The sequence below is a fragment of the Aequorivita sp. 609 genome, assembly GCF_014212065.1.
Classification (GTDB): Bacteria; Bacteroidota; Bacteroidia; order Flavobacteriales; family Flavobacteriaceae; genus Aequorivita; species Aequorivita sinensis.
Genome location: NZ_JACJVM010000006.1, coordinates 403,700 through 461,370, shown reverse-complemented (window position 1 = coordinate 461,370; position 57,671 = coordinate 403,700). Strand labels below are relative to the sequence as shown.

General features: G+C 34.5%; 52 protein-coding genes and 1 pseudogene (2 of these 53 running past the window's edge). 26 read left to right on the top strand and 27 right to left on the bottom strand.

What is annotated here, in order from left to right:
• Positions 1-1,138: the 5' portion of a serine hydroxymethyltransferase gene (glyA, locus tag H4O20_RS05540; protein WP_139855155.1), read on the bottom strand. 137 nt of this gene lie to the left of the window's left edge; 1,138 of the gene's 1,275 nt are visible here — the first part of the coding sequence; its start codon is at positions 1,136-1,138; the stop codon falls past the left edge of the window.
• 286 nt (positions 1,139-1,424) lie between these two features.
• Here glyA and fahA point away from each other — a divergent pair, with 286 nt between their 5' ends.
• Both fahA and H4O20_RS05530 read left to right on the top strand, forming a co-directional pair.
• The gene (gene fahA, locus H4O20_RS05535; RefSeq protein WP_139855154.1) at positions 1,425-2,705 is read left to right on the top strand and encodes a fumarylacetoacetase; all 1,281 of its coding nucleotides are present in this window, start codon (positions 1,425-1,427) and stop codon (positions 2,703-2,705) included.
• A 153-nt stretch (positions 2,706-2,858) separates the two neighbouring features.
• Entirely contained in the window at positions 2,859-4,040 is a 1,182-nt protein-coding gene (locus H4O20_RS05530) for a hypothetical protein (RefSeq protein ID WP_185098526.1), read from the top strand.
• A gap of 29 nt (positions 4,041-4,069) precedes the next feature.
• Here the strand turns inward: H4O20_RS05530 and ytxJ are convergent, their stop codons facing one another.
• Positions 4,070-4,462: a bacillithiol system redox-active protein YtxJ gene (ytxJ, locus tag H4O20_RS05525; RefSeq protein WP_185098525.1), complete on the bottom strand. Its 393-nt coding sequence runs from the start codon at positions 4,460-4,462 to the stop codon at positions 4,070-4,072.
• A 228-nt stretch (positions 4,463-4,690) separates the two neighbouring features.
• On the opposite strand from ytxJ, the gene clpB reads away from it, so the two are divergent.
• Positions 4,691-7,291 carry an ATP-dependent chaperone ClpB gene (clpB, locus tag H4O20_RS05520; protein WP_139855151.1) on the top strand — a complete coding sequence of 867 codons (2,601 nt, stop codon included), beginning with the start codon at positions 4,691-4,693 and terminating at the stop codon, positions 7,289-7,291.
• Between the two features lie 53 nt (positions 7,292-7,344).
• On the opposite strand, the gene H4O20_RS05515 is transcribed toward clpB, so the two are convergent.
• Positions 7,345-7,875, bottom strand: coding sequence for a hypothetical protein (locus tag H4O20_RS05515; RefSeq protein ID WP_139855150.1), 531 nt, complete (start codon positions 7,873-7,875; stop codon positions 7,345-7,347).
• A gap of 249 nt (positions 7,876-8,124) precedes the next feature.
• Positions 8,125-8,310 carry a CsbD family protein gene (locus H4O20_RS05510; protein ID WP_185098524.1) on the bottom strand — a complete coding sequence of 62 codons (186 nt, stop codon included), beginning with the start codon at positions 8,308-8,310 and terminating at the stop codon, positions 8,125-8,127.
• A gap of 156 nt (positions 8,311-8,466) precedes the next feature.
• Between H4O20_RS05510 and H4O20_RS05505 the strand changes: the two genes are divergently transcribed.
• From H4O20_RS05505 to H4O20_RS05485, 5 genes are all read left to right on the top strand, one after another.
• Positions 8,467-9,021 (top strand): histidine phosphatase family protein, encoded by a 555-nt coding sequence (locus tag H4O20_RS05505; RefSeq protein ID WP_185098523.1) that lies wholly within the window; start codon positions 8,467-8,469, stop codon positions 9,019-9,021.
• A gap of 66 nt (positions 9,022-9,087) precedes the next feature.
• Positions 9,088-9,555 carry an SsrA-binding protein SmpB gene (smpB, locus tag H4O20_RS05500; protein WP_139855147.1) on the top strand — a complete coding sequence of 156 codons (468 nt, stop codon included), beginning with the start codon at positions 9,088-9,090 and terminating at the stop codon, positions 9,553-9,555.
• A gap of 134 nt (positions 9,556-9,689) precedes the next feature.
• Positions 9,690-12,173: a DUF5686 and carboxypeptidase regulatory-like domain-containing protein gene (locus H4O20_RS05495; protein WP_185098522.1), complete on the top strand. Its 2,484-nt coding sequence runs from the start codon at positions 9,690-9,692 to the stop codon at positions 12,171-12,173.
• 104 nt (positions 12,174-12,277) lie between these two features.
• Positions 12,278-13,051 (top strand): dienelactone hydrolase family protein, encoded by a 774-nt coding sequence (locus tag H4O20_RS05490; protein ID WP_185098521.1) that lies wholly within the window; start codon positions 12,278-12,280, stop codon positions 13,049-13,051.
• A gap of 66 nt (positions 13,052-13,117) precedes the next feature.
• Entirely contained in the window at positions 13,118-13,636 is a 519-nt protein-coding gene (locus tag H4O20_RS05485) for a GNAT family N-acetyltransferase (protein WP_139855144.1), read from the top strand.
• On the opposite strand, the gene H4O20_RS05480 is transcribed toward H4O20_RS05485, so the two are convergent.
• Positions 13,633-14,274, bottom strand: coding sequence for a protein-L-isoaspartate(D-aspartate) O-methyltransferase (locus H4O20_RS05480; RefSeq protein ID WP_185098520.1), 642 nt, complete (start codon positions 14,272-14,274; stop codon positions 13,633-13,635). The two genes, H4O20_RS05485 and H4O20_RS05480, sit on opposite strands and share 4 nt — an antisense overlap.
• Positions 14,275-14,600: 326 nt before the next feature.
• Here H4O20_RS05480 and H4O20_RS05475 point away from each other — a divergent pair, with 326 nt between their 5' ends.
• From H4O20_RS05475 to miaA, 7 genes are read left to right on the top strand one after another with little or no spacing between them, the layout of a single operon-like run.
• The gene (locus H4O20_RS05475; RefSeq protein ID WP_139855142.1) at positions 14,601-15,569 is read left to right on the top strand and encodes a Gfo/Idh/MocA family protein; all 969 of its coding nucleotides are present in this window, start codon (positions 14,601-14,603) and stop codon (positions 15,567-15,569) included.
• A gap of 43 nt (positions 15,570-15,612) precedes the next feature.
• Positions 15,613-16,503, top strand: coding sequence for a 3-hydroxybutyryl-CoA dehydrogenase (locus tag H4O20_RS05470; protein WP_139855141.1), 891 nt, complete (start codon positions 15,613-15,615; stop codon positions 16,501-16,503).
• Between the two features lie 46 nt (positions 16,504-16,549).
• On the top strand, positions 16,550-17,788 hold the full coding sequence (locus tag H4O20_RS05465; RefSeq protein ID WP_139855140.1) for a DUF1015 domain-containing protein: 1,239 nt from the start codon (positions 16,550-16,552) through the stop codon (positions 17,786-17,788).
• A 44-nt stretch (positions 17,789-17,832) separates the two neighbouring features.
• Positions 17,833-18,486 carry a YggS family pyridoxal phosphate-dependent enzyme gene (locus H4O20_RS05460; protein WP_185098519.1) on the top strand — a complete coding sequence of 218 codons (654 nt, stop codon included), beginning with the start codon at positions 17,833-17,835 and terminating at the stop codon, positions 18,484-18,486.
• Between the two features lie 35 nt (positions 18,487-18,521).
• Complete coding sequence (locus tag H4O20_RS05455) at positions 18,522-19,904, top strand: exonuclease domain-containing protein (RefSeq protein WP_185098518.1); 1,383 nt, start codon at positions 18,522-18,524, stop codon at positions 19,902-19,904.
• 32 nt (positions 19,905-19,936) lie between these two features.
• Complete coding sequence (locus H4O20_RS05450; protein WP_185098517.1) at positions 19,937-20,791, top strand: ion transporter; 855 nt, start codon at positions 19,937-19,939, stop codon at positions 20,789-20,791.
• Positions 20,760-21,695, top strand: a complete 936-nt coding sequence (gene miaA / locus H4O20_RS05445; RefSeq protein ID WP_185098516.1) for a tRNA (adenosine(37)-N6)-dimethylallyltransferase MiaA — start codon at positions 20,760-20,762, stop codon at positions 21,693-21,695. Before H4O20_RS05450 ends, miaA begins: the two co-directional genes overlap by 32 nt.
• A 37-nt stretch (positions 21,696-21,732) precedes the next feature.
• Here the strand turns inward: miaA and H4O20_RS05440 are convergent, their stop codons facing one another.
• The 18 genes from H4O20_RS05440 to H4O20_RS05355 form a co-directional block, all read right to left on the bottom strand.
• Complete coding sequence (locus tag H4O20_RS05440) at positions 21,733-22,449, bottom strand: response regulator transcription factor (protein ID WP_139855135.1); 717 nt, start codon at positions 22,447-22,449, stop codon at positions 21,733-21,735.
• Positions 22,450-22,453: 4 nt separating this feature from the next.
• Complete coding sequence (locus H4O20_RS05435; protein WP_260402636.1) at positions 22,454-23,977, bottom strand: sensor histidine kinase KdpD; 1,524 nt, start codon at positions 23,975-23,977, stop codon at positions 22,454-22,456.
• Positions 23,978-24,098: 121 nt separating this feature from the next.
• Complete coding sequence (gene coaE / locus H4O20_RS05430) at positions 24,099-24,674, bottom strand: dephospho-CoA kinase (RefSeq protein ID WP_185098514.1); 576 nt, start codon at positions 24,672-24,674, stop codon at positions 24,099-24,101.
• A gap of 13 nt (positions 24,675-24,687) precedes the next feature.
• The gene (locus H4O20_RS05425; protein WP_185098513.1) at positions 24,688-25,638 is read right to left on the bottom strand and encodes a CdaR family protein; all 951 of its coding nucleotides are present in this window, start codon (positions 25,636-25,638) and stop codon (positions 24,688-24,690) included.
• A gap of 25 nt (positions 25,639-25,663) precedes the next feature.
• Entirely contained in the window at positions 25,664-26,665 is a 1,002-nt protein-coding gene (locus tag H4O20_RS05420) for a glycosyltransferase family 2 protein (RefSeq protein ID WP_185098512.1), read from the bottom strand.
• Positions 26,666-26,740: 75 nt separating this feature from the next.
• The gene (locus H4O20_RS05415) at positions 26,741-31,396 is read right to left on the bottom strand and encodes a GEVED domain-containing protein (protein WP_185098511.1); all 4,656 of its coding nucleotides are present in this window, start codon (positions 31,394-31,396) and stop codon (positions 26,741-26,743) included.
• A gap of 149 nt (positions 31,397-31,545) precedes the next feature.
• Positions 31,546-32,364: an enoyl-ACP reductase gene (locus H4O20_RS05410; RefSeq protein ID WP_185098510.1), complete on the bottom strand. Its 819-nt coding sequence runs from the start codon at positions 32,362-32,364 to the stop codon at positions 31,546-31,548.
• Between the two features lie 81 nt (positions 32,365-32,445).
• Positions 32,446-34,098 (bottom strand): DNA repair protein RecN, encoded by a 1,653-nt coding sequence (gene recN / locus H4O20_RS05405; protein ID WP_139855128.1) that lies wholly within the window; start codon positions 34,096-34,098, stop codon positions 32,446-32,448.
• 104 nt (positions 34,099-34,202) lie between these two features.
• A complete protein-coding gene (locus tag H4O20_RS05400; protein ID WP_139855127.1) occupies positions 34,203-35,093 on the bottom strand; it encodes a DUF4835 family protein in 891 nt (296 codons plus the stop codon).
• A complete protein-coding gene (gene coaBC / locus H4O20_RS05395; protein WP_139855126.1) occupies positions 35,086-36,312 on the bottom strand; it encodes a bifunctional phosphopantothenoylcysteine decarboxylase/phosphopantothenate--cysteine ligase CoaBC in 1,227 nt (408 codons plus the stop codon). The genes H4O20_RS05400 and coaBC overlap by 8 nt, the downstream gene beginning before the upstream one ends.
• Positions 36,313-36,389: 77 nt before the next feature.
• Positions 36,390-36,719: a DNA-directed RNA polymerase subunit omega gene (locus tag H4O20_RS05390; protein WP_139855125.1), complete on the bottom strand. Its 330-nt coding sequence runs from the start codon at positions 36,717-36,719 to the stop codon at positions 36,390-36,392.
• Between the two features lie 10 nt (positions 36,720-36,729).
• Entirely contained in the window at positions 36,730-37,539 is an 810-nt protein-coding gene (locus H4O20_RS05385) for an outer membrane protein assembly factor BamD (protein WP_139855124.1), read from the bottom strand.
• Positions 37,540-37,677: 138 nt separating this feature from the next.
• Positions 37,678-38,553 (bottom strand): 4-hydroxy-tetrahydrodipicolinate synthase, encoded by an 876-nt coding sequence (gene dapA, locus H4O20_RS05380; RefSeq protein WP_139855123.1) that lies wholly within the window; start codon positions 38,551-38,553, stop codon positions 37,678-37,680.
• Positions 38,554-38,590: 37 nt separating this feature from the next.
• Entirely contained in the window at positions 38,591-39,106 is a 516-nt protein-coding gene (locus H4O20_RS05375) for a hypothetical protein (RefSeq protein WP_139855122.1), read from the bottom strand.
• Between the two features lie 135 nt (positions 39,107-39,241).
• Positions 39,242-41,239 (bottom strand): NAD-dependent DNA ligase LigA, encoded by a 1,998-nt coding sequence (gene ligA / locus H4O20_RS05370; protein ID WP_139855121.1) that lies wholly within the window; start codon positions 41,237-41,239, stop codon positions 39,242-39,244.
• A gap of 129 nt (positions 41,240-41,368) precedes the next feature.
• Complete coding sequence (locus H4O20_RS05365; RefSeq protein WP_139855120.1) at positions 41,369-41,959, bottom strand: TIGR00730 family Rossman fold protein; 591 nt, start codon at positions 41,957-41,959, stop codon at positions 41,369-41,371.
• A gap of 62 nt (positions 41,960-42,021) precedes the next feature.
• Complete coding sequence (prmC, locus tag H4O20_RS05360; protein ID WP_139855119.1) at positions 42,022-42,879, bottom strand: peptide chain release factor N(5)-glutamine methyltransferase; 858 nt, start codon at positions 42,877-42,879, stop codon at positions 42,022-42,024.
• Positions 42,880-42,929: 50 nt separating this feature from the next.
• The gene (locus H4O20_RS05355; protein ID WP_139855118.1) at positions 42,930-43,415 is read right to left on the bottom strand and encodes a GNAT family N-acetyltransferase; all 486 of its coding nucleotides are present in this window, start codon (positions 43,413-43,415) and stop codon (positions 42,930-42,932) included.
• A 28-nt stretch (positions 43,416-43,443) separates the two neighbouring features.
• Here H4O20_RS05355 and ribD point away from each other — a divergent pair, with 28 nt between their 5' ends.
• The 7 genes and pseudogenes from ribD to H4O20_RS05320 all read left to right on the top strand — a co-directional run bounded on the left by ribD (position 43,444) and on the right by H4O20_RS05320 (position 49,577).
• Entirely contained in the window at positions 43,444-44,493 is a 1,050-nt protein-coding gene (gene ribD, locus H4O20_RS05350) for a bifunctional diaminohydroxyphosphoribosylaminopyrimidine deaminase/5-amino-6-(5-phosphoribosylamino)uracil reductase RibD (RefSeq protein ID WP_179951774.1), read from the top strand.
• Positions 44,490-45,362, top strand: a complete 873-nt coding sequence (locus H4O20_RS05345; protein ID WP_139855117.1) for a DMT family transporter — start codon at positions 44,490-44,492, stop codon at positions 45,360-45,362. Before ribD ends, H4O20_RS05345 begins: the two co-directional genes overlap by 4 nt.
• Before the next feature lie 22 nt (positions 45,363-45,384).
• Entirely contained in the window at positions 45,385-46,011 is a 627-nt protein-coding gene (locus H4O20_RS05340) for a YigZ family protein (protein WP_139855116.1), read from the top strand.
• A gap of 696 nt (positions 46,012-46,707) precedes the next feature.
• Positions 46,708-48,135, top strand: coding sequence for a chromosomal replication initiator protein DnaA (dnaA, locus tag H4O20_RS05335; RefSeq protein ID WP_139855115.1), 1,428 nt, complete (start codon positions 46,708-46,710; stop codon positions 48,133-48,135).
• A gap of 88 nt (positions 48,136-48,223) precedes the next feature.
• The gene (locus H4O20_RS05330; RefSeq protein ID WP_139855288.1) at positions 48,224-48,658 is read left to right on the top strand and encodes a low molecular weight protein-tyrosine-phosphatase; all 435 of its coding nucleotides are present in this window, start codon (positions 48,224-48,226) and stop codon (positions 48,656-48,658) included.
• A gap of 95 nt (positions 48,659-48,753) precedes the next feature.
• Positions 48,754-48,855: pseudogene (locus tag H4O20_RS15310) on the top strand (hypothetical protein); the annotation flags it as partial.
• A gap of 8 nt (positions 48,856-48,863) precedes the next feature.
• Complete coding sequence (locus tag H4O20_RS05320) at positions 48,864-49,577, top strand: SAM-dependent methyltransferase (RefSeq protein ID WP_139855113.1); 714 nt, start codon at positions 48,864-48,866, stop codon at positions 49,575-49,577.
• A gap of 7 nt (positions 49,578-49,584) precedes the next feature.
• Here H4O20_RS05320 and H4O20_RS05315 read toward each other — a convergent pair whose 3' ends face one another.
• From H4O20_RS05315 to dapF, 4 genes are all read right to left on the bottom strand, one after another.
• On the bottom strand, positions 49,585-50,235 hold the full coding sequence (locus tag H4O20_RS05315) for a peptidoglycan-binding protein LysM (protein ID WP_139855112.1): 651 nt from the start codon (positions 50,233-50,235) through the stop codon (positions 49,585-49,587).
• Between the two features lie 160 nt (positions 50,236-50,395).
• Positions 50,396-51,439 carry an endolytic transglycosylase MltG gene (mltG, locus tag H4O20_RS05310; protein WP_139855111.1) on the bottom strand — a complete coding sequence of 348 codons (1,044 nt, stop codon included), beginning with the start codon at positions 51,437-51,439 and terminating at the stop codon, positions 50,396-50,398.
• A gap of 86 nt (positions 51,440-51,525) precedes the next feature.
• Entirely contained in the window at positions 51,526-52,053 is a 528-nt protein-coding gene (locus tag H4O20_RS05305) for a GNAT family N-acetyltransferase (protein ID WP_185098509.1), read from the bottom strand.
• A complete protein-coding gene (gene dapF / locus H4O20_RS05300; protein ID WP_185098508.1) occupies positions 52,050-52,823 on the bottom strand; it encodes a diaminopimelate epimerase in 774 nt (257 codons plus the stop codon). Before dapF ends, H4O20_RS05305 begins: the two co-directional genes overlap by 4 nt.
• Before the next feature lie 258 nt (positions 52,824-53,081).
• Here dapF and H4O20_RS05295 point away from each other — a divergent pair, with 258 nt between their 5' ends.
• From H4O20_RS05295 to trmD, 4 genes are all read left to right on the top strand, one after another.
• Positions 53,082-54,470: a trypsin-like peptidase domain-containing protein gene (locus H4O20_RS05295; RefSeq protein WP_185098507.1), complete on the top strand. Its 1,389-nt coding sequence runs from the start codon at positions 53,082-53,084 to the stop codon at positions 54,468-54,470.
• Between the two features lie 226 nt (positions 54,471-54,696).
• The gene (locus H4O20_RS05290; RefSeq protein WP_185098506.1) at positions 54,697-56,145 is read left to right on the top strand and encodes a glyceraldehyde-3-phosphate dehydrogenase; all 1,449 of its coding nucleotides are present in this window, start codon (positions 54,697-54,699) and stop codon (positions 56,143-56,145) included.
• Between the two features lie 175 nt (positions 56,146-56,320).
• Positions 56,321-57,475 (top strand): DUF748 domain-containing protein, encoded by a 1,155-nt coding sequence (locus tag H4O20_RS05285; RefSeq protein WP_185098505.1) that lies wholly within the window; start codon positions 56,321-56,323, stop codon positions 57,473-57,475.
• A gap of 63 nt (positions 57,476-57,538) precedes the next feature.
• Positions 57,539-57,671 carry the 5' portion of a tRNA (guanosine(37)-N1)-methyltransferase TrmD gene (gene trmD / locus H4O20_RS05280; RefSeq protein ID WP_165147329.1) on the top strand. The gene runs 542 nt beyond the window's last position, so only the first 133 of its 675 coding nucleotides appear in the window; the start codon lies at positions 57,539-57,541; the stop codon falls past the right edge of the window.

Sequence of the window (57,671 nt, the reverse complement as noted above, 5' to 3'; positions counted from 1 at the left end):
AACCACGTGTTGTAACGGCTGCAGTTCCAACTCTAATTCCACTTGTTACAAAAGGTGATTTATCATCAAATGGCACCATGTTTTTATTTACTGTAATATCAGCTTTACTAAGTGCTTCTTCTGCCTCTTTTCCAGAAATATTTTTATTTCGAAGGTCAATAAGCATCATATGGTTATCTGTACCACCTGAGATAAGATCGTAACCTTTATCAACAAAATGCTTTGCCATTGTAGCTGCATTTTTCTTCACTTGTACCATATAGTGCAAGAACTCATCTGTTAATGCTTCACCAAATGCAACTGCTTTAGCCGCGATAATATGCTCTAATGGCCCTCCTTGGTTTCCTGGGAAAATTGCACTATCCAAGATACTACTCATTTTACGAAGTTTTCCGTTTTTCAGTTTAATACCAAATGGATTATCAAAATCTTTCCCCATTAAAATCATACCTCCACGAGGACCGCGTAAAGTTTTGTGTGTTGTAGTAGTTGCAATATGGCAATGAGGTAATGGATCCCCAATAATACCTTTAGCAATAAGTCCTGCTGGGTGAGCTATATCTGCAAAAAGGATTGCTCCAACTTTGTCCGCAATCTCGCGAAAACGCTTGTAATCCATTTCACGTGAATACGCAGATGCTCCAGCGATTATCATTTTTGGCTTTTCTCTCAGTGCGATTTCCTCAACCTTATCGTAATCGATTAGTCCAGTTTCTTTTTCAACACCATAGAAAACAGGGTTGTAAAGTTTACCAGAGAAGTTTACTGGTGAACCGTGCGTAAGGTGACCACCGTGAGAAAGGTCAAAGCCTAAATATTTATCGCCTGGGTTTAAGCAAGCTGCAAAAACTGCTGTATTTGCTTGTGAACCACTATGTGGCTGCACGTTTGCATATTCAGCTCCAAAAAGTGTTTTTGCACGATCAATTGCTAGTTGTTCAACTTCATCAACAATTTCACAACCTCCGTAATAGCGCTTACCTGGATAACCTTCAGCATATTTATTAGTTAAAACTGATCCAGCAGCTTCCATAACTTGGTCGCTTACAAAGTTCTCTGAAGCTATCAGCTCCAAACCATTTTTCTGTCTTAGTTTTTCCTCTTCTATAAGTTCAAAAATCTGTTCGTCGCGTTTCATAGTAAAATTTTATTATTTGAAATAAGGGTTAAAACATCTGTTTATTTTCAAAAAAATTAAGCTCTTAAAACCTTTTATGAAGCTAATATTTTTTTTGAAAGTTAATTAATTCCAAAAATAGCAAATCCAATTGGTAACTGTGGTGAAATATATATATTTGATGAAGAATTTAATGAACGAAACATAAGTTACAAACTATTCTTATTCCATAATTAATTCCTTGAATTTCAGTAATTCGAATAATTTTTACTTAGTTTTATTTCACAACTATAAAAGATATTAAAAAATGCCTATAACAGCTAATGACCCTAATCGAAAAACCTGGCTCGAAACTAATCCAGATACAGATTTTCCAATTCAAAATATCCCTTTTGGCGTTTTCTTAACCAGAGATGATATTATTACTATCGGCACCCGTATAGGAGACTATGCTATAGACCTAGGTGCTTTACATCAATTAGGCTATTTCAAAGGAATTGACCTTACTGATGATATTTTTCTTCAAGACACATTAAATGATTTTATAAGCGATGGAAGAAAAACTTGGCGTTTGGTACGTAACCGAATTGCCGATATTTTCGATAAGGAAAATCCTGAGCTTCGCGATAATGAAAATCACAGAAAGCACATTCTATTTACTATGGATGAAATAGAAATGCAGCTTCCTGTACAAGTAGGAGATTACACCGATTTTTACTCAAGCAAAGAGCACGCAACAAATGTGGGCACGATGTTTCGCGGAAAAGAAAATGCTTTAATGCCAAACTGGCTTCACATCCCTGTTGGATACCACGGAAGAAGTTCGTCTATTATACCTAGTGGAATTAATGCTCGTAGACCTTGGGGACAAACTATGCCTGAAGGAGCTACCGAACCTGTTTTTGGTCCGTCAAAACTAGTTGATTTTGAGCTTGAAATGGCTTTTATCACTACTGATGCCAATGCTTTAGGTGAACCAATTCCTGTAAATGAAGCTGAAGATTACATTTTCGGATTAGTACTTTTCAACGATTGGAGTGCTCGTGATATTCAAAAGTGGGAATATGTTCCCCTTGGACCATTCTTAGCGAAAAACTTCGCTTCTTCTATATCACCTTGGATTGTAACTTTAGATGCACTTCAACCTTATAAAGTAGAAGGTCCTAAACCTGAAAGAGAACAGCTACCTTATCTTCAGTATAAAGGAAAGAAAAGCTACGACATCAACCTTGAAGTTTACATCGCTCCAGAAAATGCAGCCGAAACAAAAGTTTCTACTTCCAACTTTAAATATATGTATTGGAATATGGCTCAGCAACTTGCGCATCATACTGTAAATGGATGTAATGTAAATAGCGGTGATATGATGGGAAGCGGAACTATTTCTGGACCAACTCCAGATTCTTATGGTTCAATGCTAGAACTTACTTGGCGCGGTGCTAAACCTATCACTCTTTCGGATGGTACGGAAAGAAAGTTCATAAACGATAACGACACCGTAATTTTAAGAGGATACTGTAAAAATGACAAAGTACGTATTGGCTTTGGTGAATGTAGAACAAAACTACTTCCAGCGATAAAGCAATAAAAATTCAATTTTATTAAACCACGGAAACGCTAAAATTATAATATATTAGTGTTTTCGTGGTTTTTTATTTACCCAATTTATATACGATAAAGTATTTATCTAAAAATTGGTACTACTATTGTATTTTAGCTTTCACAACTAATCCAAATTATTATGAAAGCTTATTACATTCTTTTATTTACAGCACTTTTAAGTTTTTCTTGTAATAGCGTAAAACGAACTGAGAGATTTGTTTCTCAAGGGAATTACGATGAAGCTATAAATCTTGCGGTTAAAAAACTTCAAAAAGATAAAACTGCTAAAGAATTCGACACACACATCAAACTTTTAGAAGTTGCATTTTTAAAAGCTACGGATAGGGACTTGCGTGAAATTGAGTTTCTTAAAAAAGATAAATCAACTTCGAGTGCTAAAAAAGTCTACTACTCATACCTAGATTTAAAAGATCGCCAAAATAAAATTCGCCCCCTCCTACCGCTACACAGTCTTGAAATGGGACGGAAAGCAAACTTCGTTTTTTCCGATTATTCAAATGAAATACTCAATTCAAAAGAAAATTATCTAAATGCTCTATATCAAGAAGCTCAATTATATTTAAATAGTAATTTGAAAAAAGATTTCCGTAGTGCATTCAATGTTTTATGTGAAATAGACGAAGTGCAACCAAATTATCGGGACGTAAAAAAACTAAAGGAAGATGCTCATTTTTATGGAACCGATTTCGTTTTAGTTGAATTAAAAAATCACACAGGACAATTTATCCCATTTAGATTGGAACAAGATTTATTAGATTTTAACACCTACGACTTAAATGAATTTTGGAAAGAATATCACGGAAAACCTGAGCAAGGTATTAACTACGATTTAGGTATAGATCTGAATTTTCAAACAATTCAAATTTCTCCTGAACGTATTTCAGAAAAACAATTCACTAGAAAAGAACGTGTAAAGGATGGTTACGACTACAGATATGACAGAGGTGGAAATATTATAAAAGACAGCCTTGGCAACCCAATAAAAATCGATAAGTTTAAAGATGTTTCGGCCTTAGTAACTATTACCACGCAACAGAAAAGTGTGTTTGTTGGAGGTGAAGTAGTCTATAAAGACTTAAACAATAGAAGGAGGATAAAAAACTTCCCTCTTTCAGCAGAATTTATTTTTGAAAATGTGTTTTTAAAATACCGTGGAGACAAACGTGCATTATCTAATGAAGATATGCAACTTCTAACCAATCATTTTATAATTTTCCCAAGCAACGAACAAATGGTTTTTGATGCTGGTACAGTTATAAAGGAGAATTTCAGGGAAATTCTAATAAACAACCCATTTTAAATAAAGTAATTAAAAGTACTAAACTATAGTTAAATAAATTTTGTGAGGTCAGCAGCATCAATGCCGTTATGTGAATCGTGGTGCACCACTACCCCATCTTTAATTACAATAAGCTGTGGGCTTTCGTGGTTTACTTTAAAACGTGTTGCTATTTCATTTGAAATATCGCGATTTTGCAACAAATCTAGAAAATACAATTTTAGCTGATCGTCATTTAAGCTATAATTTTTTTCGAACATCTTTAGGACGCCACGACTCACACCACATCGAGTGGAGTGTTTAAAAATTGCAACTGGTTTTGTTTTAGACTGTGCTACTAAATCGTCTAATTGCTCTATTTTACCTAAAACGGGCCAAGGAGTTTCTACTATTTCCTCTTTAGCAGCATCTCTTGGTGATTTAAACATATCAAATAGTCCCATAATAATTTCTTTTATACAAAGCTACAAGTTCTATTGTCATAAATATCTAAATGAAATGATAAAAGCTAAAAACAACGGTCATAATGTCTGTTAAATGACTGATTATTACAGACATTTTGTCTTAATTTTATAATGGCTTTGTATTTGTAATTCGACTAAGCACAATAACTTTCGCTCTATAAACGAAGCCGAAAGAAATAAACAAAAAGCAAAAAAAGAATATTATATATGAACTTTAACAATTTTACCATAAAAAGTCAGGAGGCCATCCAAAAAGCGCAGCAAATAGCGCAGGGATTTGGCCATCAGCAAATTGAAAACGAACACATACTCAAAGCTATATTTGAGGTGGATGAAAATGCCACACCATTTATTTTAAAAAAATTAAATGTAAACCTTGTTACCCTTAAACAGATTTTAGAAAAGCAACTAGAAAGTTTCCCTAAAGTTTCTGGTGGTGATATTATGCTTTCACGTGAAGCCAATAAAGCTGTACTTGAAGCGAGCAATATTGCTAAAAAAATGGGCGATGAATTTGTTTCTATTGAACATCTTCTATTGGCAATTTTAAATTCTAAAAGTGCTATTGCCCTAAGTCTAAAAGACCAAGGAGTAACCGAAAAAGGGATGAAAGCTGCTATTCAGGAATTACGAGGTGGCGAAAAAGTAACTTCACAAAGTGCTGAAGAAACCTATAATTCATTAAACAAATACGCTAAAAACCTGAATCAACTAGCTCGTGATGGCAAGATGGATCCAGTAATTGGTCGTGATGAAGAAATAAGAAGAATTCTACAAATTCTTTCTAGAAGAACTAAAAACAACCCAATGCTTGTTGGAGAACCAGGAACTGGTAAAACTGCAATTGCTGAGGGTCTTGCTCACAGAATAGTGGACGGGGATGTACCTGAAAATTTAAAGACTAAAGAAATTTATTCATTAGATATGGGTGCGTTAATCGCCGGAGCCAAATACAAAGGGGAATTCGAAGAGCGATTAAAAGCTGTTATTAAGGAAGTAACTTCAAGCGAAGGAGACATTGTTCTTTTTATCGACGAGATACATACTCTAGTAGGTGCTGGAGGTGGACAAGGTGCAATGGATGCCGCGAACATCTTAAAACCAGCATTAGCCCGTGGTGAATTACGTGCAATAGGAGCAACAACGCTTGATGAATACCAAAAGTATTTTGAAAAAGACAAAGCCTTAGAGCGTCGATTCCAAAGAGTTGTTGTAGATGAACCTGATACTGAAAGTGCAATTTCAATATTACGAGGAATTAAAGAAAAGTACGAAACCCACCATAAGGTACGCATTAAAGACGAAGCCATTATTGCTGCCGTTGAACTTTCAGAAAGATATATTACAAACCGTTTCCTTCCAGATAAAGCCATTGACTTAATGGATGAAGCAGCTAGTAAACTTAGAATGGAAATCAACTCTAAGCCTGAAGAACTAGATGTTTTAGACAGAAAGATAATGCAACTTGAGATTGAAATTGAAGCGATAAAACGTGAAAACGACGAAGTTAAGTTGAAGTCTCTACATTCAGAATTAGCCAATTTAAAAGAAGAACGAAATGAACTTAATGCAAAGTGGCAAAGTGAGAAAGAAGTAGTAGATAATGTTCAGAATCTGAAAAAGGAAATTGAAGAGTATAAGCTGGAAGCTGAACGCGCTGAACGAGATGGCGATTTTGGAAAAGTAGCAGAGCTTCGTTACGGAAAAATTAAAGAAGCCCAGGAAAAGCTTACCAAACTTGAAACGCAATTGGCGGAAAATGACGAAAGCACATCTTTAATTAAAGAAGAAGTTACTCGAGAAGATATTGCTGAAGTTGTTGCAAAATGGACTGGAGTTCCAGTTACCAAAATGCTTCAAAGTGAACGTGAAAAACTATTAGTTTTAGAAGATGAGCTTCACAAACGAGTAGTTGGTCAACACGAAGCAATAGTTGCAGTAAGTGACGCCATTAGAAGAAGCCGCGCAGGATTGCAGGACGAAAAAAAACCAATTGGTAGTTTCTTATTTTTAGGAACAACTGGTGTAGGTAAAACCGAGCTAGCTAAGGCCTTAGCTGAATATCTATTCGATGATGAAAGTGCCATGACGCGAATTGATATGAGTGAGTATCAGGAAAGACACAGTGTGAGCCGCTTAGTTGGTGCACCTCCAGGATATGTGGGATATGACGAAGGTGGACAATTAACCGAAGCTGTACGTCGTAAACCTTATAGCGTGGTGTTGCTAGACGAAATTGAAAAAGCACACCCTGATACATTTAATATTTTATTACAGGTTTTGGATGAAGGTAGGTTGACAGACAACAAAGGACGATTAGCAGATTTCAAAAACACCATAATTATTATGACTAGTAATATGGGTAGTCAGATAATTCAAGAGCGTTTTGAAGCGGTAAAAGATCCGGATACTGCAATGGAAGGTGCTAAAACTGAAGTATTAGCATTGCTAAAACAAACAGTTCGTCCAGAATTCTTGAACCGAATTGACGACATTATAATGTTTACACCACTCTCAAGAACAGACATCCGCAAAATTGTGGAACTTCAATTGAAAGGTGTGTCTAAAATGTTGCTGAAACAAAATATTGTTTTAGACGCTACACCTGAAGCTATCGATTATTTAGCTGAGAAAGGTTACGACCCTCAATTTGGAGCAAGACCAGTGAAGAGAGTTGTACAGCGAGAAGTTCTAAACGAGCTATCTAAGGAAATTCTCGGAGGAAAAATAACTACAGAAAGTATTATACTGCTAGATAGTTTTAATGATAATCTTGTGTTTAGAAACCAAGAGAATATAGTAGAATAATTTAGTATTACTATTCTATGAAAATCCCCCAAGCGAAGGTTTGGGGGATTTTTTTATCTAGTTTTAAGTTTTACATGAAGTTCATACTCGCCCTCAGCCAATCCATTTGCTCCTGTCACACCAATTACCACTTGGAAAGGATTTGCAATAGCCGTTAAATTTTTTACTGTACGCGTATGATTCTGAGTTCTTCCTCTTTTTTTAAAATCCCATTTATGTTCAGCTTCACAACTCACGCAACTGTATAAATTAGGTACTATATTTTTCTCCGAAACTGTTCCAACTTGATATGCGTAAATGCTAAAATTAGCTCTACGATTTTTAGGAACCACCGTTACTTCCATTTCGGAATAAGCCGGTAAATCGGTATAATATAACACATGATTTCCAGTAAATTTATTTTTTTGCGTTTCTGGGAAACATGCATTATTACTTTTCCACGCCCAAGATAAATCCTCCATAGGCTTACCTTGATTAAGGTTTCCTTTCAAAATACCATTGCCATTTTGAAAATATATAGGTTCTTGACAGTAAGATTGTAGCGAAATAAATAGAAACAAAAGTGCAAGTGAAAATATTTTCATTTTATTATTAATTTAAATGGTTAGTGAAGTTTTAATATCAAAATCTCTATAAAACTATTAACTAATTTATTCTTTAGTAAGCTTATTTAGTGAACACCTACTTTTTATTTAGTGAATAAAAAATAAACTGCTAGAAGCTGCTCTGTATTTGTAGAAAAATTAGACACAACAAAAAGCCCATCAAAATTCTAATATTGAATTTTGATGGGCCTGGCTTCAAATAAAGCAGTAACTATAGTTTAGAAATAACTACCACTTATCTATCATATCCTTTAATTGTTCTCTGGTTTTACCCGTTTTCTCTTGAAGGCGACCAAGTAATTCATCAGACTTTCCTTCAGCGTACATTAAATCGTCATCGGTAACATCTGCAAATTCTTGCTTAAACTTACCTTTCACTTGATTCCATTTACCTTTAAACTGATCTTCGTTCATAGCTTTTTGATTTTAGTTTAATTAATTATTTTTTTTGATACTATAAAATTACATGTCTTCTCTTAGATTTTATATTAATGAAACCCTAAAGGTTCTTTGAATTAAGTTATAACTTTGCTAACAAGTCTTAAATGATGTTATTTAAAACACAACACTATGAAGCAATTTCTATTATTATTGATTTTTATGCCGCTTTTTACATTTTGCGGTCAACAAAAAGAAAAAAACATCGAGGGACAGTCTTCAGAAGAAACCAATGAAGTCGAAACCCCACTATATAAAGCAACATATTATTTAATTCGTCATGCCGAAAAGGATAGAACAGATCCTCAAAATGAAGATCCTAGTCTTAACATAGATGGAATGATGCGTGCAAAAAATTGGGCGAAATATTTCGAGACAATCAAAATAAACGAGATTTACGTAACTAAATACATTAGAACCAAGCAGACAGTTTCCTTTATTGCTCAGCAAAAAGCAATTTCTCCTAAAACTTACAATCCAAACACATTATACTCTGAAGACTTTCTAAAAGAAACCAATGGTAAAACCGTTATCATTTCGGGCCACAGCAATACTACCCCTATGCTGGTAAACAAACTTATAGGAGAACAAAAATTTAAAGACATGGATGATAGCGATAATGCAACACTTTTTAAGGTATCTATCGATGGAAACAACCGAAACGTAGAGACTTTAAAAGTGGAATAACATCTTCTTTTCGGATTTTATAATAAAATTTAGAAATTCTTCTTTATTCATTCTATTTTTGCATCTATGGCAATTCAGAAAAACGTAAAAATTAAAAATCGTAAAGCTAGGTTTGAGTATGAGATTCTCGATACTTTCACTGCAGGCATTGTTTTACGCGGAACCGAAATAAAAGCCATCCGAGAAGGTAAGGCCTCGATTGCTGAAAGCTTTTGTGAATTCAATAGTAAAGGTGAACTCTTTGTCATAAACATGACTATTCAAGAGTATAGCCACGCTACTCATTACAACCACAGCCCTAAAAGTGAACGTAAACTTCTTCTCAATCGAAGTGAATTAAAGAAACTTGAAAAAGAAGTTAAAAACTCTGGATTAACCATTATACCATTAGTGCTTTTCACTAATAACAAAGGGTTAGCTAAAATAGATATCGCTCTTGCTCGAGGTAAAAAACTATACGACAAAAGGGAAACCATAAAAGAAAGAGATACCAAAAAACAACTTAGCAGAATTAAGAAATCCTTTAATAATTAGTTGTTTTCACAGTTTTAGCATCTTCGTATTCTTCTAACTAAAAGAAGTTTTGATTACATTTCCAATAACAATACTTTAGCAAGATGTAAACTTTTTTATTAGTATTTTGCAATAACTAATCTTCCAAAATACTGATGAAAATAAAATTACTTCTTCTAGTTTTCGTATTAATTTCAACAACTATTTCTGCTCAGATAGTAGGAAAAGTAACCGACACTAATGGTGAACCACTACCCTATGTCAATATTTATCTTCAAAATAGCTATATAGGAACTACAACAAATGACGACGGTAACTACTCTTTAAACGTATCTGATAAGAAAGAATACAAAGTTTCATTTCAGTTTTTAGGTTATAAAACGTTAACCAAAAATATCACGGCTGCATCTTTTCCTTATATCTTAAACATTTCACTTGAAGAAGAAACAACAAGTTTAGATGAAGTAGTTGTAGATACTTCAGAAGACCCCGCCTATCGCATTATTCGCAAGACAATTGAACAGCGTAAAGAAAACTTAGAAAAACTAAGCGAGTACACTGCCGACTTCTATTCGAGAGGACTGTGGCACGTGAAAGATGTTCCAGAGAAAATTTTCGGACAAGAAGTTGGTGATTTTGATGGGGCGCTAGACAGTACACGTACAGGAATAGTTTACCTATCGGAAACTATTTCGGAAATAGCCTATCAAAAACCTGACAAATTCACTGAAAAAATTATTGCAAGTAAAGTAAGCGGTAATGATAACGGATTTAGCTTCAACAGTGCCCAAAGTGCAAACATTTCATTTTACGAAAATACGGTAGAACTAAATGCTGCTCTTGTTTCGCCAATTGCAAATAATGCCTTAAGCTATTACAACTATAAACTCGATGGAGTTTTTTATGAAGGCACAAAGCTTATCAATAAAATTAAAGTTACACCTAAACGCCCTAAAGACCGAGTATGGCATGGATATCTTTATATAGTTGAAGAGGATTGGCAACTTTACGGCGTAGAACTTTCTACTACAGGAAGTGCAATTCAGATACCTTTTGTAAGTGATTTATTGATTAAGCAGAATTATAAATACGACACCGATAATGATTTTTGGGTTAAGCTTTCTCAAACTATCGATTTTGGGTTTGGCCTTTTAGGAATGAAAGGAGATGGCCGTTTTATTGCTGTTTATAGTAATTACGATTTTAAACCTGAATTCACTAAAAAGTCATTTACCAACGAAGTACTTTCCTTTAAACCAGAAGCTAATAAAAAAGACAGTCTATTTTGGAAAGGAATTCGTCCAGTGCCACTAACCAATGAAGAACTTAAAGATTACATTAAGAAAGACAGCCTTCAAGTATTGAGAAGCTCGAAGAAATATTTAGATTCTATAGATGCTAAATCAAATAAACCTGGAGTAATGAGCCTATTAACCGGCTATACTTACAAAAACTCATACAACAAGTGGTCGGTGGGATACGAAGGGCCAATAAGAGGGGTAAACTTCAACACTGTACAAGGATGGAACAGTAAAGCTGGATTAACTTTCTTTAAATGGTACGATGATAACCAAACAAACACGCTATCGGCAGCCGTTAGAGCAGATTATGGAATTGCCGAAGACCGATTTCGATTTACAGCTGGCATTCTTAGAAACTTCAATTGGAAGAACAAGCTGCGTTTTTCACTCTCAGGAGGAAGCAAGGTTGCTCAGTTTAACGATGAGGAGCCCATATCTCCACTAATAAACACAATCGCCACGCTTTTCTTTGAAAGAAATTATATGAAGCTTTACGAGCTTAATTACGGACGTCTGGCCTATAGTCAGGAAGTTTTTAACGGACTGCACTTATATGCATCTGTTGCCTATGAAAACCGTCAACCGCTCTTTAACAATACCGACTATGTTACAATTTCGAATAAGGATGTAAGTTACACAAGTAATAATCCCCTATTTCCAAACGAATTCACCAATGCTGCAATTTCAGAACACAACATTGTAAAGAGTAAGTTACGAGCTCGAATTAATTTCGCTCAAAAGTATTTTTCAAATCCAGATATGAAATTTAATATTGGTGATAATAAATTTCCTGAACTTAATATTTCAGTAGAAAATGGAACCGCTATTACTGAAAGCTACTACGATTATACCCACTTAGAAGCGAGTTTAAATCAATCAATTTCTTTAGGAAATAAAGGTCAATTTTATTACAATTTAAAAGGAGGAACCATTGCAAACGGTGAAGGAATTTCATTTATAGATTACAAACATTTCAACGGAAATCAAACAAGAGTGGGCACTTCGCCAAATTATACTAATGTTTTCAACCTAATGCCCTATTACGAATTCAGCACCAATAAAAGTTATTTTGAAGGGCATTTAGAACACGACTTCCGCGGATGGATTTTAGGTAAAATTCCAGGAATAAATCAGTTAAACCTCAACTTAGTGGCAGGAGCACATTTTTTAAGTACTGAAGAAAGAAAGCCTTATTCCGAAGTTTCAATCGGTATCGACAATCTTGGTTTTGGAAAATTTAGACTCCTCCGCGTAGATTATGTTCGCTCCTATTACAACGGTGGTAGTCAAGGCGCTTTCATATTTGGTTTGAAGTTTATAGACCTTTTAAGACTATAAGCATTCAATCTATCTAAATCATTATTAGCGTATTATCTTTTTTGTTATATATTTCATTGTGATGAAATTGACAATAGCGAAAATCATTTCTTTAAAAATAAAAGATGAAAATTACATTTAAACTCCTGCTCATATTTTCGCTTTTTACAAGCTGTATCCCAATGCAGAAAGTACCCAAAGGTGCGAAAATGACCGATTTTTTTCATTTTCAAAAAGCTGATAATTACGATGCTTCCAAATGGGCTGTTTTCCTACCTGGAACTGGAGGTTTGAGGATTTTTAAAGACACTACGCACTATTTTAACGTAGCTAAAAAACTTAATGCAGAAGGAATTTCTGTTTTATTGGTCGATAACGTTGCAGCTTATAAGGCATCCAAAAGAAATGTTGACGAAGAAGAGCCCTCTCAAATACTTTGGACGCTAGAACAAGCTTTAAAATGGGCTAGAGAGAGTGAAAGAATCTATCCAAACTCCAAAGGAAGCATTGTAGGTTGGTCACGTGCTGGCTTAGGCTTAATACCTTTGGCAAATGACAAAGCGCAACTAGAGAAATTTCATATTAAGTCATTTGCAATGTTCTATCCCGCAAATGGCTATGAGATGAAGTTAAAACCAAAGGTTCCAGTTCTAATTATGACGGGAGGAAGAGATAAAATTGTAAAAGTTGACGATATCCTTGAGCACATGATTGCAGAGAATGTAAACATTCAAGTTTATGATGAAGCCTATCACGGATATGATGTTGAAAGTTTAACGAAAGGCAAGTATTACAGAATCATTCCATTTATCAGTAAAAAACACTATTTATTAAAATACAATCAAGAAGCCGCAAGTGAATCTTTTGAGGAGTTGATTGAGTTTTTAAAAAAGCAATGATTACATACCCTCGCTTTGAATGTAAATTCATTTCAAAAACAAATTTCATAATATAGAAAAGCACTTATGGCCACCCCCTTCCCTATTCTTAAAACTGAACGTTTGCATCTACGTGAGATAAATCTTTCGGATGTAGATCGAATTCATTATTTCCGTTCAGATGAAGAAATCACAAAATTCATTAAAAGACGGGAGCCGCAAACTTTTGAAACGGCGGTGGCACATATTACAAATATTAGCAGCCAATTAAAGAAAAATCAGTCCATAACTTGGGGGATAACTTTACAAGATTCAACAGAATTAATTGGCTCGATTTGTCTTTGGAATTTTTCAGAAGATAAAAAAACTGCAGAGGTTGGTTACGACCTAGATCCTAAATTTCAAGGCAAAGGTTTTATGAGTGAGGCCCTAAAAGCAGTTTTAAATTATGGCTTCACTGAAAGAGGTTTTGAAACTATTGTGGCTTACACAGATTACAGGAATACTCCTTCAAAAAACCTCTTAAAACGCTTTGGATTTATTCCAAGTTGCGCTATAAAAGACACTGATAACCAAAATAATGAAGTGTTTTACTTAAACCGTTAGTTTTTATCCTCTAGGAGAGGTACAAATCGGAATTCTCCGTGCTCTTCTTTCACAAATTCGGTCTCAGATTTACGAGTAAACACCGTCATTATCTGAACATTTTCACCTACAGGAATCACTAATTTCCCTCCAATTTTCAACTGAGCCAATAAAGGATTTGGTACAAAAGGTGCACCTGCGGTAACTATAATTCCGTCATAAGGAGCTTCCTCTTCTAACCCAATATACCCATCACCAAAAATCATTCGCTTTGGTTTATAACCTAATTTCGGAAGAAATAATTTAGTCTTTTTAAAGAGTTCGTTTTGCCTTTCAATGGTAAAAAGAGTCACCCCTAATTCTAAAAGAACGGCAGATTGATATCCGCTTCCAGTTCCAATTTCAAGAACTTTATCCCCCCTTTCAACTTCTAAAAGTTCTGTTTGTCTAGCTACAGTATAGGGTTGAGAAATAGTTTGATCTGCCGCAATAGGAAAAGCTTTATCGGTATAAGCGTGATCTACAAAACTAGAATCCATAAAGAGATGCCTTGGAATCGTACTTATAGCCTGCAGAACATTGTTATTTACAATTCCTTTCTTTTTAAGAGTTTCAACAAGCCTCTTGCGCATTCCTTGATGAGTAAAGGTATCTTTCACATTATTAGATTTTATTTCCGAAGAATTCGGGATAGACAATTATGTTACAAAGTAACCAAATAAGCTTTATAAGCCTTAATTTGCGAGGACCAAATTCCAAAATAAATTTCAATATTCAAAAACCAAATTCCCTTCACAACTACTAAAACAGGCCAACTTAATGATTTTCATTGCTTGAACTTACAATTAAACTTATCAACATATAAAATCATAGACTCGGCTCATAAAGTTCAAAATTTTAAAACACTTAAACTACTCAACTTTTAACCCCTTCAACTTTTAAACTTTCCCTTGAAAACCCTTACATTTGTGAAAAACACACGTCAATGTTAAAAGCTGGAGTTCTAGGTGCTGGACACTTAGGAAAAATACACTTAAAACTACTGCAACAATCATCAAAATACGAACTTGTTGGTTTTTACGATGCAGATAAACAAGCTTCCGAAAAAATAGAATCTGAGTTCGGCTATAAAAGTTTTCCAACTATGGAAAGCCTTATAGATGCTAGTGAAATGGTTGTGGTAGTAACACCTACAAGCACACATTTTGAATGTGCTAAAAAAGTTCTTAAAGCTAAAAAACATCTTTTTATTGAAAAACCCATCACAGAAACTGTTGCGCAAGCAGAAGAAATTCGTGATTTAGCTAAAGAGATGAAAGTTCGCGGCCAGGTTGGACAAGTTGAACGTTTTAACCCTGCCTTTCAAGCTATAAAAGACAACATCCACAACCCGATGTTTATTGAATCGCACAGACTGTCAGAATTTAACCCTCGCGGAACCGACGTTTCTGTAGTTTTAGACTTAATGATTCACGACATAGACGCTATTTTAAGTGTAGTAAAAAGCCCTGTTAAAACGGTAAGTGCGAGTGGAGTTTCGGTAATTAGCGAAACACCAGATATTGCAAATGCAAGAATTGAGTTTGAAAACGGTTGTGTAGCAAATTTAACAGCCAGTAGAATTTCACTCAAAAAAATGCGTAAAGCGCGATTCTTTCAGCGTGATGCATATATTTCTGTAGATTTCTTAGAAAAGAAATGTGAAGTGGTGAAAATGAAAGAAGCAGCTACAAAACCTGATGATTACGCAATGATATTGACTAATGCAGAAGGCGTAAAAAAGCAGATTTATTTTGAAAACCCTCAGGTTGAAGAAAACAATGCTATTTTAGATGAACTTGAAAGTTTTTACGATGCTATTAAAGCAGATAGAACACCTGAAGTTTCTTTAAAACAAGGTACTGAAGCATTGCGAGTAGCAATGTTGATTATAGAGAATTTCAAAAAAGTATAGATAACATAAATTGATACACGAATTATAAATTCAAGATTTTAAAATGAAAAATATAGCAGTAATAGGTGCAGGAACAATGGGTAATGGTATCGCTCACACCTTCGCACAATTCGATTACAAAGTAAACCTAATTGATATTTCACAAGAATCTCTTGATAGGGGAATAGCAACTATCACCAAAAACTTGGATAGAATGGTTGCAAAAGATAAAATTTCAGAAGAGGACAAATCACGTACGCTTAACAACATTACAACTTTTACTGATTTAGAAAAAGGTGTAAAAGCAACAGACTTGGTTGTAGAGGCTGCTACAGAAAATGTAGATTTAAAACTTAAGATTTTCCGCGATTTAGAGAATTTTTGCGACGAGAATACCATACTAGCAAGTAACACATCTTCAATCTCAATCACTCAGATTGCTGCAGTAACTAAAAGACCTGAAAAAGTAATTGGTATGCACTTTATGAATCCAGTGCCGATTATGAAGTTGGTTGAAATTATTAAAGGATACAGCACTAGCCAAGAAACCTACAAGGTTATTGAAGACCTTTCTAAAAAGTTAAACAAAGTTCCTGTTGAAGTTAACGATTATCCAGGCTTTGTGGCAAACCGTATTTTAATGCCAATGATTAATGAAGCCATCGAAACGCTTTATAATGGTGTTGCAGGCGTTAAGGAAATAGACACAGTTATGATGCTAGGAATGGCACACCCAATGGGGCCTTTAGCTTTGGCCGATTTTATTGGTCTTGATGTTTGCCTTTCAATCTTAAACGTGATGTACGACGGATTTAAAAACCCTAAATACGCACCTTGTCCATTATTGGTGAATATGGTTATGGCTGGAAAGCTAGGAGCTAAAAGCGGAGAAGGATTTTACGACTATAGCGAAAATAGAAAAGCAGAAGTTGTTGCTGCCATGTTTTCAAAATAGCATTAAAGCGATCTGCTAATTACAATCATTCATTGAATTTTAATAAATGGCCAAAATTATTCCCTTCAAAGCTGTTCGCCCAACACGGGACAAAGTGAGTTTACTCGCCGCACGCTCGTATGAAAGCTATACAGCTTTGCAGGTAGAGTCGCGATTACGAGATAATCCATTTTCGTTTTTACATATTGTAAACCCAGGCTTTAGATATCACAAGGAGATTTCTGGAGAAGAGCGTTATGGCTTGGTGAAAAATCGCTATTTAGAATTTAAAGAAGATGGTATTTTTATGCAGGACGAAAAGCCTTCCTTTTACATTTATAAAATTGTGAATCGTGATGGCTTAGTTTTCAATGGATTTGTGGGTGCAACCAGTGTTCAAGATTATGAAAACAATATAATTAAAAAGCACGAAGACACTCTTGAATACCGAGAAGTAGCTTTTAAAGAATATTTAAAAACTGTAGGATTTAATGCTGAAGCTGTACTCCTTACCTATCCAAACAATCAGGAGTTAACAGACATTAAAAAGTTGGTGATGCAAAACAGACCCGAGTATGAGTTTACAACAACATACCGAGACACGCATTACCTGTGGAATGTAGATGATGAGGAGCTTTTGAAAAAAATTCAAGACATCTTTGAAAAAATTCCATCGTTGTATATAGCAGACGGACATCACCGTTCGGCATCTTCTTATCTTTTAGCGAAAGATTTAAAAGAAGAAAACCCGCATCACACTGGAGAGGAACCATATAATTTTTTTATGAGTTACCTCATTCCTGAAAGCGATTTAAAAATATATGAATTCAATAGGTTGGTTAAAGACTTAAATGGATTGACAAAACAAGAGTTTTTAATAAAGCTCGATGAATATTTTAGAATCGAAAATCGAGGGATGGAATACTATAAACCATCTCAGGTGAATCATTTTAGCATGTATTTAGATGGGGAGTTTTATTCACTTCATCTTCGTAAAAGCAAATATAAAATCACAAATGCTCTTGATGCTTTAGATACTCATATTTTATATGTTACAATTTTAAATCCTATTTTAGGCATTGAAGATTTACGAAAAGACAAACGCATTGAATATTCACACGGTAAAAAAGATTTAGCTTACGTTAAAACGGTTGTAGATTCAGGGGAATTTGCTGTAGGTTTTGGCGTGTTACCTGTTACCACGGAAGAAATGCGAAAAATAGCAGATGAAGGCTTAAAAATGCCCCCAAAAAGCACTTATATTGAACCTAAACTTAGAAGCGGAGTTACGGTTTATGAATTCTAATTACAATTGAAATAAAGAGGGAAAGTTTAAGAAGAAAGAGAAAAATGATTTCAGAAAATTTAAAGAATTTAAAAAGTAAGTTACCTAATGAAGTGACCTTAATTGCGGTTTCCAAAACCAAACCTGTATCAGATTTGATGCAAGCCTACAATGCAGGTCATAAAGTTTTTGGTGAAAATAAAGTTCAAGAAATGGAGTCTAAATGGCAAGAAATGCCAAAAGACATCCAATGGCATATGATTGGACATCTGCAACGCAACAAAGTGAAGTATATAGCTCCATTTGTAAGCTTAATTCACGCAGTTGACAGCCTAAGGCTTTTAAAAGAAATAAACAAACAAGCCAAAAGAAATGAAAGAGTCATTGATTGTTTGCTTCAAATAAAAATTGCCGAAGAAGACAGTAAATTTGGAATGGATATAGCCGATGCAACTGCGCTACTAAACTCTGAAGAATTACAAAATTTTAAAAATGTGAAGATTGTTGGTTTGATGGGAATGGCAACATTTACAGACGATGAAAAGCAAATTTCACAAGAGTTTCAAAGACTAAAAAAAGTCTTTGACCAATTCAAAATTGAAAATTCAGAATTAAAAATCTTGAGTATGGGAATGAGTGGTGACTACAAAATTGCAACCGAGAATGGCAGCAATATGGTGCGTATAGGCAGTGCTATATTTGGCGAAAGAAACTATTAGTACAAAATTAAATTATTGAATAGTAACTAAGGTAGATGTACGCAATTTTAGATATAGAAACGACGGGAGGAAAATACAATGAAGAGGGCATTACAGAGATTGCTATCTATAGGTTTGACGGTCATGAAATAGTCGATCAGTTTTCAAGCTTAATTAATCCTGAAAGACCCATTCAGCCATTTGTGGTTAACCTAACAGGAATTAACAATGAGATGTTACGCCAAGCACCGAAATTTTATGAAGTAGCCAAACGTATCATAGAAATAACAGACGATTGTATTTTAGTTGCGCACAACGCACTTTTCGACAATAGAATATTAACCACTGAATTTGATCGTTTAGGTTATCCTTTCGAAAAACAAACGCTTTGTACTGTTGAATTGGCAAAAAAGCTAATTCCAGATATGCCTTCCTATAGTTTAGGGAAATTAGTACGTGCATTAGGAATTCCACTTACCGACCGCCATCGCGCTCAAGGGGATGCAAAAGCAACAGTTTCACTTTTCAAAATGTTGTTAGCTAAGGACACTTCAAAGCAAATTATTAGCGAAACAGTTCGAAAAGACCCAAAGAAAAAACTAGATTCCAAATTACTCAATCTTGTAGAAAACATCCCTTCAGAAGTCGGTGTTTACTATATGCTAAATGAAGCGGGGGATGTTATTTATATAGGAAAGAGTAAAAATATCAAGAAAAGACTTAGCCAACATTTTACTAGCGAAAATCGAAAGTCGAAAAGAATTCAACAGCAAGTTAAATCGGTTAGCTTTGAAAAAACAGGAAGTGAACTAATAGCACTTTTAAAAGAATCTGAAGAAATTAAGCAAATTAAACCTATGTTTAATCGTGCCCTTCGCAGATCTTCCTATACACATCAGCTCACTTCATTTGTAGATGAAAACGGTTATATAAATTTAAGTATTGAAAAAGCAGATGGCCGTAAAAAAGCTATAATTACATTTAGCAATTTTCAACAGGCAAAATCGGAACTTTTTAAAATTACTGAAGAGTATAACCTTTGTCAAAAACTCAATGGTCTTTACGATTCTAAAAATCAATGCTTCAACTACACAATTAAGGAGTGTTATGGAGCTTGTATTAGTAAAGAGCCTGCGGAAGAATACAATGCACGAGTTAAAGCATTTCTAGAAAAGAAAAGCTTTGAAAACCAAAATATGTTGATAATCGATCGCGGGCGAGATGTAGAAGAGCGTGCTGTTGTTTTAATTGAAGGTGGAAAGTACAAAGGTTATGGATTTTACAACTTAAACCATCAAATTAATAACCCAGAAATACTAAAGACTATTATTAATCCGATGCAAAACAACCGAGATGCACAACATATAATTCAGAGTTATTTAAGAAGTAAAAAAGTACTTAAAACAGTGAATCTTTCAACCAACTCGATTAATAAGTAATCATTGCTTATTTTTATAGTTCAGATATTTATATGAAACCATCCAATAAAAAATCTTGGCGTTACAGGCTACACGAAATTATCTATGAGGCAGACACGCCAATGGGTAAGCTATTCGATATAGTACTACTCATTCTCATACTTCTAAGTGTATTGATTGTAATGCTAGAGAGTGTTAAATCAATAGATTTAAAGTATCACGAATTATTTTATATAATTGAGTGGACAATTACTATCTTTTTTACAATAGAATACATAGCTAGAATAATTTCAGTAAAAAAACCTAAGCACTATATATTTAGCTTTTATGGGATAATAGATTTTTTATCTACAATTCCTCTATACCTTTCATTCATTCTAGTAGGAAGTAATTATTTATTAACTGTTAGAGCTTTACGACTATTACGTGTTTTTAGAATTTTAAAAATCACCCGTTATATAGGAGAAGGAAATAAACTTAAAAAGGCTTTAATAGAGAGTAGGCCTAAAATATTTATTTTCATTTTTGCAGTTCTTATCGTGGCAACTATTGCTGGAACTTTAATGTATTTAATTGAAGGAGAAGCGAGTGGTTTTGAAAATATACCCGTAAGTATTTATTGGTGTATTGTAACCTTAACTACTGTAGGCTTTGGTGATATAGCTCCAATAACACCCGCTGGAAGATTTTTAGCAACTTTAATAATGATACTTGGTTACGGTGTAATAGCTGTTCCTACAGGAATTGTAAGCGCTCAATATGTAAGAAAAATTCCGGATGATTACGTTCACGTAAATACATTATCTTGTAGAAATTGCCTCGAACAAAAGCATAGAGACGACGCAGAATTTTGCCATAAATGTGGACACAATCTAAATGAAGATCCAAATCAAATTGAAAACACATAATAATCCATTGCTTATTTGTGTAGTTGGTCCAACTGCTATCGGAAAAACAACAATGGCAATAAAGCTTGCTCAAGCTTTTTCTGCTGAAATAATTTCGGCAGATTCTCGACAGTTTTTTAAAGAAATGAACATTGGAACGGCAGTTCCCTCGCAAGAAGAATTGGCAGCTGCTACGCATCATTTTATTCAAAATAAAAGCATTTTTGAAGATTATTCCGTAGGTGATTTTGAAAGAGAAGCAATTGCTTTTTTAGACGAGTATTTCAACCGTAAGAATATTGCCATACTGGTTGGTGGCTCTGGACTATATGTAGATGCCGTAGTAAATGGTTTGGATCATTTTCCTGAAGTACCATCAGAAGTAAGGGTAAAACTAAATTCTGAACTCGATGTAAAAGGCATACAACATCTTCAAAGCGAACTTAAAGAAGTAGATCCTTCCTATTATAAAAAAGTAGATATTAACAATCCGCATAGATTAATACGCGCTTTAGAAATTTATAAAGCTACGGGAAAACCATATTCTACTTTTTTAAAGAAAGATTCTATTAAAAGAAATTTCGATACGATATTTATTGGCTTAGAAGCCGAAAGAGAAATAGTTTACGATCGTATAAACTTACGTGTTGATAATATGATTTCTGAAGATCTTATAGAAGAGGCTCAAAACTTGTTTAAACACAAGGAAAGAAATGCGCTTCAAACGGTAGGGTATCGAGAGCTTTTTGAATATTTCGATAACAATATTTCTAAAGAAGAAGCTATTTCAGAAATAAAGAAAAACACACGCCGATTTGCAAAGAGACAAAACACATGGTTTAAAAAAAACAAAGATATTCATTGGTTTGATTATAAAACAGACGCTATTGAAATCATCAATTTTATAAATGAAAAAAACGCCTAATAAAGGCGTTTTTTTACACATATCTTACTCTAAAATACTAGTTATCCACTTCGCTTTTTACAACTAAACGGAAACCTTCACCGTGGATGTTAATAATTTCAACATCTTCATCTTTCCCGATGTACTTACGCAGTTTTGCAATATATACATCCATACTTCTTGATGTGAAATAATTATCATCTCTCCAGATTTTAGTAAGTGCCAATTCACGAGGCATTAAATCGTTTTTATGTAAAGCCAAAAGCCTTAATAATTCATTTTCCTTTGGAGATAATTTAATTGGAGACTCCTCTTTATAAGTTAGGAAACGCAACTTTGAATTAAGGTGGAAATTACCAATCTCAAATTCAAACTGCTTACTGTCTGCAATACTATCTGTAGCTTTTCTTTGAATAATCGCTTTTATTTTCATTAAAAGCACTTCACTATCAAATGGCTTATTTAGGTAGTCGTCTGCCCCCACTTTATATCCCTTAAGCACATCCTCCTTCATAGCTTTCGCTGTTAAGAAAATGATTGGCACATCTTCGTTTTTTTCACGAATTTCTTTCGCTAATGTAAATCCGTCTTTATAAGGCATCATTACGTCAAGTATGCAGAGATCAAAATCGTCTTTTTTAAATTTTTCGAAACCTTCCATCCCGTTTTTGGCGTGAGTAACGTTATAATCATTCATTGCCAAATAGTCCTTTAATACTGTTCCAAAATTTGGATCATCTTCCACTAGAAGGATCTTTTTGTTTTCTGTTTCCATAATTCTAAGATATTAAGTGTAATTTTATTATAAATGTGCTGCCTTTTCCTTTTTCACTTTCAACATAAATTTCGGCATCGTGATCATCCAAAATTCGTTTTACGTAAGCTAGACCTAGGCCATGTCCTTTTACGTTATGTATATCGCCAGTATGTTCTCTGTAAAATTTTTCAAAGATTCTTTTTTGTACTGCTTTCGACATCCCAGTACCTTGATCACGGATTTTGAGAATCACACTGTTTTTTACGTTTTCCGAGTAAATATCAATTTTAGGTTCGTCGTCAGAGTATTTTACTGCGTTGTCTAATAGGTTTACAATAACATTTGTTAAATGCGATTCGTTAGCTAACACCGCAGATTTAAGTGCTCCATAATGTGTTTTTATATAACCTCCTCTATCTTCAACAATTAAGCTTACGTGGCTAATTGCATCCTCTACTACTTCTTGTAGATTAACACGTTCTTTTGGCAGGTCCAACTCATTCTTTTCTAGTTTTGAAATTCGAAGAACATTTTCAACTTGCGCGTGCATCCGTTTATTCTCTTCTCTTATCATTCCCAAGTAACGCTCTAAAAACTCTTTATTATCCTTTACTTTCGGGTTCTTTAGTGAGTCTAAAGCAAGGTTAATTGTCGCAATTGGAGTTTTAAACTCGTGAGTCATGTTATTTATAAAATCTGTCTTAATCTGAGAGATTTGTCTTTGTTTATAAATTTGAGAAATCGCACTAGAATAAGCAAGAATAATAACTGCGGTAAAGACCAAGGAAAGGATTGCCATTCCTAAAATACTATTCCAAACAAGCTTTTCTTTACCTGAAAAGTTTACATATAACTCGTAGCTGGCTTGATTGCTATTTTCAAAGAGCGGAACCATGTAAGTGCTTTCTTCATTATACTTGAAGTTTTTAGTTCTTACTTTGGTTTCTAATTCATTACTATAAACAGCAAATTCGAATTTGGTATTTAATCCTCGTTCTTTTAATTCCTTATTTAATAAATCCTTTATTTCAGAAACACTTATTCTTTTATAAATTGGAGTAAGTGTATTAATCGTACTTACAAAATTCTCGAATTGCTTTTGTTCATAATCCTTTAATCTAGAAAAAGATTCGACACGTGTTTCCGAAACTGTATTTCCATCTATTCCAGATGATAATTTTGTTTGAGTTTTTCGATTTGTTAGCTTTCTAAACTGAATAGTATCAGAATCTAAATTCAATAGTCCTGATGAAAGCTTAAAATCTTGCTCTAATATACCATCGGTAAAAATGTATGTTTCATTGGTTGCTTTATTCTGGATCTTATAAGCCAACTCAGTAAAACTCACATTATTTGGCACTTGAATACTATCTACATAAGGCATATAAAGCTTGTAATAAGCTTCAGTTTCTTTTAGTTTAATTTCCTTAGCTACCGTCAAAAGCACTTGCTTTGCAGTAATTGTAAATTGATCAGCCTTAGTACTATATGCATTGGAAATCCAATAGCCCTGTACAAAAACTATCCCTAATAATGAAAGGCTCATAAGAGCTATGAGTAAAACAAATAGCTTTTTGTTCATAGCCCCAAAAATAAGATTTTAACATTTAGCTCTTTGTTCATTTAACCAAATGTTAACAAAAGACAAGGCGAGATTTAACGTGGGTTTAACTAAGGGAGAGATGAATTTGGTTTACTAGATTCTGAGTGTCTTCTAAATCAATGTTTTCGATAATAATATCAGCTAATTCTTTCTTTTTAGAATCAGGCCATTGATTTTTAATTCGCTCTTTTACTTGGCTTTTTGTAACACCATCGCGTTTCATAACGCGAGCAATTCTTACTTCTTCTGGGGCTGTGACTAATATTACTACATCACAATTTTTATAACTTCCATTTTCAAAAAGAATAGCAGCCTCTTTAATCACGTAATCACTTGTTTGTTGTTCTTGCCATTTTTCGAAGTGTAAGCCAACTTCAGGATGAATAATAGCATTTACTCCTTCTAACAAGTTTTTATCATTGAAAATCTTTTCCGCAACGAATTTTCGATTTAGCTTATCGTTTTGATAAGCTTCCTTCCCGAGTAATTTTATTAGCTTTTCACGGATAACGGGGGAAGAATTCGTTAGTTTTTTCGCTTCAATATCAGCGATATATACAGGAACACCTAAAGCAGCAAACATTTTTATAACAGTTGTTTTTCCACTGCCAATACCTCCAGTAAGTCCAACTACTTTCATTTGTGCTATTGTTTTATTTTACGATTAAAAGATCAATTTTTTTAGGTTCGAAAACTATATTGTAAATATTTTCAGGTTTAGATTCTAAAAATGGAATCATAAATTTTCCCTCTTTATTCATTTTTGAATAGTCGCAAACAACCCTAAAATTATCTTTAGTGAGATCGGCAAACTCATCTACAGAAACGTCAAATTTTAGTGTGATTGTAGAGGGTACTAATTTAATTTCAATATTAGGCGGTAGATTTACAATTTCTACCGGTAATGTAAATTCTCCTTGTGAAAATTCTGCTACTTTGAGATTTGCAGTAACCTCTTGAGGCTTAATAGCAATAACATCCTTTGATGGTTTACTTATAGCTACTTTTCTTGAAATATTTCTATCTACATTTTTAATTTCAATATGCTCTGTCTCAACGTATTTTATTTCACTTATAAGCTTTTTAGGTCCAGATATTAACACCGAATCGGGCGTAAATCTTAATGAATCAACGGCTTTAAATCCGTTTTTATACGAAATAGACTTTAAAGCTTTAATTGGAACGCTTTTAAGTACAATTGGGTCTAGTTGGACTTTTAAGTCTTCAATGGAGAGGTTTTTGATAGCTCTACTACTTCCAAATTTTAATCCTATTAACCCTATGAGGTTCTTGTTAGGTATTTCGAATTTAAACTTATTGTTTTCTAAGTAATCTTCGATATTTATTTCTATTGAAGGCTTCTTAACTTTATAATACAATATTTCGAATCCATTTGCTGTAAGATCAAAATCAATATCTCGAACTGTATTTTCTGATAAAGCTGTAGTCTCTGGAATATTTGAATATTCAATTTTGGTATTTAGTGAAGCCGTAAACTCTCTGCTGAACTTTGTAAAAACCCAAAATATGGTTGCTAAGGTTAAAAAAAGTAAAAAACGCTTAACTTTTTTTTTATTAAGGTTTCTAAAAATTCCCTTGAACATATTTAGTGATTATTAATTTATAAAGTTACTTAAAAAATAAAGATGGAAATTGCTCTTGTGGATTTTTATCGAGAAGTCCAATAAAAAAACTCGATTTTAAAAACGCTAAACCATACCCAAAAAACTGAATAAAGACTGCTACTACAGATAAAACACCAATATAAACACTTTTATTTTTAATAGATGAGTCAACCAATATTAATACAAGATAACCTACTAGTGGTACACCAAGATAAGGAGATAAAAACAGCGACCCCAAGATTGACGCTATAGTAAATAACACAAATAAAGTTGGAAACCAAAAGGTGATTTTTGCCGATGAAGGATGCCACTTGCTCAGTATTGGTCTTACCATACCGAATTTCTTAACCTGAATATGAAATTTTTTCCAAGAAATCCTTCTTTTGTGATACACATATGCATTAGGAAGAAAAACAGTTTTGTAGCCAGCTTTTAAAATTCGTTGTGATAAATCAGGATCTTCACCTGGATGAATTTTACCGTACCCTCCTGTTTTCTCAAAAACCTCCTTTGAAATTCCCATATTAAAACTCCTAGGTTCAAAAGAGTTTACACTTACTTCACTACCTCTTATTCCTCCCGTTGTAAAAAAGGATGTCATGGTGTAATTAATAGCTTTTTGCAGTGGTGTAAAACTTTGGTGCGCTGCATCGGCACCCCCGAAGCAATGGTAAAATGAATTTTTTAAGAATTCATCAACGGCGGTAAGGTAATGCGTCGGTAATAAACAATCGGAATCTAGTATTATAAAATAATTTCCTTTGGCTCTTTGCATACCGTAATTTCGAGATTCTCCAGGGCCAGAGTTTTCTTTAAAGTAGTATGAAATATGGAGTTTATCTGAAAACTCATCAACCACCTCTTCCGATGTTATTGTAGATCCATCTTCTACTATTACAATTTCAAAATCACCTGAGTAATCAAGTCCAACTAAACTATTCAATAGCTCTCTAACCTCTTGAGGGCGGTTAAATACAGGTATAACAAATGAGTATTTTAACAACATGTGGCAAAGTTACTCAAATAAAAAAAACCACCCGCTTTCGCAGGTGGTCTTTAAATAAAATTAAACTATTAAAACTTAATTTTTAATAACCCTGTAAGATCCAGTTTGTCCATTAGCAGTTACTCGCATAATGTACGTACCAGTACTAAGGCTTGAAACATCTAATTGTGATGTCGTAGCATTAATTTGGGCATCAATCACTCTTTGTCCTAACATATTGAAAAGAGCAACAGACTCAATGTTGTCTACGCTGTTCATATTCAATATTGTGGTAGTTGGATTCGGATAGAAAGAGAAACCTTCAATAGTATTGTCAGCAATACCTAAGTTGGTTCCATCAATTACTATATCAGTTTCAGCACCATTATTTAATACAAAAACATAGTATGCTTGACCTGCAACAGTATTAATAGATGCAGAAGTACCTGGAGCACATTGGTTAGTATTTTGGTCTACCAATGTAAGATCAGTCTCTACTGCATTTTCGTTAGGTGCAGTATAGAAGGTTACTGAGCTTGCTCCTCCTGGAGTTACGATGGTTGCAGTTGCAGTTCCATCTCCAGTTGGCACAAAGTTATACCATACACCGTTTGCTCCTGTAAGATCACATCCATTAGGATTACCATCCTCTGTTGTAGCTGCAGGCATATTAACCTGAGGATCTGTATAAGGGAATCCTATTTCATCTACATCAATAGAGTTAGCAATCTTATCGTTTGGTGGTGGAACTGGTGCACATGTAATATCAGCTTCCCATCCTGAATACGCAAATGACCCATCACTCATAAATACGAAGGTAAGAGCTCCACTTGGATGTGTAGATGTGAATGGTCCTGGAATAGTACTACCCCAATATCCTCCTGGAGGGAATCCACCTGTTGTACCAGGATTTCCACTAGAAATAATAGGAGCAGTTGCATCAGGTCCATCATAAACATATAATGCATCCCAATTAGCTTCTGTTTCAAAAGATAAGAAAGTTACAGTAACAACATCACCAGAAACATCAGGTACTATTGTAGTTGTAATATTTGCAGAGTTGCTATAATCTCCATTTGGACCTCCATCATCGTAGAATTTATCTCCACAAGCTGGTGGGGTTGCAAATGTAACAGGTCCTGCATGAGTACTCAAGCCATCTACGGTTCCACAGTCTGCAACAACGTAGAAGTCATAATTCATTCCACTAGTTAAACCTGTAGCAGTTGCAGAAGTTGTCCCTGAAGGAGTAGTACCTGTAACCACTGGTGTATCTGTAGTTGGATTTGCTCCAGCATCAAAAATGTACCAGATATAACCATTACTAGCATTTGGTTCGCCAGTCCAAGATAAATCTACAGACGTTGGAGTAATGTTAGTTACGCTAAGGAATGTTGGTTCAGGACAAGTAGGTGGATCTAAAGTCTCTCCTACAGATGCCCAAGCAACTTGAGTAGTAGCTGCAGTAGTTACGATAGGACCAATTAAAGTTGTCATACCTGTACTTAAATCTACTGAACGCCATTCTGCTTGGAATGTATCACTATTAAAAGCAGCCATATAAACTGTGTCAGTTGTAGGATCCCATGCCATACCTTGTCCAAAATTCGCAACAAACCCAATATTACCAATCGGTGTTGATGCTGCAGTTGCAAGGTCTACTGAGTGGAAAGTATCAGTAACTAGATCATACGTGTACCCTACTCCATTACCGTCAATTGCAAGAGCAATCGGAAGGTCTGCAGCTGGCATATTCATAGCTCCAACCAATGTAGCGGTAACTGCTACTGGGTCTACAGTATAAAGGCTATTTCCTGCAAGCGCATAGAGGATTCCAGAAGTTTGGTCGAATTCCATTCCAACCCAGTCTCCAGGAATATTACCTAGCGCAGTATAAATACCTGTAACAACATCGAAAGAGAAGAAATCACCTCCGTTGTCTAGTACGTATCCTGTTGTTGGATTTGCAGGATCGATTGCACCCGCATTTTCAAAATTAACTGTTACTGGAGATGACCCAAAAACTTCAGTATTCTGAGGCGTCGCTACTCCAAAACCTATTAATTCTAGGTTTCCATTATTAATACCGTATACGGTAGTTAATGGACCTGGTCCACCACCGCCACCAATTGGCTCACAAGTACCCTCAAAACTATATACACCTTCTAATGTTGAATCAACTACGTATCCTCCACCTAGACCATCGTCATAAGCTTCGCCATATCCAATAGTTCCAGCAGTAGAATTTTCCCAAAAAGTATTACTTCCATCTGTTGGCTCAAGAGATAAACCTATCCAATAAGTAGTATCTGCACCATTTTGTCCAGGTAAATCAACATCAGCTATATCAAGTACTACACTCCAAGCATCAAATCCAAAGTTACTTCCAATAACTGTTTGTGAATCTGGAACTAAGTTTGTTTGCGAAGTAATTAATGCTCCAGGAGCGCCAGAACCATCGTCTGCGTAAATAAACACATCAACATTATCAGCATTAACACCAGAACCTTGAGCTCCAATAAATGCTGTTATTGTAATTGACTCTAAAGTCATATTCTCACCATCAGCAACAGTTAAGTCATTAGCCGCAATTCTGCCTAAGTTTTTCAGGAAACTCTTACCATTTTCAAGACCATTACTCGGACCTGTAGTAACACAAGGACCTCCTGTTCCGCCGCCGCCAATTGGCTCACAAGTACCATCGAAGGTATATACACCTTCTAATGTTGAATCAATTACATATCCTCCACCTAGACCATCGTCATAAGCTTCCCCATATCCAATAACTCCAGCAGTAGAATTTTCCCAAAAAGTATTACTCCCGTCTGTTGGCTCAAGGGATAAACCTATCCAATAAGTAGTATCTGCACCATTTTGTCCAGGCAGATCAACATCAGCTATATCAAGTACCACACTCCAAGCATCAAATCCAAAGTTACTTCCAATAACTGTTTGTGAATCTGGAACTAAGTTTGTTTGCGAAGTAATTAATGCTCCAGGAGCGCCAGAACCATCGTCTGCGTAAATAAATACATCAACATTATCAGCATTAACTCCAGAACCTTGAGCTCCAATAAATGCTGTTATTGTAATTGACTCTAAAGTCATATTCTCACCGTCAACGACAGTTAAGTCATGAGCAACAATACGTCCTAAATTTTTAAGGAAACTCTTTCCGTTTTCAAAACCGTTACTCGGGCCTGTAGTAGCACAAGGACCTCCTGTTCCACCACCACCTGCAGCAGTTACATTAATAGTATAGTCTTCGGCTTGTCCATAGCTTGAACCTGGATCACATGAATCTGGTGCATAACTAGGTAAGAATTTCTTTATAACTCGCATTCTAGTTGGACCTTCAAGAACCCCAGCTGGCACATCAATAGTCCCTGTGGCTTGTTGTCCGTCTGTACCATTAGAACCAACTATAGTCCCTATTTCATATCTTTCACTGGCATTATCCAAAATGCCGTCTTGATTCCAATCTATAAATACAGTAAAACTATTTGTAAAACTTCCACCTGTATTACCTTCTAAGGCAATTGGATAAGACATTCCTTCTTCCATATCACCGCTAATTGCAGTAAAATCTTCATGTGCAGGAGATCCATCAATCGTAGCATCGGAAACATTACTAATTCCTGCTACCTCGACTAAGGTAATAGGCTCTACACCATTGTTAAATTCTAATGGTCCACAATATGGAGCAGGAAAAGATCCTCCTCCTCCACCAGAAAGAACTTCAACTTCCCATCCACAAGTATTTACTACTGAAGTGGCATAAAACTCAAAAGTTAAAGCACCAGTTGTAGATGTAAATACAGCTGATCCATTTGCAGCTATCATCCCTGCAAGCTCATCTGTATCGCTATTTAAGTTGCTATCGTAAATTTGAGGTGAACTTGTGTCTGGACCATCATAAATATTTAAGTAATCAAAATTTCCAAATACTCTAAACGATAAAAATTCTACAGAAAGATCAGCACCTGTCAATGTAGTAACTGTAGCACAACCACAGTTAGGATAATCACCAGGATCTCCTGAGGAGGTAGTAGAACAATCACCACCCGGTCCTCCAGTCGTACCATCAGATGGGTCATAAAAGAAATCCCCTGGTACTACTGCAAAAGTTTCAGTTGCACCTGCAGTAGGTACAATTTGAGATAAAACTCTGTTTTGAATCGCTTGATTTTGAACGTTAAAATTAGGAGTACTTCTTTGCTGTGCAGCAGCTTCAGCAGCTAAGATCTCTGCTTGCTCTAAAGATGTAAGGGCAATAGCGTTTTGATATCTCGGATTATTGCCAACATAGCCATTTGCAATGGCCTGTTCTGAAAGTGTAAGTGGCGCATCCGATATTCTTGCAGAATTACCGTTATTAGAAGATCTTTGGTAAAATGGATTCGTGTTTACCGTACCATTTAATCTTGATAATTCTAAAAGACTATTCGGTGCATCAGAACTGATATTTGAGTTTACACCTCTTACACTATTTGTAGTGCTATTTTGAGCTTTAAAATAGGAACGCAACATTTGCTGCTCCTCTGTCGTAAAATGATCGGAAATAGAACCATTATACTTCCCGACATTATTATACCTTACCAACAAATCCTGTATGGAGGAGTTGGATTTTTTCTGGACTTCTGTCTTCGTGGTACCGGTAACGGTCGTCGAAGTAGAAGGCTGAGTAACCTGGGCATTCATCGTAAGCGCAAGCAAGCCGATGAAGCACCCAATGAGAGTACTTTTCTTCATAATTTGATAAGTATTTAGTTAATAATACTTTAAATGTATTTAAAAAATTGTTAACAAACAAAAGATACAATAACAAATTTGATGACAAAAAGAAAATCCTGTACAGTAAATTGCACAGGATTGATGATTTCGTTAAAAATTTAGAATTTTTATTTCCTTTCAACAAAAGCTTCCATTACGGCATCGCTTACTCCCATATTAGAGAAACCACCATCGTTATACAAGTTCTGTAAGGTTACTCTTTTAGTAAGATCGCTAAACATTGCTACCGTATAATTTGCACAGTCAAGAGCAGTTGCATTTCCTAATGGCGACATTTTATCAGCATAGCTCATAAAGCCATCAAAACCTTTTACTCCCTGTCCAGCTGTAGTTGGAGTAGGAGATTGAGAAATTGTGTTTACACGCACCTTTTTATCACGCCCAAAGAAATACCCAAAACTACGCGCAATACTCTCTAAATACGCTTTATTGTCGGCCATATCATTATAGTCTGGAAACACACGCTGGGATGCCATATAGGTTAGCGCAATAATACTACCCCACTCATTCATAGCATCTTTCTGATATAACACTTGCATAGTTTTATGAAATGAACCGGCCGAAATATCCCATCCTTTATGCGTAAAGTCGTAATTCTGATTTGTATAATGGTTACCTTTTCGAACGTTTACCGACATCCCTATTGAATGCAATACGAAATCTAATTTACCGCCTAAAATTTCAGTTGCCTTAGTAACTAGATTCTCAAGGTCTTCCAAGTTTGTTGCATCTGCTGGAATAACCTCAGAATTTGTTTTTTCAGCAAGTTCTTTTATTTGGCCCATACGCAGAGCGATAGGCGCGTTAGTAAGCACAAAGCTCCCACCTTCTTCATGTACGCGCTCAGCAGTTTTCCATGCTATAGAATTTTCGTCAAGAGCTCCAAAGATGATTCCACGCTTTCCTTTAAGTAAATTATAAGACATATTTTAAATGTTAATAGTTATCAATATATAATAGTGTAATGCTAATATAAAAGTACACACTTTGAATCGTAAAGATACATTTTAATTCAATAATTCTTTGGCATTAGCCATCGCTGCTTCGGTTACTTTTTTGCCACCAAGCATTTGGGCAATTTCTACAATTCGTTCATCTGTATTTAATACCTTAAGATGAGTAGTTGTTATATTTTTTACATCTTCCTTGTAAATCTTAATATGCTGTTCACCTTTTGCTGCTATTTGCGGTAAATGCGTAATACTAATCAACTGCATTTTATCACCCATATTTCGCATTATAACTGCCATTTTATTAGCTACTTCTCCCGAAACTCCAGTATCTATCTCATCAAAAACAATGGTTGGCAGTTTTTTATATGATGCTAGTACTGCTTTTATTGCAAGCATTATTCTACTCATTTCACCACCTGAAGCAACTTTTCTCAAGGGGCCAAATGCTAAACCTTTATTTGCAGTAAACAACAACTGTAATGAATCGGTCCCACTCCCTTTAAAAGTTTCTGAAGCCACAAGCTCAAATTTAAATTGTGCATTCGGCAAACCTAAAGGAACTAGTGTTTCTTCAAGCTTTTTCTTTAAAACCGGAATAGCCTTTTCTCTTTTACTATGGAGCGAATTTGCAGTTTGTAAAGCTTTAGATCGAAGCGTAGATATTTGCTTTTCTAAGTCTTCAATTTCAGCATCTAATCCTAAAGTCGTATTTACTTTTTCTTCAAGATTTTTTTCTATCACAATTAATTCTGCGACCGTAGCAACAGCGTGTTTTTGCTGAAGTTTATATAGTGTTTGTAATTTTTCATTTATCCTAAAAAGTTCTTCAGGATTAGCTTCAATTTTTTCTGAAGTATTTGCTGCTTCAGCTCCTATATCTTCAAGTTCGAGAATAACGCTGTTTAAACGCTCCCATAAACTTTCAAATGATGTTGAATACTCTTTAATTTTTCCTAATACTACTCGAGCTTCTTTAGCTGTAGAAATTGAACCAATTTGCTCTTGGTCTAACAACTGATTAACAGTAATAAACGCTTCTTGAATAGATTCGGCATTATTAAGAGTTTCGTACTCTTCTTCCAATTCTGCTTGATCGATTTTATCAAGACCTGCTTGCTGTAATTCGTTATAGAGAAAACTATTGTAATCTAATTCTTTAGCAGCTTCTTCCTTTTGGTGTTTTAGCACCGTTAGTTTTTCTGAAACTTTTTTATAGTCTGAAAACTGTGATTGGTAAGTGTTTAATAATTCATCATTTCCAGCCAAAGCATCTATCACCTCCATCTGAAAACTTTCAGAAACCACTTCTAAAGTTTCGTGTTGACTATGAATATCTATTAAATATGGTGATAAGGCCTGAAGTTGAGATAAAGCCACTGGAGTATCATTGACAAATGCTCTTGATTTACCACTAGGCAAAATCTCTCTTCGAATAATAGTATGAGAGTCGTAATCTAAATCATTTTCTTCAAAAATGGATTGTAAGTCATAATTTTCAACTGAAAAATGACCTTCAATTATACATTTTTTTGAAGAATCTTTTATGTTGCTTAAATCTGCTCTTTTACCAAGAAGCATGGCTAAAGCACCTAGAAGTATCGACTTTCCTGCTCCAGTTTCACCAGTTATAATAGTTAATCCCTTTTGAAGATCTACACGTATATCTTCAATAAGCGCATAGTTTTTTATGGCAAGGGTAGTTAACATATTTTAAATGTATGACATTAAAATTAAGTAGTGAGAAGTTAAGAGGTTAGATTAAGTAAGAACTAATATTCTCGCGTTTAACCGTATGTAGTTTAACGTTGAAGTTAATACTTAATCTCAGACCAATTGCTGCGTTTTGTAGGGGCAAGTCTATTTAAGTTTTCTACTAGTTTAGTAATATCAACTTTTGGACCTCCACTGAAAACAGCTTGAATTTCATCGGTTTTTGCATCAAAGAAAGTACGAACTAAATACGAATTTGGACGTCTATCGCTAATTCCTTTTAATCTATTAATAGCATCGGCTATAACTTTTTTCCCTTCTAATTGATTAGACTCCATTTTATCCATTCCTTCACGGTGATACATATACATTGCATCGTGAAAATCTTTATAAACAGAAGATAATAAAGCATCGTTATAACTATATCTTGTTTGGTTACCATCAGTAGCTTTCCATCCAGAATAACTACTAGAAGCTGCAGTACTCGTTATTTGTTTAGCGATTTCAAAATAAGGCTTTCCTCCTTCAGGGCTAAACGTATCGGCATCAAGCCCGATTACTGTATAAACGTGAAATGCAATAACCGAAATAAGGTTAGAATCGAATGAGTTAAGATTAAGCGCTAATGGTTCAAATTCCTTATATCTAAAAGAAACCTGCTTGTCGTAATAGTTGTAAACAGGACTGTCATAAGTAGATCCATAAACAGGTCTTGAAGATTGTATTTGAAGTGTTCCACTAAAAGTCTCACCTTCGTAACTATTGATCACCAAGGTCATATTACAATCAATTCTTTCTTGGTTTTTATAAACTTTATCTGTCCATTTTGTATTGTTTATAAACTCAAGTAATTGACTCTGTAGTGTGCTAAAAACCTGAAGGTTTGGTTGTCCTGTTTTTTCAGCATCAACAGTTACCGTACAATTTAATTCTTGCGCAGTTGCAGGAACTATAATTGCGGTGCATAGTATAAAAAATAATAGTTTACGCATGGATGTTTTCTATAATATATTCTAAAATATCTTTAGCTACTTCTTTTTTAGGTTTAACAGGGAAAGGCAACATTTTATTGTCTTTAGCTATTAAAGTAACTTTATTGGTGTCCGATTTAAAACCAGCACCTTTATCTCGTAGCGAATTTAGCACAATTAAATCTAAATTCTTTTTTTTGAGTTTCGATTTTGCATTTTCTTCTTCGTTTTGAGTTTCCAATGCAAATCCAACTAGAAATTGCTTTTTCTTAATCGCACCAAGTGAAGCAAGTATGTCTTTTGTTTTTGTAAGTTCTATTGTAAGATTATCCGTTTTCTTTTTAATCTTTTCTGAAGAAACTTCTGCGGGTCTGTAATCTGCAACTGCTGCACTTAGTATTGCGATATCACTTGTATCAAAATATTTGTGAGCCGCTTGATACATTTCTTCTGCCGAAGTAATACGAATTAATTTTACAAAATCATTCTCCAGCTTTAATGCAGATGGTCCAGAAATCAGAACAACCTCAGCACCTAATTCCGCTGCTGTTTCGGCAATGGAATACCCCATTTTCCCGCTAGAGTGATTTCCTATAAATCGAACAGGATCAATAGCTTCATAGGTTGGACCTGCAGTGATTAAAATGTTCTTACCCCGAAGTGGAAGCTTTCCAAGAATATCATTTTCTAAGAAAGAAACAATGTCTTCAGGCTCTGCCATTCTTCCTTGACCTACTAACCCACTCGCAAGTTCACCAAAAGCCGCAGGAATCTGAATATTCCCAAAACTTTCTAATTTTTCAAAAGTTTGATTTGTAGTTGGATGCTGATACATATCCAAATCCATTGCCGGAGCGTAATAGACAGGACATTTTGCAGAAAGATAGCAAGCGAGTAACAAATTATCGCAGCCTCCATTTGCCATTTTAGAAAGTGTATTTGCAGTAGCTGGTGCAATCAACATCAAGTCTGCCCAAAGTGCTAACTCAACGTGGTTATTCCACTGTGCTTCACGATTGCTTTCGGTGTCAGTTTCTTCATTTGTAAAAGAAGAAAACACTTCGTTTTTAGAAAGCGTGGCAAGCGTTAAAGGTGTAACAAATTCTTTTGCAGAAGAAGTCATTACTACTTTTACGTTAGCTCCCTTTTTCACAAGAAGCCTAACTAAAAAAGCTGCTTTGTACGCGGCAATCCCGCCGGTAATGCCAAGCAAGATATTTTTCCGGTTCAAAACAGACATTATCTAATTTTTCAGATTATAAATATATAGCTCAAAGCTAAAATAATTTTCAACTTTGAGCTATTTCTTTTACACTTTTACTCTACTACTTCATCAGCAGTATTTCTGTAGTAAATTTTATTTTCTAACCATTCCTGCACTGCTAAAGCGTGTGGTTTTGGCAATCTTTCGTAGAATTTTGAAACCTCTATTTGTTCTTTGTTTTCAAAAATCTCCTCTAAACTATCGTTATAAGTTGCAAACTCATCTAGTTTTTCTAAAAGCTCTTTCTTAATATCGCCGTTTATTTGCGTAGCTCTTTTCGAAATAATAGAAATAGCTTCGTAAATGTTGTTTGTTGGAGCATCAATTAAGTTTTTGTCTAAAGTGACAGTGTTAACAGGTGCTTCTGAGTTTTTAATATCCATAGTAAATTAATTAAATAGTAGGTGTTGTTTCTTCGGTTACAGTTCTGCGCTCTATATCTTCATATATTTCAACAGCTTCAGAGGCTAAATCTGTATCCTTGTAATATTTCATAAAATTTTTATAGTGCCCTTTTGCAATATCTAATCGCTCTTGTACCAAACTTGGAATACTATTTATTGCAAGTTTATAAGCTGAAACGAAACGATTAAAAAATGCTTCTCTTCTATAAATAGATCCAGGATTATCTGTTATAAAGTTATCGAAAGCTTCAATTGCAGACTTGTAATCCTCTACATGTAGATATTGTGCTGCAGTTTTGAATTCTTTTTTCTCAAGTTTTTCACGCAATTCGGCAACAAGTTCGTTAGCCTCCATTCTCTTATCAGAGTTTGGATATGTGTTTATAAACTCCTGAAGTTTTTCCAACCCTTTATGAGTGTCTCTTTGGTCTAATGAAAACCTAGGTGAAAGTTCGTAAAAACTTTTTGCCGATTTAAACGATGCAACCTCAACACTATCACTTTGTGGATAAGCTTGGGTAAAACGCTCAAACTGATAACCAGCAAGGTAATAATCTTCTAAGTTGTAATACGTATTTGCATAGATAAACATTAGTTTTTCACCTTGTGGTTTACCTCTATATAACGGAACAATTTGTTCCATCAATTTTAAACCTTTACGGTATTTACCCATTTGATAGAGCGAATCTGCAAAAGCGTATTTCTTACCAATATCATCCTTACGCAACACCTCTTGGTATTGGCTACAAGATGAAAGTAAAATTGTAAGACAAAGTATTATAAAAAAAGGTAATCTCATGGGCTTAAAAAACATCGTGCAAAAATAGGCAATTAAACGGGATTCAACAAAACTTATTATTACGCTAAATTATTGCCCTAAAAGCTATTATTTGCACACCTTTTGAAAAATTTAACGCAATACCGAATTCTTAGAGTACTAGAAATCCTGAACGAAAGAATCTATTTTGGCTCTCAATCCATCACTTACACCAACTAGGGGTAGCCTTACAGTATCATTACAAATTCCTAATTTTTGGAATACAGCTTTAATTCCAGCTGGGTTTCCTTCTGCAAAAATATAATCGATTGCAGGAGTAATTTTATAGTGAATTTCATAAGCTTCATCTACTTTTTTATCAAGACCAAGCTTCACCATTTTTGAAAATTCTTTTGGAAATCCTTCTCCTATAACCGATATAACTCCAGCACCACCAGCAAGCACCATAGGCAAGGTAATCATATCGTCGCCAGAAATAACTAAGAAATCTTTTGGGCAGCCAGAAATCAATTTCATAGCCTGAACAATATCTCCCGCAGCTTCTTTAATCGCCACAATTTTATCAAAATCATTCGCCAAACGAACTACAGTCTCAGGCAACATATTTGATGCTGTTCTACCAGGAACATTATATAAAATCACAGGAAGTGGAGCTTCTTTTGCTATGGCAGCAAAATGCTGATAAATTCCTTCCTGCGTTGGTTTGTTGTAAAAAGGAGACACTGAAAGTATTGCAGTAAAAGCAGAAAGATCACGTTTATTCATTTCAGCAATAACCTCTTTAGTGTTGTTACCTCCAATGCCTATTACCAAAGGAAGTCTTCCGTTATTTATAGAAACTACGGTATCAATAACCAACTGCTTCTCTTCTTTAGACAAGGTCGCACTTTCTGCTGTAGTTCCAAGAACTACTAAGTAATCGATACCATTATCAATATTGAAGTTTACTACATTTTTAAGTCCTTCTACATCAACCGAAAAATCACTCTTAAATGGGGTGATTAACGCAACTCCAGTCCCTATTAATTCTTTCATTTTAGTGTTTTATTATTTATTAAGATTACAGTGCAACCTATATTTTTTTTAAGATTTTTAAATATTTAGTTACCTCAGCTTTAAAGTCAGCTTTATTTTTCGGATCTACAGCCAACATCAAGTCAAAAAGTCTTTCATCTGCTCCATTAAATCCTATTTTAAATTTTGCTTTGCTTTGTGCAATTAAGGCATCTAAAAAATCATTTTCCGTATTTGTAAACCCAATTAATACATCAAAATCGAAATCGAGAAATTCTCTAGCTATTTGATTATTAATATCACCTCTCCAGTTAAACTCTTTATTCGTAATTTGGTTTTGCCTTAATGTGGGTAGCTTTTTTCGGGTCTCCATAAAAGTAAAGACCCTAATATCTTTTCTTTGCAAACCAAGGGAGACTCCAAGATCATAAAATCTTTCAAAGTCGTCAAAATAAGACTCATCAACCAGAAAACCTAAAGACTTTAAAGGCGTATTTCTTTGAGAAAAATCGCGTGATTCTAAGCTTTTTGCAGTTTGATTTTTTAAAGATTTAAGTTTGATTTTTTTCAGCATTGAAAGCATAATTTTGCCTCTCAAAAATAATATATTTAAGGATTATTAGACCTTCAAATTGAAATTCATTTTTGAAGTTTTTAATTCCAATTTTAACATGGTTTATTTATGAAAACTTTTAATCTATATTTCCTACTAAAAGCCAATCATTTCAAGAAAATTGTCTTCAGAGATAATTGCCACACCTAAGCTTTCAGCTTTGGTTCTTTTACTAGGTCCCATATTGTCTCCTGCTACTACAAAATTTGTTTTAGAAGAGATAGAACTTGAAATTTTCCCTCCATTATCTTCAATTAGCTTTTTGAGCTCATTACGAGAAACCTTTGTAAAGACGCCAGAAACCACAAAAACCTGTCCGTTTAAAGTGTCTGTTTGATTGGCAAGTTCGTCGGCAGAAATCTCTAGCTGAACGCCGTAGCTTTTCAATCTTTCAATGATAGTAAGGTTTTCTTCTGAAGCGAAAAACGACACTACACTTTGAGCAATACGCTCTCCAATTTCATCTACAGTAACTAAATCTGTTTCCGAAGCATTAATTAGAGCATCAATCGTTTTGTAGTGTTTTGCTAGTTTTTTAGCCACTGTTTCTCCAACGTAACGAATTCCTAAGCCAAAAAGAACCCTTTCAAAAGGTATTTGTTTTGAAGCTTCAATCCCGTTTACAATATTCTCGGCACTTTTTTGCGCCATTCGCTCTAACGGAATAATTTGTTCAGATTTTAAAAGATATAGATCGGCGTAGTTATTTATCAATCCATTGTTTACCAACAATGCAACCGTTTCGCCTCCTAATCCTTCTATATCCATCGCTTTTCGCGAGATAAAATGTTGAATTCTACCAATAATTTGAGGCGGGCAACCTTCAGCATTAGGACAATAATGTTGCGCCTCACCTTCTGTACGCACTAACGGTGTACTACATTCTGGACACTCACTTATATATTGAGTGGGCTGCGAATTAGGGTCTCTTTGCGTAAAATCTACTCCAATAATCTTCGGAATAATCTCTCCTCCTTTTTCTACAAAAACCGTATCGCGCTCTCGAACATCGAGTTTTTCAATCTGATCTGCATTGTGAAGCGAAGCTCTTTTTACAATAGTTCCAGCCAATTCAACCGCCTCTAAGTTTGCAACTGGAGTAATTGCTCCCGTTCGCCCAACTTGATAGGTGATTTGATTTAAAACCGTGGAAACCTGCTCTGCTTTAAATTTATAAGCCATTGCCCAACGTGGAGATTTTGCTGTATAACCCAGCTCTTCTTGTTGTTGAAGGTTGTTAACTTTTACAACAACCCCATCTGTTTCATAAGGTAATTCGTGGCGATGGATATCCCAATAATTAACAAAAGCCAAGACCTCATCCAAACTTTTTGCCAGTTTGGCTTCAGTTGGCACTTTAAAACCCCACTGTCTTGCTTTTTCTAAACTCTCAAATTGGGTTTTTATAGGAAGCCTTACCCCCACTAAACTATACAACAAACATTCTAACGGACGTTTTGCCACTTCGGCACTATCTTGAAGTTTTAAACTACCCGATGCGGTGTTTCGTGGATTTCTATAAGGTTCTTCTCCTGCTTCTACTCTTTCGGCATTCATCTTTGTAAAACCTTCAAAAGGCAAAACAATTTCACCTCGAATATCAAATAATGGCGGATAATCTCCTTTTAATTGTAAAGGAACAGAACGTATGGTTTTTACATTTGCCGTAACATCATCCCCCTGAAAACCATCACCACGAGTAACAGCTTTTACAAGCTTACCATCTTCATAAGTAAGACTTATTGAAGCTCCATCGTACTTTAGCTCACAAGTGAATTCCACATTGCCATCCACCATTTTTTCAATACGCTTTTCCCAATCCTCTAAATCTTCTTTTGAATAAGAATTATCCAAAGAATACATTCTGAAAGTATGCGGAATGGTTTTAAAATTTTTAGTGATTTCACCACCAACTCTTAATGTTGGCGAATTTGGATCGTGAAATTCTGGATGTGCTTTTTCTAAATCTTGAAGTTGTTTCAGTTTTTGATCAAATTCAAAATCGGTAATAGTTGGATTATCAAGCACGTAGTAGTTGTAGTTATGCTCTCTTAACTCGTTTCGAAGCGATGTAATTTGCTGTTCAATATTCATAGAACAAATATAAAACTAAAGCACTATTATAAAAGAGAAGAGACCTATTTTACACATCGAAAAAAGCAAAACTCTTCTAATTCATTCATAAAACCTTAAATTAAAGAACAACTTTGATATAGACAATCCCTACGTTCTATCTTCATTCAACCATTTTGGCTGATCTGTAGGCTTAAATTTCTCCATTTTATTAAGAAGTTGCTGAGGATTAGAATCTACTAAAAGCAAATTGTAATTATCCATAGAAAGGAATCCTTTACGCACCATGGTTTCCAGCATTTTTACAAGATCGTTGTAAAAACCATTGACATTTAATAACCCAATTGGTTTTGAATGCAAACCAAGCTGAAGCCAAGTAATAATTTCAAAAAGCTCTTCTAAAGTTCCCATTCCTCCAGGTAGTGCAATAAAACCATCGCTATTTTCCTGCATTTTTAATTTGCGTTGATGCATATTATCGGTAGTTATGAGCTCAGTAAGTCCTAGGTGAACAACTTCCTTTTTCTTTAAAAAGTTTGGAATTATCCCCATTACCTTTCCTTTGTTATCCAAAACGCTTTTTGCTATAACTCCCATCACGCCAATCTTCGCAGCTCCATATACCAATGTTATATTTCTTTCAACGAATATTTTTCCTAGTTTTTCAGCAGCAGCAGTTATTGCAAGATCATTACCTTCACTGCTTCCACAGAAAACACATATTTTTTCAAGTTTATTCATAATCAAATCTCTTTGCTCGGTTATAATGGCTTTTTGCGCTAAAGCATCGAATTCTAAGTAGACTACTTAAAACACTTCATCATGCGATCTTTCCCAAAAATGTCCTTTTTCACCTCTATTTTTTTAAATCCTTCATCCTTTAAAAGCTGTATCATTTCATCAGCAAGGTACTCATTAATCTCGAAAAATAGTTTTCCGCCAGGCTTTAAATGTATTTTTGCTAAGCGTGAAATTGATCTATAAAACAGCAATGGATCACTGTTAGTCACATATAACGCAGAATCCGGCTCATGCCTTAAAACATTTTCCTGCATCATTTCTTTTTCCAATTCCCGCACATAAGGTGGATTGGAAACTATAATATCGTAATGTTCTGGAAGTGCTGTTACTTTTATAATATCGGTTTGAAAAAAATCAACCTTTACATTATTAATTTCTGCATTCTCAGTTGCGACCTGTATTGCCTTTTCTGAAATATCCAAAGCAGACACTTTAGCATTTGAAAGGTTTTTAGCCAAAGAAACAGCAATACAACCACTCCCTGTGCCTATGTCAAGTATAGAAGTGGGTTCAGAATGCTGAGTGGTGGTTTTATGATTAGAAATTATATAATCTATTAACTCCTCTGTTTCTGGACGGGGAATTAATGTATATTTATTCACTTTAAATGGAAGTCCATAAAATTCTGTTTCTCCTATTATATATTGAATAGGCTCGTGATTATTAAGTTTAAAAAGCGCAATTTGAAACTTATCATAATCGTTTGCTGAGACTTCTGTTTCGGGATTTAAAGCAATATTAACCCGAGAAAGATTAAGGTATTCTTCAGAAAGTATATAAAAAAAAGATTGAATTTCTTCCGAAGGATAAAGTCCTGAAAGTTGTTCGTGAAAGTAATTTTTTAATTCTGAAATTTTCAAAAGCTGTCTTAATTTTTACTTGAAATTGAATTTTGATAATTATATGGAATTTACAACGATTTCAACATATGTACTTGACAAGAATAATGTCCCGTATCCCCCATTCTAGCCTCAATATATTCAAATCCCGATTGTTTGTAAAGTTTCTGAGCTTGGGTCATATATTCCATAGTTTCGAGATATATTTCCTCATAACCAAAATCCCGCGCTTTTGACAAACATACTTCCATCATTTGCTTCCCAATACCTCTTCCTCTTGCTTCGGGTAAAAAATACATTTTTTGAAGTTCACAAACGTTTCCGTCAAAATTATCCAATTTAGCAATTCCCGCGCCTCCAATTACTTTATTATTTACTTCAACTACAAAATATGCAGTTTTGGGTTTGTTATAGGTTTCATACATACAATCTAAAGCAGTATCAGCATAGGCGGTACCAACTTTTGGCACGTTGAAATCCTCCAAAATAGCACGTATTACTTTGGCAATTTGAAGATTATCACTCTTTTTAATAAGTCGGATAATTGGTGTGTTCATTCTAATTAAAACCTTGTATTTTTACGCTGTGAAGATACACGAAAAATATATGTTGCGATGTATACAACTCGCTAAAAACGGACTAGGAACCACCTATCCAAATCCGTTAGTGGGAAGCGTTGTTGTACACAATAATAAGATTATTGGCGAAGGCTGGCATTATCAAGCAGGACAACCACACGCTGAAGTTAACGCCTTAAAAAGCATAGAAAATCGAGAATTCTTAAAAGATGCTACAATATATGTAAGTCTAGAGCCTTGCAGTCATTTTGGAAAAACTCCACCCTGCGCCAATCTAATAATTGAATCTGGGATTAAAAAAGTTGTAATTGGGAGCTTAGACCCTAACCCTCAAGTTGCCGGCCGTGGAATTAAAAGACTTATAGAAGCTGGATGCGAAGTGATTGTTGGAATTTTAGACAAGGAATGTAACGAACTTAACAAGCGGTTTTTTACGTTTCACACCAAAAAAAGACCTTATATTTTCTTGAAGTGGGCGCAAACAACGGATGGCTTTATCGCCCCAAAGAGCGAAACACGAAATGAAAAAAAACCAGTCTGGATTACAAATAAATTTTCACGACAAATTGTGCATAAAATGCGAGCTGAAGAACAGGCAATTTTAGTCGGCACTAATACTGTTTTAGAAGACAATCCAACACTCACAGTAAGAGATTGGCATGGCAAAAATCCAGTGCGAGTTATTATCGATAGAACCTTAAAAATTTCGCCAGATGTTTCAGTTTTTGATGCGAATGTAAAAACTATTGTTTTTAACAATAAAGAGAGCAAAATTTCAGATAATATTGAATTTGAGAAATTAGATTTCAAAAAGAATATCCCACAACAAATCTGTAATGTTCTTTTCAGAAACAATATTCAATCTGTAATCATTGAAGGAGGTTCAAATACCTTACAAGCATTCATCGACGCGTCACTTTGGGATGAAGCGTATGTTTTTACAGGAAACAACACTTTTAGCGAAGGAATAAAGGCCCCTCTTTTTAAAGGTGATATTTCTTCGGAAAAAATGATAAAGGAAGATACATTAAGAATATTTAAAAACCCTAGCATTTGATAGCGCTTCTCTTTAGCATACTTTCTTCCACAATGATTTTTGTGGTTTTTAAGCTTTTTTCACGTTTTAAAATCAATACTTTTCAAGCCCTTACGTTTAATTATGTTACTGCTTGTATCTGCGGAATTATCCTTCAAAAAAATTCAATAAAATTTTCTGAAGTACCACAATTTGAATGGTTTCCATTTGCCCTTGGTTTAGGTGGATTATTTATTTTGGTTTTCAACCTAATGGCGATAACAACACAACGCAGTGGACTTTCGGTGGTTTCAGTAGCTACAAAAATGAGTGTAGTTATCCCAATTCTATTCGGGTTATTATATTATAAAGAAAGTCTTGGGTTTTTTAAAATTATTGGAATTATCCTCGCTTTAGTTGCTGTGTACCTAGCTTCTATTAAAACTAAAGATGGAATTAAAATAAAATTATCAAATTTTATTTTTCCTGTTCTGGTATTTTTAGGGAGTGGCACCATAGACACAACTATCAAATATTTAGAAGGCGAGTTTATTGCTAAAAACGATATCCCAATATTTTCAGCAACAATTTATGCCATGGCAGGCCTTATTGGATTTGCAATACTAATATTTCAATTAGTTAAAGGAAGTTTTAAGTTTGAATTTAAAAACCTATTTGGTGGAATTGCTTTAGGTATTCCAAACTACTTTTCCGTTTACTTTCTAGTTGAAGCACTACGCAGCAATATACTTGAAAGCTCTGGAGTTTTTACTGTAAATAACGTTGCGATTGTAATGACTTCAACAATGTTAGGTATTTTACTTTTTAAGGAAAAGTTATTGAGAAAAAACTGGATTGGAATTGGGTTGGCTGTGCTAAGTATATTATTTATAGCTTTGGAAAAATGGTAGTTTAAAAATTAAAAACACACTTTTGGAAACGGAAAAAGACACATATAAAACCATTTTAAAACCATCGGAAGAAGTTCTTTACAAAGAGAAAGGAAGTAAGTTTTTTGGCTATGCTTTTCCTGTTACTTCAGAAGAAATAATTAAAGAGCATTTAGAAGATCTTAAAAAGCAACACTACAGTGCACGACATTGGTGTTATGCTTGGCAGTTAGGCAAAAGCTACGAACATTATCGCGCAAATGATGATGGGGAACCTTCAAATAGCGCTGGAATGCCAATATACGGTCAATTGCAATCTTTTGATGTTACTAATATATTGGTGGTAGTTGTGCGCTATTTTGGCGGAACAAAGCTTGGGGTGGGCGGATTAATACAAGCGTATAAAACTACTGCGCAAATGGCATTAGAAACTTGCCGAATTCACACTAAAACTATAGACGAAATCTTTTTTGTACAATGTGAATATCCTGAAATGAATACTGTAATGCGAATTTTAAAAGACGAAAACATCAAAATCGTAAATCAGAAACTTGAACTGAATTGTGAGTTCGAAATTTCTGTTAGAAAAAAAGATGCAGATAGAATTTTTGAACTTTTTGAAAATACATACAAAGTAAAAATCATCAAGGAAGAAGATAAACAAGAATAGTATCAGAAAAACTAATATCTGATATTACATTTGATGATTTTTAAATTAAGGCGTCTTAAAATAACCGATAAAATTATTGCACTTTTCAACAACCTTTATCAACAATTTAAAGTTTAAACATCCAATTGTAGATTTCAAAAACCTGCTTAAATTTTAATGCTTCTTTTTTTAAAATCACGAATTAAATTTATCAATTTTAAAACAGTTTAGATTGATTATAAATTTCAAAAATTAATTGAAAACAGAAACTTTATTTTTTCAGGAAAAAGAAATTAATTTCGAATAATTTTTCCGCAAAATATGTTTAACAATTGCCTGAAAAACATAAACAGTTATCGCGCTTATAACCAGCAATTTAAAACAAATCCCACTGCTTATAAGTCTTTCCGTTTAGTTCTATTAAAACCTAAAACTTATCTAAGTAAAATAAAACAAGCAACTAATTAATTTTTTAATAGCGCTTTCTTATTTTTACAACTGCCTTCTTGCAAATATGTGAGTGTTTGATAAAAGTTTTTTGTAGCTTTATCGAAAGTGGAGTATGACGAAAAAAATTGAATATTTCAACCCCAAAGTGGTTTTTTTTATAACTATTTTGTTCACATATTTGCACTGTTAGGAAATAGGTCGGAAACTCTCCATCCGTTATTTTTTAGCCACATCTAAAATTAAAAATAAATTATTCAAGATTAAATTATGAGCAAGACTGCGGAATCGGTTTGGAATAACTGCTTGGCTTTTATAGAAGACAACATTTCTTCTCAAGCATATAAAACATGGTTCGAACCAATTAAAGCCGTTAAATTAGCTGACTGCTCTCTCAGCATACAAGTGCCAAGTAAGTTTTTTTACGAATGGCTAGAAGAGCACTATGTGAAAATTTTAAAAGTTGCTCTTACCAAAGAATTAGGTAAGAACGCCAAGTTGGTTTATATAATCCGTATGGAAAATACATATGGCAATAAGCAACCCTTTACTGAAAAAATTCCTAGTGCCAACCGCAGCAATTTACGATCACAAGAAATTGATGTACCATTAAAAAATAAAAGTCCTGAATTAAAAAATCCATTTGTAATTCCTGGAATTAGAAATGTTAAGATTGAATCTCAATTAAATCCTAATTACAACTTTGAAAACTTCCTAGAAGGAGAGTCTAATCGTTTGGCACGCTCTGCAGGTTTAGCAGTAGCAAACAAACCAGGAGGAACATCGTTTAACCCACTGTTGATATTTGGAGGGGTAGGTTTAGGAAAAACTCACTTAGCACACGCTATTGGTGTTGACATAAAAGATAAATATCCAGAAAAAACTGTTCTGTATATATCTGCTGAAAAATTCACACAACAATATATAGAATCTGTTACTAAAAATAATAGAAACGACTTTATTCACTTCTATCAAATAATAGATGTATTAATAGTTGACGACATTCAACTGCTTTCGGGTAAAGCTGGAACTCAAGATGTTTTCTTCCATATTTTCAATCATTTACACCAAAATGGAAAGCAGGTTATTTTAACAAGTGATAAGGCACCTGTAGATATGATTGATATCGAACAGCGATTACTATCACGCTTTAAGTGGGGATTATCTGCAGAATTAAATCACCCAGATTACGCCACAAGAATTGCAATTATAAAGAGTAAATTATACCGTGATGGTGTTGATATGCCTGAAGACATTATAGAGTTTTTGGCAAACAACATTAAAACCAACATACGTGAACTTGAAGGGGCTATTATTTCTTTAATTGCTCATTCATCATTCAACAAAAAAGAAATTACAATTGATCTTGCTCGTAAGATTGTTGACAACTATGTGAAACACACCAAGCGTGAAGTTTCTATAGAGTACATTCAAAAAGTAGTTAGTGATTATTTCCAAATGGATGTAAGCACGCTTCAGTCTAAAACACGAAAAAGACATATTGTACAAGCTAGACAATTAGCGATGTTCTTTGCTAAAAAACTAACCAAAGCATCACTAGCTTCTATCGGCTCACAAATAGGTCAGCGAGATCACGCAACTGTATTACACGCATGTAAAACTGTTGATAATCTTTCTAGCACCGATAAGCAGTTCCGTAAGTATGTTGAAGATCTAAACAAAAAGTTGACTTTATAATTTAGTTCTCATTTAGAATTAAGCAAATAATCGTTTACTTTATTTTACAAATCTTTAAATTTTCATTTTGGCAAAAACAAAAGTTTTAATGGTATGTCTAGGCAATATTTGCCGGTCTCCTTTAGCCGAAGGCATTTTAAAATCTAAAGTTGATTCGTCAAAGGTAATTGTAGACTCAGCAGGTACTGGTAGCTGGCATGTAGGTAGTAAACCAGACAGCAGAAGTATTGCAGTTGCTAAAAAAAATAATTTAGACATAACCGATCAACGCGGAAGACAATTCAGCCTTAATGATTTTGATGAGTTTGACCACATATACGTTATGGATAATTCCAACAAAGAAAACGTGTTGGATCTTGCGAAAAATGTCGAGCATAGAAGTAAGGTAAAACTTATTTTAAACGAAATATTCCCTGGAGAAAATGTAGATGTTCCAGATCCCTATTACGGAGGAGATTCAGGCTTTGATAATGTTTACAAAATGCTAGATGAAGCTTGCGAAGTAATTGCTAATAAACTTTAATAGACGCTTCAAGCCTCTTAGTAGTTATTAATATTTAACGATAATAATTAATAACACTCAATCTTACCTAATTTGAAGAAAACGTACTTTCTGACAATAAGAAAATGAACATATCAAGTTTGAATTCTGGCATATACCTCAGGAAAATAACTTCTGAAAAAGAACAAGCTGTTGTCATAAAATTAATAACTCAATAATAACAATAATGAGGCCCGAAAAAGGAAAACTTTACCTTATACCCTGCCCTTTAGGCGACGTACCACCTTTAGCTGTGCTTCCAGCATCAGTACAAACTACTATTGAAAAAATAGACCATTATATTGTAGAGCATCAAAAAAATGCTAGGAGGTTTATAAAAAGTATTTCCCCAGAGAAAGAACAATCTTCTTTAAAGCTTCAAGAAATAAACAAATTCACTCAGCCTGAAGAAATTCCCGCTATGCTGAATCCCTGTTTAGAAGGATTTGATGTGGGAGTTATAAGCGATGCTGGTTGTCCTGGTATTGCCGATCCTGGTGCAAGAGCGGTTCATTACGCTCACGAGAATGGTATAAAAGTAGTGCCTCTTGTAGGACCATCTTCCATTTTACTTGCAATGATGGCAAGTGGTTTTAACGGACAAAACTTCACCTTCAATGGATATTTGCCTATCGAAAAAAGTGAAAGAAAATCTGAATTAAAACGTCTAGAAAAGCTATCTAAAGACTTCGATCAATCACAGCTTTTTATTGAAACGCCATATCGTAACAACCAGATGCTTCAAAGCTTGATAGACATCTTAAATCCACAAACTAGAATATGTGTTGCTTGTGACATTACTTTGCCTTCGGAGTACATTAAAACAGCTCCAGCGAGTGTTTGGAAAAAAATAAAGGTGGACCTTCATAAAAGACCCACCCTATTTATCATTCACGGATAGTGTTTAATTACATTATCCTTGGTTTTCTATTAGGCACAATATGTGAAGTATCATAGCCTGAAAACTTTCGCAAGTAGTAACGGATGGAAGTGCCATTAGCATCTTCAAAACCATCTGCACCGCCACTTCTAAGGAACTTCTTTACATTTCCAGCACCTGCTAAATGCGCTGCCGCTAAGATACCAGATTCTGTAACTTTAACCCCTCCTACTACTTTGCCAACAGTTCGTTTAATATCTTTACGTAAAATCCACTTGTTTAAAGAAGTGTAAGCCATAAAAGCTGCTTCTTGTTGACGAGTGTTATAAAGAAAGTTATCAGCATCTCTAAGTCCCATCATTTTCAGGGTGTTTTTTGAAAACTGATACTTTCCCATATACCCATAAGGGTTAACTACATGATAATCTCCTCTTGATTCTTTAAAACCAAGAGCTTCTTTAAATCCTAAATAAGATTTTCCTAAGAATAAATAATACTTAGGTTTCAGAGGAGCGTCTAACGGAATTAGCTCGTCTTCTGTGGGCACATTGTAGTTCAACTCCATACCTTCAGTACTAAAAACTGAAAAATCGTAGTTGCTTTCATTTGCATTAAAACCTGTCCCTACTATTACGGTAACAACAAGTAAAGTGATAATAAAATAATATCTTTTTTTCATTCATTCTAAAATTCGGGTGTATTGCTACACCTTCTTTTGAGGGCGCAAAGATAAGACTTTTTTTAAAAACCTGATTTACAAGATGTTAATTAATTGTGAAAGAAAGATAAACCTCTATTTCTAGAGGGTTAAGAAGGCAAATAAATTTAAACGTGAATAATTAACGATTTAGACCTTGACTATTTACCCAACGAACATATTGTGCTTTATTCGCATTGTGTTGGGCTAGATTTTTTGCAAACTTATGATAGCCAAAATTAGTAACATCGGCCACAAAGTAATAATAATCGTGTTGCTCCGGATTTAAAACAGCATCAATCGAAGAAATATCAGGCATTGCAATAGGACCTGGCGGAACTCCTGCATATTTATAGGTGTTATATGGCGAATCAAGTTCTAAATCTTTATACAGCACACGTTTAATCACTTGATCATAATCATTTGTCTCCCGTTTTAAAGCATATATAACCGTAGGATCCGCTTGAAGTAACATCCCCACTTTTAATCGATTAAGATAAACCCCTGCCACTCTAGGGCGTTCATCTACTTTTGCAGTTTCTTTTTGAACAATTGCTGCCAAAGACATTACCTGCTCCTTTGTGAGGTTTTGTTTTTTAGCCTTTTCAATTCGTGAATCACTCCAAAAACGTTCGTATTCTTTTTTCATTCGTTCGCGAAAAGTCTCTGCTGAAGTGTTCCAGTAAAATTCATAGGTATTAGGAATATAAAGCGAAAGCGCTGTATCATCATTTAATCCAACTTCTTTTAAAAATTCAGGATCACGCATAGCCGTAATAAGTGAAGTGCTATCCGCTTCAATTTGTCTAGAAATGTGTCCTGCCAAATTTTCCAATCGTTCCTGGTTATTGAATTTTATATTTATAGGAATATTTTTACTTCTAAGAGTATTTACAATATCGTTATTGCTCATTCCTTTTCTAATAATAAAATGACCAGCTTTAATACTAGAAGAATATTGTTTTCTATCTGCTATAGCTAAAAACGAATCTGGATTATCTATTAGCGGTTCTAATTCATCAATTACATCATGAATAGTAGCATTGGTTGGAATATATACGTGAGCTTCATTATTGTTGAATGCTGTATTTGGAGTAAAAGCTGTATTGTAAACATACCAAGCAAATCCGCCCATGGCAACGGCACCTAATAATACTATAGCTATTAATATTTTTTTAATGTACATTTTATTTGATTATGGATTGACTAGTTATAATTGTTTAATTGGGCAAGTAGGTTTAGTAAACTTCAATTGGCAGTGCCTAACGAAAGTTAATCTTGAATGCGTTGATAAATATATTCACTTTTGAATTTCCTGTCGGAATAAATCCAATCTTTTTTAATTCCGTTTTGTAAGAAACCTGCTTTTTCAAAAAGTTTCATACTCCCTATATTATCTTCAGTAATTCCTGCGTGAATTTGATGAAGATTTAAATGCTTAAAAGCATAATTACAGGTTAGCTCTAACGCTTCATAAGCAAAACCTTTTCGCTTATTTTCATCTGAAAATATAACAATTCCCACTCCTGCTCTTTGATGTTTGGGATCAAAATCGAAAAGATCTATAAAGCCGACAATGGATTCATCATCAGTTTTACAAATTGTTAAACGCAATTGCTTTACATCGTAAATGTCGCGATGACTGTTTTGTAAATATTGTTGTAGAATAAATCTAGAAAAAGGTGTAGTAGTATTACTAACCTCCCAAAGCGACTCAGTGTTTTCTAAAATATAGAGAAAATCTATATCGGAAGGTTCTAAAGCACGTAAATATAAATTCTCTCCTATTAGTGTCTTCATTTCCAAATTCCTTTAAAAACTTGAGTTGCTGGCCCTTCTAAATATACATTCTCATAACCCTTAGCAGTTTTTTCAAAACTAACTTGAAGGTTTCCTCCTGGGGTGATTAATGAAATATTGTTATTGGATGTCTTTCCAGTTTCAAACATTGCAATTGCTACAGCTGTAACTCCTGTTCCACAAGATAGTGTTTCATTTTCTACGCCGCGCTCAAAAGTTCTAACTGAAAAAGTGTCAGGATTTTCTTGTTCAACAAAATTTATGTTTGAACCTTCTTTACCATAAATATTATTGCGGATTTCTTTCCCTTGTGCAAAAACATTGAATGCCTTAAGGTTGGAAACCAATTGAACGTGATGTGGCGAACCCGTATTTAAGAAGGTATAATTTTCTGAAGTATTTATTGATTCAATATCATTCATCTTCAAAGAAACCCAATCATCTTCAACTGTTGCTTCATGCAAACCATCTACAGCTTCAAAAGTTGTGTTTTTTGAAATAATTCCTAAAAACTTTGCAAAGTGCACTATGCATCTTCCTCCGTTACCACACATTGTACTTAAGTTTCCATCGCTATTATAGTACACCATTGTAAAATCTGCCGATGGATTGTTTTCTAAAAGTAATAAGCCGTCTGCACCAACGCCGAAACGACGGTCACAAATTTTTGCTACAAGAGCTGTATCTTCTTTCGGGAAAAACAAATCGCGATTATCTATAATCACAAAATCATTTCCTGTTCCTTGGTATTTATAAAAGGTGAATTCCATATCCGCGCAAAGATATAAAAAGCCACTACGAGTTGGAGGATAGTAATTGAGTTAAATACAAGTTAAAACAGGTTTTATGGCACACTATTTTCAGGCTATGCTTGTTAAATTTGTTAAGCTGTGATAAATTCGTTAGCAAAATGATTTTTCAATATATCTTACTCTTAGACAAGAAACATCTGAATTGCCGAATGATACAGCGAAAATCAAAATCTCATTTGATTTAAAAAAATAGTATTAATTAAAAAATGTTATACAATGAAACAAACATTCCGTTTATTTCTAGTAGCGCTATTTGCGGGCGCCATTACACTAGGAGGCTATAAGTATCTAGAAGACGAAGAGCGTATTTCATTTGCTCCGCAAGAAACATCAAAATTTATCCCTACTACCTATTTAGGAACTGCAGCTGAAATGAGTACCGATTTTACCGAAGCTGCCGAAAAAACAGTTCACGCAGTAGTTCACGTAAAAAACATAACAGTAAGTAGACAACCTACCAATATATTCGAGTTTTTTCAAGGTGGTGGTCAGCCACGAGCTATGGTAGGTAGTGGTAGTGGAGTAATTATTTCGCCTGATGGATATATTATTACCAACAACCACGTAATTGCCAATGCTTCAAATCTAGAGGTTACTTTAAATAACAATAAGGTGTATAAAGCAAAACTAATAGGTACAGACCCTTCAACAGATATTGCGCTTTTAAAAATTGATGATGATGAAGAACTTCCTTTTATCCCCTTTGGAGATTCAAACAATATAAAGATTGGCGAATGGGTTCTTGCAGTAGGAAATCCATTTAATCTTACTTCAACAGTAACAGCTGGAATTATTAGTGCTAAAGCACGTGATTTAAATCAATTTGACGGGAATCCACAATCGTTCATTCAAACTGATGCTGCTGTAAATCGCGGAAATAGTGGTGGTGCTTTGGTGAATACAAGAGGTGAATTAATTGGAATAAACACCGCAATAACTTCAGAAACTGGAAGTTTTGTTGGATACTCCTTTGCTGTACCTTCAAACAATGCACGAAAAGTAATTGAAGATATTCTTGAATATGGAAATGTACAACGCGGAATTTTGGGAATCCAAGTTGGCAACATAAATCCTCAAATCGCAGAAGAATATGGAATAAACGATACAGAAGGAGTATTTGTTGGAGGCATAGAAAAAGGAAGCGGTGCAGACAAAGCTGGAATAAAAGAAGGTGATGTTATTAAGCGATTAGATGGTTTTAAAGTTTCAAAATTTGCTGATCTTTCAGGGTATTTAGGTTCTAAAAGACCTAACGATGTGGTTGAAGTTACTGTACTTCGCAACGGAAATGAAAAAACTCTAGCAGTTAAACTAATAAAGCTAGAAACATTTTCAATGGATGATTTAGGATTAGAAGTAAAGAATATTACTGCTGAAGAACTAAAAGAACGCGGACTTAAAAACGGAGTAATTGTAACTCGTGCACTTACCCCTGAAATCGCTCAATACAAGCTTGAAGGCATAATAATTACAAAAATCAACGACGAAACCGTAAAAGACATTGATGATGTAAAGCGAATTATGATGAATCGCAACACCCGTACCCCTATAAAAATGACTTTCATGGATACAGCGGGAAGTATTAACACCTTTATATTTAGGTAGATTATTTTATTTTCTAAGAAAAATTAAATCAACTAAATGAAAAGGATTCTAGTTAGTTGAACGCAGTCGAGAACATATAAGTTGTATTTAACTTTTAGTTCTCGACTGTTCTTTTATAGTCTTTTAAATACTTTTCAGATATTGGTTTTAATTTACTGTATATATTTCTTCAAAATGATGAAAAAGAGTACTTTTGCAACAAATTTAAACCCTTAAATCCTTCCTTATGAGTTTTGATGACGTTTATGAAAAAGAACTGTCTTTTCAAACTGATCGCCGAAAAGCTTCAGTAGAATTTATTAAAATCATTAGCGACCTTTGGTACGATAAATCCATTGAATTGGTGCTTTTCCGTAACCAACTTATAGACCGCAATGTGAGCGAAATATTAAACCTTCACGAATATGCGGGTGAATTTGTACAAAAGCCAATTTCAATTTTTGACTCTGTTGAAATTGCTCAAGCAATAAAAACGTTAGACCTTCCACCAGCTAAATTAGATATTGGAAAACTTACTTACGAATTCCACTTGGAAGACGACAAGTATTCAAACGCTCTTGCGTTTGTATCAGCAAAACTAAAAGATGCAAAAGAAGCTAAAACTGTTGTTCCTAAAGACGTAGTGCTTTATGGATTTGGTCGTATTGGTCGTTTATTAGCTCGTGAGCTTATGGGTCGTACTGGTCAAGGTAACCAACTTCGCCTTCGTGCAATTGTAGTTCGCGGAAACGTAGATCAAACTGTATTAGACAAGAGAGCTTCATTACTTCAAAACGACTCTGTTCACGGTGAATTCCCAGGAACTGTTCGTACAGATCTTGAAAACAGCGCGTTAATCATTAACGGTACTACAGTTCATATTATTTCAGCAAATAACCCTGAAGATATCGACTACACTAAATACGGTATTGAAGACGCCTTAATTATTGATAACACAGGAGCTTTCCGTGATAAAGAAGCTTTAAGCCGTCACTTAAAAGCTAAAGGTGCTTCAAAAGTATTGTTAACTGCTCCAGGGAAAGGAGTTCCAAATATCGTTCACGGTGTAAACCAAAACGAACACGATCCTAATACAACTGATATATTCTCAGCTGCTTCTTGTACTACAAACGCTATTACGCCAATTCTAAAAGCGGTAGAAGATTCTTTCGGTGTAGTTCGTGGTCACTTAGAAACTATTCACGCATACACAAACGACCAGAATCTTGTAGATAATATGCACAAAAAATACCGTCGTGGTCGTGCTGCTGCATTAAACATGGTTATTACTGAAACTGGTGCTGGAAGTGCTGTTGCTAAGGCATTACCAGAATTAGCTGGTAAACTTACAAGTAACGCTATTCGTGTTCCTGTTCCAAATGGTTCACTTGTAGTATTAAACCTTGAGCTTGCTAAGCCAACTTCAGTTGAAGATATTAATTCTGTAATGAAGAAATACGCTTTAGAAGGTGATTTAGTTGAGCAAATTAAATACTCATTAAACAATGAGTTAGTGTCTAGCGACATTGTTGGCTCTTCTGCCCCTGCTATTTACGATAGCAATGCAACTATCGCTACTGAAGATGGTAAAAACGTTGTACTATACATTTGGTATGACAACGAATACGGTTATAGCCACCAAGTAATTCGCCTAGCGAAATACATCGCTCAAGTAAGAAGATTTACTTATTACTAGTAGCTAAATACAAGGGTAAATTTTAAATTCCCTTAGTTTATATCTTTGCGTCCTCACTGATTCTGTGATAAATCATTATCTCGAAAATCATTAGGACGCAAAGTTTTTTATGAGTTCATTAACTGAGAATTATTAGGCTTTCTCTCAAATTTGTTTGATTTATATTTAGACTTTCATGTCACTAGAGAAAAAGCGATCTTACTTCAAAAAAAAGCGATTCATAATTCCATTAGCATTTTTAATTCTAATTTTCGCTTTTCGCTTATACCTTCCTTTTTTCTTAAAAAATCATTTAAATAAAACTCTCAATAATATTTCAGGGTATTACGGTGAAGTGGTGGATGTTGATGTTTTTATATTTCGCGGGGCTTACACTATAAAAGGACTACACTTAAATAAAAACACTACAAAATCTCAAAAGCCCCTTCTTAGCATACCTAAAACTGATATTTCTATTGAATGGAAGACGCTGTTTAAAACCAAGTTAGTAAGTGATGTTGTTCTGACTAATCCAGAAGTCGCTTTTTCTTTAAAAGAAAATGAAACAAATGGAATAAACGTAAATGATTGGCCAAAAATCTTTAAAGAGCTCATAATGATAGACATTAACCGTCTTGAAGTTAAACAGGGAAAATTGACTTTCTTGGAAGATTACGAGCAACCCAACATATTTTTTGAAATTAACGATATAGCTCTTTACACCGACAATTTGAGTAATGTTGTTGAAAAGAAAAGACTACTAAACTCCCCTATCCGAGCATCAGGTTTCACCCCTAGCAATACAAAGGTATTTTTGGAAGGTTATATGAATTTTTCAAAAAAAATCCCTGACATGAATTTGTTTTTCACAGTAGGCAACACAGAAACAAGCAATTTAAATAACTTCACAAATCACTACACAGGTTTAGAATTTAAGCAAGGTAATTTCAGTGTAAAAAGTGAGATAACTGTTATAAACGAAAACATAAAAGGTTATGTTAAGCCAATATTTTCAAATACGCAATTAACGGGAAACGCAGAAAACTTTACAGTTGAAATCTGGGATGGATATTCTGAGTTTTTTAATTTTATTTTAAAGAATCAGAACCTTGAAACATTCGAACTAAAAGTGTTTTTTGAAGGAAGTTTAAAAAATGAAAATTCTGATGCTTGGTCAAGTTTTGAAGACATTTTTAAAAATGCGTGGTTAAAAACTTTTTCTAAAACCAACCATGAAATTAAAGATAAACCTATGAAACTCACGCCACAACAAAAACGTGAGTTACGTAAAAAAGCGCGAGATGAAGAACGCGCTAGACGTAAGAAGGAACGAGAAATCAAGAATGGTTGATTTTAAGAGCCAATTCCTTACTTTTACCCTAATTAAAATCACATATCATTTAAGATCATCCCAATGCGAATCGATATAATTACCGTCCTACCTGAATTACTTCAAAGTCCGTTTGAGGCATCTATTTTAAAACGTGCTATAGAAAAAGGATTAGTGGAAGTTCACACCCACAATCTACGCGATTGGTCTACTAATG

What these genes read in the sequence shown, in the direction of transcription:
- H4O20_RS05490 (WP_185098521.1), top strand. Translation starts at nt 12,278, where the DNA reads ATGAAAATTACATTTAAACTCCTGCTCATATTTTCGCTTTTTACAAGC.
- H4O20_RS05420 (WP_185098512.1), bottom strand. Translation starts at nt 26,665, where the DNA reads ATGTTGTTAAAATACTCATTTGTTATACCTGTATTTAACCGCCCTCAA.
- H4O20_RS05530 (WP_185098526.1), top strand. Translation starts at nt 2,859, where the DNA reads ATGAAAGCTTATTACATTCTTTTATTTACAGCACTTTTAAGTTTTTCT.
- smpB (WP_139855147.1), top strand. Translation starts at nt 9,088, where the DNA reads ATGGCAATTCAGAAAAACGTAAAAATTAAAAATCGTAAAGCTAGGTTT.
- recN (WP_139855128.1), bottom strand. Translation starts at nt 34,098, where the DNA reads ATGTTAACTACCCTTGCCATAAAAAACTATGCGCTTATTGAAGATATA.
- H4O20_RS05400 (WP_139855127.1), bottom strand. Translation starts at nt 35,093, where the DNA reads ATGCGTAAACTATTATTTTTTATACTATGCACCGCAATTATAGTTCCT.
- H4O20_RS05415 (WP_185098511.1), bottom strand. Translation starts at nt 31,396, where the DNA reads ATGAAGAAAAGTACTCTCATTGGGTGCTTCATCGGCTTGCTTGCGCTT.
- H4O20_RS05355 (WP_139855118.1), bottom strand. Translation starts at nt 43,415, where the DNA reads ATGAACACACCAATTATCCGACTTATTAAAAAGAGTGATAATCTTCAA.
- clpB (WP_139855151.1), top strand. Translation starts at nt 4,691, where the DNA reads ATGAACTTTAACAATTTTACCATAAAAAGTCAGGAGGCCATCCAAAAA.
- H4O20_RS05510 (WP_185098524.1), bottom strand. Translation starts at nt 8,310, where the DNA reads ATGAACGAAGATCAGTTTAAAGGTAAATGGAATCAAGTGAAAGGTAAG.
- H4O20_RS05375 (WP_139855122.1), bottom strand. Translation starts at nt 39,106, where the DNA reads ATGCTGAAAAAAATCAAACTTAAATCTTTAAAAAATCAAACTGCAAAA.
- H4O20_RS05455 (WP_185098518.1), top strand. Translation starts at nt 18,522, where the DNA reads ATGTACGCAATTTTAGATATAGAAACGACGGGAGGAAAATACAATGAA.
- dapA (WP_139855123.1), bottom strand. Translation starts at nt 38,553, where the DNA reads ATGAAAGAATTAATAGGGACTGGAGTTGCGTTAATCACCCCATTTAAG.
- H4O20_RS05410 (WP_185098510.1), bottom strand. Translation starts at nt 32,364, where the DNA reads ATGTCTTATAATTTACTTAAAGGAAAGCGTGGAATCATCTTTGGAGCT.
- H4O20_RS05470 (WP_139855141.1), top strand. Translation starts at nt 15,613, where the DNA reads ATGAAAAATATAGCAGTAATAGGTGCAGGAACAATGGGTAATGGTATC.
- H4O20_RS05305 (WP_185098509.1), bottom strand. Translation starts at nt 52,053, where the DNA reads ATGAAGACACTAATAGGAGAGAATTTATATTTACGTGCTTTAGAACCT.
- H4O20_RS05390 (WP_139855125.1), bottom strand. Translation starts at nt 36,719, where the DNA reads ATGGATATTAAAAACTCAGAAGCACCTGTTAACACTGTCACTTTAGAC.
- H4O20_RS05475 (WP_139855142.1), top strand. Translation starts at nt 14,601, where the DNA reads ATGTTAAAAGCTGGAGTTCTAGGTGCTGGACACTTAGGAAAAATACAC.
- ligA (WP_139855121.1), bottom strand. Translation starts at nt 41,239, where the DNA reads ATGAATATTGAACAGCAAATTACATCGCTTCGAAACGAGTTAAGAGAG.
- H4O20_RS05440 (WP_139855135.1), bottom strand. Translation starts at nt 22,449, where the DNA reads ATGGAAACAGAAAACAAAAAGATCCTTCTAGTGGAAGATGATCCAAAT.
- H4O20_RS05285 (WP_185098505.1), top strand. Translation starts at nt 56,321, where the DNA reads ATGTCACTAGAGAAAAAGCGATCTTACTTCAAAAAAAAGCGATTCATA.
- H4O20_RS05515 (WP_139855150.1), bottom strand. Translation starts at nt 7,875, where the DNA reads ATGAAAATATTTTCACTTGCACTTTTGTTTCTATTTATTTCGCTACAA.
- miaA (WP_185098516.1), top strand. Translation starts at nt 20,760, where the DNA reads ATGAAGATCCAAATCAAATTGAAAACACATAATAATCCATTGCTTATT.
- H4O20_RS05290 (WP_185098506.1), top strand. Translation starts at nt 54,697, where the DNA reads ATGAGTTTTGATGACGTTTATGAAAAAGAACTGTCTTTTCAAACTGAT.
- H4O20_RS05315 (WP_139855112.1), bottom strand. Translation starts at nt 50,235, where the DNA reads ATGAAAAAAAGATATTATTTTATTATCACTTTACTTGTTGTTACCGTA.
- ytxJ (WP_185098525.1), bottom strand. Translation starts at nt 4,462, where the DNA reads ATGGGACTATTTGATATGTTTAAATCACCAAGAGATGCTGCTAAAGAG.
- H4O20_RS05465 (WP_139855140.1), top strand. Translation starts at nt 16,550, where the DNA reads ATGGCCAAAATTATTCCCTTCAAAGCTGTTCGCCCAACACGGGACAAA.
- dnaA (WP_139855115.1), top strand. Translation starts at nt 46,708, where the DNA reads ATGAGCAAGACTGCGGAATCGGTTTGGAATAACTGCTTGGCTTTTATA.
- H4O20_RS05365 (WP_139855120.1), bottom strand. Translation starts at nt 41,959, where the DNA reads ATGAATAAACTTGAAAAAATATGTGTTTTCTGTGGAAGCAGTGAAGGT.
- H4O20_RS05435 (WP_260402636.1), bottom strand. Translation starts at nt 23,977, where the DNA reads ATGAGCCTTTCATTATTAGGGATAGTTTTTGTACAGGGCTATTGGATT.
- coaE (WP_185098514.1), bottom strand. Translation starts at nt 24,674, where the DNA reads ATGAAAGTAGTTGGACTTACTGGAGGTATTGGCAGTGGAAAAACAACT.
- mltG (WP_139855111.1), bottom strand. Translation starts at nt 51,439, where the DNA reads ATGTACATTAAAAAAATATTAATAGCTATAGTATTATTAGGTGCCGTT.
- fahA (WP_139855154.1), top strand. Translation starts at nt 1,425, where the DNA reads ATGCCTATAACAGCTAATGACCCTAATCGAAAAACCTGGCTCGAAACT.
- H4O20_RS05485 (WP_139855144.1), top strand. Translation starts at nt 13,118, where the DNA reads ATGGCCACCCCCTTCCCTATTCTTAAAACTGAACGTTTGCATCTACGT.
- H4O20_RS05495 (WP_185098522.1), top strand. Translation starts at nt 9,690, where the DNA reads ATGAAAATAAAATTACTTCTTCTAGTTTTCGTATTAATTTCAACAACT.
- dapF (WP_185098508.1), bottom strand. Translation starts at nt 52,823, where the DNA reads ATGGAATTCACCTTTTATAAATACCAAGGAACAGGAAATGATTTTGTG.
- H4O20_RS05295 (WP_185098507.1), top strand. Translation starts at nt 53,082, where the DNA reads ATGAAACAAACATTCCGTTTATTTCTAGTAGCGCTATTTGCGGGCGCC.
- H4O20_RS05460 (WP_185098519.1), top strand. Translation starts at nt 17,833, where the DNA reads ATGATTTCAGAAAATTTAAAGAATTTAAAAAGTAAGTTACCTAATGAA.
- H4O20_RS05320 (WP_139855113.1), top strand. Translation starts at nt 48,864, where the DNA reads ATGAGGCCCGAAAAAGGAAAACTTTACCTTATACCCTGCCCTTTAGGC.
- H4O20_RS05385 (WP_139855124.1), bottom strand. Translation starts at nt 37,539, where the DNA reads ATGAGATTACCTTTTTTTATAATACTTTGTCTTACAATTTTACTTTCA.
- H4O20_RS05450 (WP_185098517.1), top strand. Translation starts at nt 19,937, where the DNA reads ATGAAACCATCCAATAAAAAATCTTGGCGTTACAGGCTACACGAAATT.
- coaBC (WP_139855126.1), bottom strand. Translation starts at nt 36,312, where the DNA reads ATGTCTGTTTTGAACCGGAAAAATATCTTGCTTGGCATTACCGGCGGG.
- H4O20_RS05330 (WP_139855288.1), top strand. Translation starts at nt 48,224, where the DNA reads ATGGTATGTCTAGGCAATATTTGCCGGTCTCCTTTAGCCGAAGGCATT.
- H4O20_RS05425 (WP_185098513.1), bottom strand. Translation starts at nt 25,638, where the DNA reads ATGTTCAAGGGAATTTTTAGAAACCTTAATAAAAAAAAAGTTAAGCGT.
- H4O20_RS05505 (WP_185098523.1), top strand. Translation starts at nt 8,467, where the DNA reads ATGAAGCAATTTCTATTATTATTGATTTTTATGCCGCTTTTTACATTT.